The sequence below is a fragment of the Arthrobacter sp. AFG20 genome, from assembly GCF_002892795.1.
Classification (GTDB): Bacteria; Actinomycetota; Actinomycetes; order Actinomycetales; family Micrococcaceae; genus Arthrobacter.
In genome coordinates, this window is the sequence record NZ_PJMC01000005.1 from 286,086 (window position 1) to 343,756 (window position 57,671).

At 67.0% G+C, this 57,671-nt stretch carries 47 protein-coding genes, 2 tRNA genes and 1 riboswitch (2 of these 50 cut by a window edge); of the genes, 40 read left to right on the top strand and 9 right to left on the bottom strand.

What is annotated here, in order from left to right:
- The 18 genes from ilvD to CXZ05_RS08420 form a co-directional block, all read left to right on the top strand.
- Positions 1-1,328, top strand: the 3' portion of a protein-coding gene (ilvD, locus tag CXZ05_RS08335; protein ID WP_102972128.1) for a dihydroxy-acid dehydratase. 394 nt of this gene lie to the left of the window's left edge; 1,328 of the gene's 1,722 nt are visible here — the last part of the coding sequence; its start codon lies off the left edge, out of view; the stop codon is at positions 1,326-1,328.
- 338 nt (positions 1,329-1,666) lie between these two features.
- On the top strand, positions 1,667-3,568 hold the full coding sequence (locus tag CXZ05_RS08340) for an acetolactate synthase large subunit (RefSeq protein WP_102972129.1): 1,902 nt from the start codon (positions 1,667-1,669) through the stop codon (positions 3,566-3,568).
- A 2-nt stretch (positions 3,569-3,570) separates the two neighbouring features.
- Positions 3,571-4,083 (top strand): acetolactate synthase small subunit, encoded by a 513-nt coding sequence (ilvN, locus tag CXZ05_RS08345; protein ID WP_050054685.1) that lies wholly within the window; start codon positions 3,571-3,573, stop codon positions 4,081-4,083.
- A 74-nt stretch (positions 4,084-4,157) separates the two neighbouring features.
- Positions 4,158-5,183 carry a ketol-acid reductoisomerase gene (ilvC, locus tag CXZ05_RS08350; RefSeq protein WP_102972130.1) on the top strand — a complete coding sequence of 342 codons (1,026 nt, stop codon included), beginning with the start codon at positions 4,158-4,160 and terminating at the stop codon, positions 5,181-5,183.
- 117 nt (positions 5,184-5,300) lie between these two features.
- Positions 5,301-6,890: a phosphoglycerate dehydrogenase gene (serA, locus tag CXZ05_RS08355; protein ID WP_102972131.1), complete on the top strand. Its 1,590-nt coding sequence runs from the start codon at positions 5,301-5,303 to the stop codon at positions 6,888-6,890.
- A 232-nt stretch (positions 6,891-7,122) separates the two neighbouring features.
- Positions 7,123-9,918, top strand: coding sequence for an ABC transporter permease (locus CXZ05_RS08360; protein ID WP_102972132.1), 2,796 nt, complete (start codon positions 7,123-7,125; stop codon positions 9,916-9,918).
- A complete protein-coding gene (locus CXZ05_RS08365) occupies positions 9,915-10,670 on the top strand; it encodes an ABC transporter ATP-binding protein (RefSeq protein WP_102972133.1) in 756 nt (251 codons plus the stop codon). The genes CXZ05_RS08360 and CXZ05_RS08365 overlap by 4 nt, the downstream gene beginning before the upstream one ends.
- Before the next feature lie 34 nt (positions 10,671-10,704).
- A complete protein-coding gene (gene metG / locus CXZ05_RS08370) occupies positions 10,705-12,264 on the top strand; it encodes a methionine--tRNA ligase (RefSeq protein ID WP_102972134.1) in 1,560 nt (519 codons plus the stop codon).
- A gap of 168 nt (positions 12,265-12,432) precedes the next feature.
- A complete protein-coding gene (locus tag CXZ05_RS08375) occupies positions 12,433-13,485 on the top strand; it encodes a 3-isopropylmalate dehydrogenase (protein ID WP_102972135.1) in 1,053 nt (350 codons plus the stop codon).
- A gap of 100 nt (positions 13,486-13,585) precedes the next feature.
- Positions 13,586-14,698 carry a branched-chain amino acid aminotransferase gene (locus CXZ05_RS08380; RefSeq protein ID WP_102972136.1) on the top strand — a complete coding sequence of 371 codons (1,113 nt, stop codon included), beginning with the start codon at positions 13,586-13,588 and terminating at the stop codon, positions 14,696-14,698.
- 142 nt (positions 14,699-14,840) lie between these two features.
- Positions 14,841-15,638 carry an MBL fold metallo-hydrolase gene (locus CXZ05_RS08385; RefSeq protein WP_102972137.1) on the top strand — a complete coding sequence of 266 codons (798 nt, stop codon included), beginning with the start codon at positions 14,841-14,843 and terminating at the stop codon, positions 15,636-15,638.
- 18 nt (positions 15,639-15,656) lie between these two features.
- On the top strand, positions 15,657-16,433 hold the full coding sequence (locus CXZ05_RS08390) for a fumarylacetoacetate hydrolase family protein (RefSeq protein ID WP_102972138.1): 777 nt from the start codon (positions 15,657-15,659) through the stop codon (positions 16,431-16,433).
- Positions 16,434-16,515: 82 nt separating this feature from the next.
- The gene (gene gltX, locus CXZ05_RS08395) at positions 16,516-18,027 is read left to right on the top strand and encodes a glutamate--tRNA ligase (RefSeq protein ID WP_102972139.1); all 1,512 of its coding nucleotides are present in this window, start codon (positions 16,516-16,518) and stop codon (positions 18,025-18,027) included.
- On the top strand, positions 18,027-18,779 hold the full coding sequence (locus CXZ05_RS08400) for an HAD family hydrolase (protein WP_102972140.1): 753 nt from the start codon (positions 18,027-18,029) through the stop codon (positions 18,777-18,779). The genes gltX and CXZ05_RS08400 overlap by 1 nt, the downstream gene beginning before the upstream one ends.
- Positions 18,780-18,941: 162 nt before the next feature.
- Positions 18,942-19,013 (top strand) — tRNA-Gln (locus CXZ05_RS08405).
- Between the two features lie 130 nt (positions 19,014-19,143).
- Positions 19,144-19,216: transfer RNA gene (locus CXZ05_RS08410), tRNA-Glu, on the top strand.
- Positions 19,217-19,349: 133 nt separating this feature from the next.
- Positions 19,350-21,140, top strand: a complete 1,791-nt coding sequence (locus CXZ05_RS08415) for a dynamin family protein (protein WP_374754636.1) — start codon at positions 19,350-19,352, stop codon at positions 21,138-21,140.
- Positions 21,137-22,750, top strand: a complete 1,614-nt coding sequence (locus tag CXZ05_RS08420; protein WP_102972141.1) for a GTPase — start codon at positions 21,137-21,139, stop codon at positions 22,748-22,750. The genes CXZ05_RS08415 and CXZ05_RS08420 overlap by 4 nt, the downstream gene beginning before the upstream one ends.
- A gap of 18 nt (positions 22,751-22,768) precedes the next feature.
- On the opposite strand, the gene CXZ05_RS08425 is transcribed toward CXZ05_RS08420, so the two are convergent.
- From CXZ05_RS08425 to CXZ05_RS08435, 3 genes are all read right to left on the bottom strand, one after another.
- Positions 22,769-23,320: a DUF1697 domain-containing protein gene (locus CXZ05_RS08425; RefSeq protein ID WP_102972142.1), complete on the bottom strand. Its 552-nt coding sequence runs from the start codon at positions 23,318-23,320 to the stop codon at positions 22,769-22,771.
- Positions 23,321-23,366: 46 nt separating this feature from the next.
- Positions 23,367-25,082 carry an HNH endonuclease signature motif containing protein gene (locus tag CXZ05_RS08430; RefSeq protein WP_102972143.1) on the bottom strand — a complete coding sequence of 572 codons (1,716 nt, stop codon included), beginning with the start codon at positions 25,080-25,082 and terminating at the stop codon, positions 23,367-23,369.
- A gap of 200 nt (positions 25,083-25,282) precedes the next feature.
- Positions 25,283-26,002 carry an IclR family transcriptional regulator gene (locus CXZ05_RS08435; protein ID WP_043420062.1) on the bottom strand — a complete coding sequence of 240 codons (720 nt, stop codon included), beginning with the start codon at positions 26,000-26,002 and terminating at the stop codon, positions 25,283-25,285.
- Positions 26,003-26,113: 111 nt separating this feature from the next.
- Between CXZ05_RS08435 and leuC the strand changes: the two genes are divergently transcribed.
- The 6 genes from leuC (at position 26,114) to CXZ05_RS08465 (ending at position 32,674) form a co-directional block, all read left to right on the top strand.
- Positions 26,114-27,568 (top strand): 3-isopropylmalate dehydratase large subunit, encoded by a 1,455-nt coding sequence (gene leuC / locus CXZ05_RS08440; RefSeq protein ID WP_102972216.1) that lies wholly within the window; start codon positions 26,114-26,116, stop codon positions 27,566-27,568.
- A gap of 9 nt (positions 27,569-27,577) precedes the next feature.
- Positions 27,578-28,180 carry a 3-isopropylmalate dehydratase small subunit gene (gene leuD, locus CXZ05_RS08445; protein WP_003806025.1) on the top strand — a complete coding sequence of 201 codons (603 nt, stop codon included), beginning with the start codon at positions 27,578-27,580 and terminating at the stop codon, positions 28,178-28,180.
- A gap of 187 nt (positions 28,181-28,367) precedes the next feature.
- On the top strand, positions 28,368-29,693 hold the full coding sequence (gene murA, locus CXZ05_RS08450) for a UDP-N-acetylglucosamine 1-carboxyvinyltransferase (RefSeq protein ID WP_102972144.1): 1,326 nt from the start codon (positions 28,368-28,370) through the stop codon (positions 29,691-29,693).
- Between the two features lie 10 nt (positions 29,694-29,703).
- Entirely contained in the window at positions 29,704-30,450 is a 747-nt protein-coding gene (locus CXZ05_RS08455) for a 1-acyl-sn-glycerol-3-phosphate acyltransferase (RefSeq protein ID WP_102972145.1), read from the top strand.
- Positions 30,447-31,499 carry an NAD(P)H-dependent glycerol-3-phosphate dehydrogenase gene (locus CXZ05_RS08460; protein WP_102972146.1) on the top strand — a complete coding sequence of 351 codons (1,053 nt, stop codon included), beginning with the start codon at positions 30,447-30,449 and terminating at the stop codon, positions 31,497-31,499. The genes CXZ05_RS08455 and CXZ05_RS08460 overlap by 4 nt, the downstream gene beginning before the upstream one ends.
- Positions 31,500-31,516: 17 nt before the next feature.
- Positions 31,517-32,674 (top strand): D-alanine--D-alanine ligase family protein, encoded by a 1,158-nt coding sequence (locus CXZ05_RS08465; RefSeq protein WP_102972217.1) that lies wholly within the window; start codon positions 31,517-31,519, stop codon positions 32,672-32,674.
- Positions 32,675-32,681: 7 nt separating this feature from the next.
- Here CXZ05_RS08465 and CXZ05_RS08470 read toward each other — a convergent pair whose 3' ends face one another.
- Complete coding sequence (locus CXZ05_RS08470; protein ID WP_102972147.1) at positions 32,682-33,197, bottom strand: DUF3515 family protein; 516 nt, start codon at positions 33,195-33,197, stop codon at positions 32,682-32,684.
- A gap of 123 nt (positions 33,198-33,320) precedes the next feature.
- Here CXZ05_RS08470 and thiL point away from each other — a divergent pair, with 123 nt between their 5' ends.
- Genes thiL through rsmD form a run of 4 tightly spaced genes read left to right on the top strand, consistent with a single transcriptional unit; the run spans position 33,321 to position 38,255 of the window.
- Positions 33,321-34,346, top strand: a complete 1,026-nt coding sequence (gene thiL, locus CXZ05_RS08475) for a thiamine-phosphate kinase (protein WP_102972148.1) — start codon at positions 33,321-33,323, stop codon at positions 34,344-34,346.
- A gap of 22 nt (positions 34,347-34,368) precedes the next feature.
- A complete protein-coding gene (locus tag CXZ05_RS08480; protein WP_102972149.1) occupies positions 34,369-35,388 on the top strand; it encodes a DAK2 domain-containing protein in 1,020 nt (339 codons plus the stop codon).
- Positions 35,385-37,604: an ATP-dependent DNA helicase RecG gene (locus CXZ05_RS08485; protein WP_102972150.1), complete on the top strand. Its 2,220-nt coding sequence runs from the start codon at positions 35,385-35,387 to the stop codon at positions 37,602-37,604. Before CXZ05_RS08480 ends, CXZ05_RS08485 begins: the two co-directional genes overlap by 4 nt.
- A 45-nt stretch (positions 37,605-37,649) precedes the next feature.
- A complete protein-coding gene (gene rsmD, locus CXZ05_RS08490; protein ID WP_102972151.1) occupies positions 37,650-38,255 on the top strand; it encodes a 16S rRNA (guanine(966)-N(2))-methyltransferase RsmD in 606 nt (201 codons plus the stop codon).
- Between the two features lie 4 nt (positions 38,256-38,259).
- Here the strand turns inward: rsmD and CXZ05_RS08495 are convergent, their stop codons facing one another.
- Positions 38,260-39,045, bottom strand: a complete 786-nt coding sequence (locus CXZ05_RS08495) for a spermidine synthase (protein WP_180987322.1) — start codon at positions 39,043-39,045, stop codon at positions 38,260-38,262.
- A 2-nt stretch (positions 39,046-39,047) separates the two neighbouring features.
- Complete coding sequence (locus CXZ05_RS08500) at positions 39,048-40,256, bottom strand: aminotransferase class I/II-fold pyridoxal phosphate-dependent enzyme (protein WP_180987323.1); 1,209 nt, start codon at positions 40,254-40,256, stop codon at positions 39,048-39,050.
- 91 nt (positions 40,257-40,347) lie between these two features.
- Between CXZ05_RS08500 and coaD the strand changes: the two genes are divergently transcribed.
- The 7 genes from coaD (at position 40,348) to ftsY (ending at position 48,486) form a co-directional block, all read left to right on the top strand.
- Positions 40,348-40,827, top strand: a complete 480-nt coding sequence (gene coaD / locus CXZ05_RS08505; protein ID WP_102972153.1) for a pantetheine-phosphate adenylyltransferase — start codon at positions 40,348-40,350, stop codon at positions 40,825-40,827.
- Positions 40,828-40,998: 171 nt separating this feature from the next.
- Positions 40,999-41,523: a DUF177 domain-containing protein gene (locus tag CXZ05_RS08510; RefSeq protein WP_102972154.1), complete on the top strand. Its 525-nt coding sequence runs from the start codon at positions 40,999-41,001 to the stop codon at positions 41,521-41,523.
- A 36-nt stretch (positions 41,524-41,559) separates the two neighbouring features.
- Positions 41,560-41,763: a 50S ribosomal protein L32 gene (gene rpmF, locus CXZ05_RS08515; RefSeq protein ID WP_009356569.1), complete on the top strand. Its 204-nt coding sequence runs from the start codon at positions 41,560-41,562 to the stop codon at positions 41,761-41,763.
- A 21-nt stretch (positions 41,764-41,784) separates the two neighbouring features.
- Positions 41,785-42,540 carry a ribonuclease III gene (rnc, locus tag CXZ05_RS08520; protein WP_102972155.1) on the top strand — a complete coding sequence of 252 codons (756 nt, stop codon included), beginning with the start codon at positions 41,785-41,787 and terminating at the stop codon, positions 42,538-42,540.
- Between the two features lie 6 nt (positions 42,541-42,546).
- Positions 42,547-43,518: a bifunctional DNA-formamidopyrimidine glycosylase/DNA-(apurinic or apyrimidinic site) lyase gene (mutM, locus tag CXZ05_RS08525; RefSeq protein WP_102972156.1), complete on the top strand. Its 972-nt coding sequence runs from the start codon at positions 42,547-42,549 to the stop codon at positions 43,516-43,518.
- Positions 43,519-43,639: 121 nt separating this feature from the next.
- Positions 43,640-47,248, top strand: a complete 3,609-nt coding sequence (gene smc, locus CXZ05_RS08530) for a chromosome segregation protein SMC (protein WP_180987324.1) — start codon at positions 43,640-43,642, stop codon at positions 47,246-47,248.
- Between the two features lie 29 nt (positions 47,249-47,277).
- Positions 47,278-48,486, top strand: a complete 1,209-nt coding sequence (gene ftsY, locus CXZ05_RS08535; RefSeq protein WP_102972157.1) for a signal recognition particle-docking protein FtsY — start codon at positions 47,278-47,280, stop codon at positions 48,484-48,486.
- Here ftsY and CXZ05_RS08540 read toward each other — a convergent pair.
- Positions 48,483-49,724, bottom strand: coding sequence for an MFS transporter (locus CXZ05_RS08540; RefSeq protein WP_102972158.1), 1,242 nt, complete (start codon positions 49,722-49,724; stop codon positions 48,483-48,485). The genes ftsY and CXZ05_RS08540 overlap by 4 nt on opposite strands.
- A gap of 227 nt (positions 49,725-49,951) precedes the next feature.
- Here CXZ05_RS08540 and CXZ05_RS08545 point away from each other — a divergent pair, with 227 nt between their 5' ends.
- A complete protein-coding gene (locus tag CXZ05_RS08545) occupies positions 49,952-51,310 on the top strand; it encodes an ammonium transporter (protein ID WP_102972159.1) in 1,359 nt (452 codons plus the stop codon).
- Entirely contained in the window at positions 51,307-51,645 is a 339-nt protein-coding gene (locus CXZ05_RS08550) for a P-II family nitrogen regulator (RefSeq protein WP_003806050.1), read from the top strand. Before CXZ05_RS08545 ends, CXZ05_RS08550 begins: the two co-directional genes overlap by 4 nt.
- Before the next feature lie 67 nt (positions 51,646-51,712).
- Here CXZ05_RS08550 and CXZ05_RS08555 read toward each other — a convergent pair whose 3' ends face one another.
- Positions 51,713-53,101, bottom strand: a complete 1,389-nt coding sequence (locus CXZ05_RS08555) for a glucose-6-phosphate dehydrogenase (protein WP_102972160.1) — start codon at positions 53,099-53,101, stop codon at positions 51,713-51,715.
- A gap of 84 nt (positions 53,102-53,185) precedes the next feature.
- Here CXZ05_RS08555 and ffh point away from each other — a divergent pair, with 84 nt between their 5' ends.
- Complete coding sequence (gene ffh, locus CXZ05_RS08560) at positions 53,186-54,769, top strand: signal recognition particle protein (RefSeq protein ID WP_102972161.1); 1,584 nt, start codon at positions 53,186-53,188, stop codon at positions 54,767-54,769.
- A gap of 56 nt (positions 54,770-54,825) precedes the next feature.
- On the top strand, positions 54,826-55,560 hold the full coding sequence (locus CXZ05_RS08565; protein WP_102972162.1) for an alpha/beta fold hydrolase: 735 nt from the start codon (positions 54,826-54,828) through the stop codon (positions 55,558-55,560).
- Between the two features lie 80 nt (positions 55,561-55,640).
- Here the strand turns inward: CXZ05_RS08565 and thiC are convergent, their stop codons facing one another.
- Positions 55,641-57,440 carry a phosphomethylpyrimidine synthase ThiC gene (gene thiC / locus CXZ05_RS08570; RefSeq protein WP_102972163.1) on the bottom strand — a complete coding sequence of 600 codons (1,800 nt, stop codon included), beginning with the start codon at positions 57,438-57,440 and terminating at the stop codon, positions 55,641-55,643.
- Positions 57,436-57,543, bottom strand: a riboswitch (TPP riboswitch). It overlaps the preceding gene by 5 nt.
- A gap of 35 nt (positions 57,544-57,578) precedes the next feature.
- On the opposite strand from thiC, the gene CXZ05_RS08575 reads away from it, so the two are divergent.
- Positions 57,579-57,671, top strand: partial view of an amidohydrolase family protein gene (locus tag CXZ05_RS08575; protein ID WP_102972164.1) — the start only. The gene runs 990 nt beyond the window's last position; 93 of the gene's 1,083 nt are visible here — the first part of the coding sequence; the start codon lies at positions 57,579-57,581; its stop codon lies beyond the right edge, outside the window.

The window sequence follows — 57,671 nt, forward strand, 5'->3', positions numbered from 1 at the left end:
TGGCCGGCTGCGACAAGTCGCTTCCGGGCATGCTGATGGCCGCGGCCCGCCTCGACCTGGCCAGTGTGTTCCTTTACGCCGGCTCCATCATGCCCGGCTGGGTCAAGCTTGAGGACGGCTCCGAAAAGGAAGTCACCCTCATCGACGCCTTCGAAGCCGTCGGTGCGTGCGCCGCGGGCAAGATGAGCATGGAAGACCTCACCCGCATCGAAAAGGCCATCTGCCCCGGCGAAGGCGCCTGTGGCGGCATGTACACCGCGAACACCATGGCCTGCATCGGTGAGGCCCTGGGCATGTCCCTGCCGGGCTCCGCGGCCCCGCCCTCGGCAGACCGCCGCCGTGACGAGTTCGCCCGCAAGTCCGGCGAAGCGGTGGTCAACCTGCTCCGCCTCGGCATCACGGCCCGCGACATCATGACCAAGAAGGCGTTCGAGAACGCCATCGCCGTGACCATGGCCTTCGGCGGATCCACCAACGCAGTCCTGCACCTGCTGGCCATCGCCCGCGAGGCAGAGGTCGAACTGACCCTGGACGACTTCAACCGCATCGGCGACAAGATCCCGCACCTGGGCGACCTGAAGCCGTTCGGCCGCTACGTCATGACCGACGTCGACAAGATCGGTGGCGTGCCGGTCATCATGCGTGCACTGCTCGACGCCGGGCTGCTGCACGGCGACTGCCTCACCGTCACCGGCAAGACGGTTGCCGAGAACCTCGCGGCGATCAACCCGCCGGACCTGGATGGCAAGATCCTGCGCGCCCTGGACAACCCGATCCACAAGACCGGCGGCATCACCATCCTGCACGGTTCGATGGCCCCCGAGGGCGCCGTTGTGAAAAGCGCAGGCTTTGACGCCGACGTCTTCGAAGGCACCGCACGCGTCTTCGAGCGTGAGCAGGGCGCTCTGGACGCGCTGGACAACGGCCAGATCCAGAAGGGCGACGTCGTGGTCATCCGCTACGAGGGCCCGAAGGGCGGCCCGGGCATGCGCGAGATGCTCGCCATCACCGGTGCCATCAAGGGCGCGGGCCTGGGCAAGGATGTCCTGCTGCTGACGGACGGCCGGTTCTCCGGCGGAACCACGGGCCTGTGCATCGGCCACGTCGCCCCGGAAGCGGTCGACGGCGGTCCCATCGCGTTCGTCAAGGACGGTGACCGGATCCGCGTGGACATCGCCGCCCGCAGCTTCGACCTGCTGGTGGACGACGCAGAACTCGAATCCCGCAAGGAAGGCTGGGCGCCGCTGCCGGCCAGGTACACCAAGGGTGTGCTGGCCAAGTACGCCAAGCTGGTACACAGCGCCTCCACCGGCGCATACTGCGGGTAGCAGCGACTCCGGTGGGCCTGCCGCAGGCAGCCCACCGGAGCTGGACTGGCCTCCCGTGACCAGTTCGTGGACAATGATGTCCACATGGTGAGATGGCCTGCCGGTTCGTTGACACGCTATCCACCAGAGGGAAAACTGAACGCATGATCTTCGTTACCGTCGGCACCGTCGTCGTACTTACTAAGCGCGTGGCTCCATAGCCCGACCGGTAACGAACTGTCACGCGCAACCCCTCGGAAAGCCACCAGGCTGAGGGGTTTTTTTATTTTCCGGGCGGGACGGAACGTTCAGTTTTCCCTAGCACCACACCAATTCAAGATCCACTAAGGAAGAGTTCGATGAGCAAAGGATCGCCCATCAGCCCCTCGCTGATGGCTTCAAAGTCCGCTGGAGCCGCCAAGGCTCCGGAACGCGTCGACAAGCCGGCCGAGGCCGGGGTCGACACTGCTGCAGCCGCCTCTCCTGTCCTTGGGCCGAACAACGTCGTACCCCCGACGGTGATGACCGGCTCAGAAGCAATTGTCCGTTCGCTCGAAGAACTCGGCGTCGACGACATTTTCGGTTTGCCCGGTGGCGCGATCCTGCCCACCTACGACCCCTTGATGGCCTCCAAAATGAACCACGTTCTGGTCCGTCACGAACAGGGAGCCGGCCACGCCGCGCAAGGCTACGCCATGGTCACCGGGCGGGTGGGCGTCTGCATCGCCACCTCGGGCCCGGGAGCCACCAACCTCGTCACCGCCATCATGGATGCCCACATGGACTCCGTTCCGCTCGTGGCCATCACCGGCCAGGTCTCCAGCGGAGTGATCGGGACCGATGCCTTCCAGGAAGCGGACATCGTGGGCATCACCATGCCCATCACTAAGCACTCGTTCCTGGTGACGGACCCCAACGACATTCCCCACGTCATGGCCGAGGCCTTCCACCTCGCCTCGACCGGACGTCCGGGCCCGGTCCTGGTTGACATCGCCAAGGACGCCCAGCAGGGGCAGATGACGTTCTCCTGGCCGCCCAAGATCGACCTGCCGGGCTACCGCCCCGTGGTTCGCGGCCACAACAAGCAGGTCCGTGAGGCCGCCAAGCTGATCTCCGCCGCCAGCAAGCCCGTGCTGTACGTGGGCGGCGGTGTGGTCAAGGCCCACGCCGCGGCTGAACTGCGCGAGCTGGCCGAACTGACCGGTGCGCCGGTGGTCACGACACTCATGGCCCGCGGTGTCTTCCCGGATTCGCACCCGCAGCACGTGGGCATGCCCGGCATGCACGGCACGGTCTCGGCCGTGACCGCGCTGCAGCAGGCGGACCTGCTGGTGACCCTGGGCGCGCGCTTTGACGACCGGGTCACCGGCGTCCTGAAGACCTTCGCGCCCAATGCCAAGGTCATCCACGCCGACATCGACCCCGCGGAAATCTCCAAGAACCGCACGGCCGACGTGCCCATCGTGGGCTCCGTAAAGGAGATCATTCCGGAACTGACGGAAGCCGTCCGGACCCAGTTCGGCACCTCCGGAACCCCGGACCTGACCAACTGGTGGGCCTTCCTGAACAACCTGAAGGAAACCTACCCGCTGGGCTGGACCGAACCCGAGGACGGCCTGACTGCACCGCAGCGGGTTATCGAGCGCATCGGCGCCCTGACCGGCCCCGAGGGCATCTACGTTGCCGGCGTGGGACAGCACCAGATGTGGGCTGCTCAGTTCATCAAGTACGAGCGTCCGCATGCCTGGCTGAACTCCGGCGGTGCCGGCACCATGGGCTACGCCGTTCCGGCTGCCATGGGCGCCAAGGTGGGCGAGCCGGACCGTGTGGTCTGGGCCATCGACGGCGACGGCTGCTTCCAGATGACCAACCAGGAACTGGCCACCTGCGCCATCAACAACATCCCCATCAAGGTTGCTGTCATTAACAACTCCTCGCTGGGCATGGTGCGCCAGTGGCAGACCCTCTTCTACGAGGGCCGCTACTCCAACACGGACCTGAACACCGGCCACGAGACCATCCGCATCCCGGACTTCGTCAAACTCGGCGAGGCCTACGGCTGCGCGTCCTTCCGGTGCGAGCGGGCCGAGGACATCGACGCAACAATTCAGAAGGCGCTGGAAATCAATGACCGCCCCGTGGTCATCGACTTCGTGGTCAGCCCCGACTCCATGGTGTGGCCGATGGTGCCCGCCGGGGTCAGCAACGACCAGATCCAGGTTGCCCGCAACATGACCCCGGAATGGGAAGAGGAGGACTGATCATGAGCCGCCACACACTGTCCGTTCTGGTCGAAGACAAGCCCGGTGTGCTGACCCGCGTGGCCAGCCTTTTCGCCCGCCGCGCCTTCAACATCAATTCCCTGGCCGTCGGCCCGACGGAAGTTCCGGGCATCTCCCGGATGACCGTCGTCGTCGACGCCGACGGTGACCTGATCGAACAGGTCACCAAGCAGTTGAACAAGCTGATCAACGTGATCAAGATTGTTGAACTGACTTCCGAATCTTCCGTACAGCGCGACCACATCCTGGTCAAGGTACGTGCGGATGCCGCAACTCGTCTGCAGGTGACCCAGGCTGCAGACCTGTTCCGTGCTTCAGTGGTCGACGTCTCCACAGACTCGGTGGTCATTGAAGCAACTGGCCATCCCGAAAAGCTCACGGCACTGCTCTCAGTGCTGGAGCCCTTCGGTATCCGCGAAATTGTGCAGTCCGGCACCTTGGCCGTTGGACGGGGATCCCGCTCCATGAGTGATCGGGCCTTGCGCTCCGCCTAGGCGGAGGCATTGCCCGCAAACGCAGCACCACAGACACACATCTACAAGAAATCCACTCAAGAGGAGTTACGCAAGTGACTGAAATGTTTTACGACGACGACGCAGACCTGTCGATCATCCAGGGTCGCAAGGTAGCCATTGTCGGCTATGGCTCCCAGGGCCACGCCCACGCGCAGAACCTGCGCGATTCCGGCGTCGAGGTTGTCATCGCGCTCAAGGAAGGCTCCAAGTCCATCGCCAAGGCCGAGGACGCGGGCTTCACGGTCAAGAACGTTGCCGACGCCGCCGAGTGGGCCGACGTCATCATGATCCTGGCGCCGGACCAGCACCAGCGCTCGATCTACACCGACTCCATCAAGGACAAGCTGACCCCCGGCAAGGCCCTCGCCTTCGCCCACGGCTTCAACATCCGCTTCGGCTACATCGAGGCCCCGGAAGGCGTTGACGTCATCCTGGTCGCCCCGAAGGCTCCCGGCCACACCGTGCGCCGCGAGTTCGAAGCCGGCCGCGGCATCCCGGACATCATCGCCGTCGAGCAGGACGCCACCGGCTCCGCCTGGGAGCTGGCCAAGTCCTACGCCAAGGCCATCGGCGGCACCCGCGCCGGCGTCATCAAGACCACCTTCACCGAAGAGACCGAAACGGACCTCTTCGGCGAGCAGTCCGTCCTGTGCGGCGGTGTGTCCCAGCTGGTCCAGTACGGCTTCGAAACCCTGACCGAGGCCGGCTACCAGCCGCAGATCGCCTACTTCGAGGTCCTGCACGAGCTCAAGCTCATCGTTGACCTCATGTGGGAAGGCGGCATCGCCAAGCAGCGCTGGAGCGTTTCCGACACCGCGGAGTACGGCGACTACGTCTCCGGCCCGCGCGTCATCACCCCCGAGGTGAAGGAAAACATGAAGGCTGTCCTCGCCGACATCCAGAACGGCGCCTTCGCCAAGCGGTTCATTGACGACCAGGACAACGGCGGCGCGGAATTCAAGGAGCTGCGTGCCAAGGCCGAGCAGCACCCGATCGAGAACGTCGGCCGCGAACTGCGCTCCCTGTTCTCCTGGCAGCAGCAGGACGAGGACTATGTGGAAGGCTCTGCAGCCCGCTAAGGCTGAGCCCTTCAAAGCATGACAGTGAGGCCGGGTTCACACTTAACAATGTGAGCCCGGCCTTTCCGTACGCCTAGACTTTATGTACCCCCAGGACTTCAACGCAGAGGATCAGCTGTGTCAAAACCCGTAGTATTGCTTGCCGAAGAACTTTCGCCCGCCACCATTGAGGCCCTTGGCCCGGACTTTGAAATCCGCCAGACCGACGGCGCCGATCGTTCCCAGCTGCTCTCTGCCATCGAGGACGTTGACGCCATCCTGGTCCGCTCCGCCACGAAGGTGGACGCCGAGGCCATTGCTGCCGCGAAGAACCTGAAGGTCATCGCGCGTGCCGGCGTCGGCCTGGACAACGTGGACATCAAGGCTGCCACCCAGGCCGGTGTCATGGTGGTCAACGCCCCGACGTCGAACATCGTTTCCGCCGCGGAACTGACTGTTGGCCACATCCTGAGCCTGGCCCGACACATCCCGCAGGCCAGCGCCGCCCTGAAGGACGGCGAGTGGAAGCGCTCCAAGTACACCGGCATCGAACTGTTCGAGAAGAAGATCGGCATCATCGGCCTGGGCCGCATCGGCGCCCTGGTCGCCGCCCGCCTCCAGGGCTTCGACACCGAGATCCTCGCGTTCGACCCTTACATCACCTCTGCCCGCGCCGCCCAGCTCGGCGTGAAGCTCGTCACCCTGGACGAGCTGCTCGCGCAGTCTGACTTCATCACCATCCACATGCCCAAGACGCCGGAAACGGTCGGCATGCTCGGCGCTGAGGCCTTCAAGAAAATGAAGAGCTCGGCCTACGTGATTAACGTGGCCCGCGGCGGCCTCGTGGACGAGGAAGCCCTCTACACGGCACTGCAGGACCGCCAGATTGCCGGTGCGGCCGTGGACGTCTTCGTCCAGGAGCCCAGCACCGACCTCCCTTTCTTCAAACTGGACAATGTTGTGGTCACCCCGCACCTGGGCGCGTCAACCGACGAGGCACAGGAAAAGGCCGGCGTCTCCGTCGCGAAGTCCGTCCGCCTCGCCCTCGCAGGGGAACTGGTTCCGGACGCCGTGAACGTTGCCGGCGGCCTGATCGCCCCCGACGTCCGCCCGGGCATCCCGCTGATCGAGAAGCTGGGCCGCATCTTCACGGCGCTGACCCACGCCTCGGTGACCCAGATCGACGTCGAGGTTTCCGGCGAAATCGCGGCGCTTGACGTCAAGGTCCTGGAGCTCGCCGCCCTCAAGGGGATCTTCGCCGACATCGTCACCGAGCAGGTGTCCTACGTCAACGCCCCCGTGATCGCTGAGCAGCGCGGCATCAACGTCCGCTTGATCACCAACCCTGAGGCCGAGGACTACCGCAACGTGCTGACGCTCCGCGGGGCCCTGAGCGACGGTGCACAGATCTCCGTGTCCGGCACCCTGACCGGACCCAAGCAGGTGCAGAAGCTCGTCGGCGTGAACGGCTACGACGTCGAGATCCCCATCAGCGAGCACCTCGTGGTGGTCTCCTACGCCGACCGTCCTGGCGTCATCGGCACCATCGGCCACATCCTGGGCATGAACAACATCAACATCGGCGGCATGCAGGTGGCACGGAACGCGGAGGGCGGCCAGGTCCTGGCTCTGCTCACCATCGACAGCTCCGTCCCGCAGCAGGTGCTGGATGCCATCAAGGCCGGAATCGGCGCCGAGATGGTGCGCGAAGTGGACCTCGAGGACTAGTCCGCCGAACACCGGCCGGCAACGGCCAGGTCCCCCAACGCGGGGTGAACTCCTTGTCCCCTGGAGTCCACTCCGGCCAAGTATGATTGGCCGGTCTGCTTACAATGGCTAGGTTCGATTTTAACGATCCAGCCGGCAGGCCGGCCAATACTTTTTGCACGCCCGCAAGGGACACCCCCACATTCTGCGGTCATCGTGGCGTGCGCACGCAATCCAGGTTTCAGGGAGCCCAATGAACGCCGTCCAGAGGTTCATCAGAAGCAAAGTGCTTTTGCTGACCGCTGCAATTCTGATCTTCGCCATGTGCCTGTCAGTCCTCGTCCAGACCCAGTCGCAGGCAGCGCTGAACCGGACCGTGGACCAGAACTCGCGCGGGCTCTACGACATCCTGGTCCAGGCCAAGGCGGGCTCGGACGGTACGCTCATGCAGCCCGAGATTGCCACGGGGCAGGGCGGCATCAGCTTCGACCAGCTGCAGAAGATCCGGGACCTGTCCGGCACTTCCGTTGCCGCGCCCATCAGCCTGGTCTCGCGCGTGACGCAGAACCTCGAGACGCCGCGACTGGAGGCCATGGACTACCTGGGCTTCAACGCCGGACTCGTCGGCACCGCGACCGCGGGGCAGCCCGGCGGCACCGATCCCAGCAAATGGCCGGAAGCCCAGTCCGTGCTCAGCGACACGCCCAAGAAGTACCGCCTGACGGCCAGCGCCACGAGCTCCGACGGATCCTCGCAGCACACCCTTTTCAAGTCCACTGCCGAGGGCGCCCTTGGCAAGGGCAAGCTCGTGGAGCAGCAGGTCGAGGGAGGCAACAGCATCCAGATCGCCGGTCCTGAAGGCGAGACCGGGATCAAGTTCCCTGCCCCGGCCGGCGGGTCCGAGCACAACCTGTTCAACCTCACTGTTGCCCTGCCCATGGCGCCGGAGGTCACGGAGTCCGTGGTCGCCGTCGACCCCGTTTCCGAGCGTGCCCTGCTGGGCACCCCGGGTGACTTCCTGGCGCCGCTGGAGAAGGCACCGCCGGCCGACGCGCGCAGCGCCGAGGCGGTCGGCCAGCACCTTGAGAGCCTCTTCACCACGGGCATCGGCATGAAAGAACTCGAGGAAGGCCCCGACTTCCTTGGCGTGAAGCTAAAGTACTGGGCTCCCATCATGACCCAGTACCAGCAGGCCAAGCGCAACGGGCAGCTCACCGAGGATTCCCAGGCCATCCCGCTGATCGTCCGCTCCGGCACTTCGGTTGACCTGAAGTACTCCGTGAAAATCGAGGAGATCGACGACTCCGGAAACGTGGTCAAGGAAGTCGGCACCGCTGAGCGCTCCCTGGACAAGGACTACCTGCCGTTCGTCTCCAAGTCGCCCTTCGCGCTGTCCTGGCCCGGGTCCACGGACTACTCCAAGCTGCTCGGCAACTCGGCGAACTTCAGCCGCGGCCTCTACAGCCCCGCCACCTGGAGCACCAACTTCGCCTCCGCCCCCAAGTACACGGACGGCTCCACCGCGGGCAACGGTGCCGAAGACAAGACCGCTACCCCGGGCGAGTGGGTCACGGTGAACCGCCTGCCGGAGAAGAGCGCCAGCGGCGAGGCCGTGGACCAGACCCAGCGCAATCCCGTTGACGAGCGCTCCTACCGGGAGAACCTGGAAACGGGCAAGAAGCTGGCTACCCCGCTCGCCATGGTCTATGGCACCTTCGATCCCGCCGCCGTCCAGGACGCGGCCGGGGACGTCAACCGGCTTCCGCTCGGCGGCTACGATCCCACGCCCATGACGCTGAGCAAGGATGCGCAGGGCAAGGACGTTGCGGACACTGCGCTCAAGCCCTCCCTGAGCGCCACCGGACTCGTCAGCCAGTCGGCCGGCGCCATCACCGACTACTACGGCCTGGCTGCTGCCCGCGGCTACGAGAAGAACGCCTCCGTGATCGACGCCGTCCGCGTGCGGGCCAGCGCCGCCGGCAGCTGGAAGCAGGTCCAGCCTGAGGTGGACAAGCTCGCCACCGAGATCCGGGACATGGGTCTTGAAGCCACCGTTGTGGCCGGTTCTGCCCGCGAGGACGCCAACATCTTCGTTCCCGGCTACTCCAAGGACGACGCCGGCAAGGAGTCCGCCCTTGGAACTGTCCAGCAGTCGTGGGTCAGGCAGAACGCGGCCGACGCCGTGGCCGGCTCGCTGACGGCGACAAACCTGACGCTGCTGTTCCTCACCCTCTGCGGTGCCGCGCTGCTTACCGGTGCCTCGACTGTCAGCTACGTGCGGCTGCGCCGCAGCGAGGCCGGCACGCTGCGCGCCATGGGCTGGACCCAGCGCCGCATCCGGTCCTGGGTGCTGGAGGAGTTTGCTGTCGGCGCCGGGCTGCTGGCCGTCGCAGGCATCGTGCTCAGCCTCCTGAGCTGGAACATTGCCACCGTCATTGTCTCGGCGTCCGTGCTGGCCCTCTACCTCGGCGCGGCCTTCTTCGCCGCCCAGCAACTGCGCCACCGCGAGGAAGTGAACCAGGAACCGCAGCACGACGAAAAGCTCATTGCCGTCGACTCGCCGCTGACCTTCGCGAACCGGCAGTTGGGCACGCACCGCTTCAACGCCATCTCGCTGGCTGTTGCCGTTGGCGTGTTCGGCTCGGCAGTCGGCGGCCTGATCGCCCTGCTGATCGACATTCCGCGTGCCGCCGGCGCCAGTGCGCTCAGCGGCCTGGCCGCCGCCAGCGTGGCCCTGCCGAGCATCATCCTTGGCCTGTCCGGCGTGGCGGTGGGGCTCCTGCTCACACTGGTCACCGGGCGCTTCGAGCTGAAGGCCAAGCGACGGTACCTCGGCACACTGCAGGCGATGGGCTGGAACCCCGACATGCTGGGCCAGGTCCGCTTCTTCGAAAACGCCCTCGTGGGCGCGGTTGCCGTCCCGCTGGGTATCCTCGGCGCCCTGGGCATCGGCCTTGTTCTTGCCCCCTACGCCGCGCTGTGGGCCGCCGTGGCCGGGCTCGTGGCTGTTCTCTGCTGGATTCCGATTGCAACGAAAGTGGTCAAATGACTAACGACCTGAACCTTCGCCGCCTGCGCGGGAACAATGAGGCTGTAACCCCGGTCCAGACCCGGGCCAACACCATCATCAAGGAAGCCGACCACGCCACCCCGCTGGAGCTGAGCAACATCACCATCCGCTATGGCGGGGGCAAGAACGGCTCCGACGCCGTCAGCGTCGTGGAGGGCTTTGACCTCACCCTGAACGCGGGGGAGATGCACTGCGTGGCGGGCCGAAGCGGCTCGGGCAAGACCAGCATCCTGACCGTCGGAGCGGGCCTGACCCTGCCGACGTCGGGCCGGGTGCTGTGGGAGGGCGATTCGCTCGAAACCATGAGCGACGACGAGATCGCCGACCGCCGGCGTGCGCTGATCGGCTATGTCGATCAGGGCGGTGCCCTGATCGACGGCATGAGTGCGCTTGAAAACGTGCTACTCCCGGCGGTTCCGGACGGCGAGGTGGAGCAGCGGCGTGAGATGGCCAAGGACCTGCTGGACCTCGTGGGCCTCGGCCGCCGCATGCGGCACCGTCCCGAGCAGCTCTCCGGCGGTGAACGCCAGCGCGTCGCCATCGCCCGCGCCCTGATCCTGGGCACCCGTGTACTGGTGGTGGACGAGCCCACGGCGAGCCTGGACCGGGCCTCCGCCAACCGCATCATCAGCATCCTCAAGGACACAACCTCTGACGGCATTGCAGTCCTCGTGGCGTCACATGACCACGAACTGGTCCGGCTCAGCGATACGCTGACCGAACTGATCTAGATCCATCCCTCCGCATAAAGGTAACGTTCCGCCCGTGACTTCCTCAGACAAGAGCCCCTTCTACATCACTACGGCCATCACCTACCCGAACGGCGTGCCGCACATCGGCCACGCCTACGAGTACATCGCCACGGATGCGATGGCCCGGTTCAAGCGGCTCGACGGCTATGACGTGAAGTTCCTGACGGGCACCGACGAGCACGGGCTGAAGATCGCGCAGACCGCGGAGAAGGAAGGCGTCTCGCCCAAGGAACTGGTGGACCGGAACGCGGAAATCTACAAGGCCGCGCACGCCGCCCTCGGCATCAGCTACGACCGGTTCATCCGCACCACGGACGCGGACCACTACACCGCCTCGCAGGCCATCTGGAAGAAGATGGAAGCCAACGGGGACATCTACCTGTCCAAGTATGAGGGCTGGTACTCCGTGCGGGACGAGGCGTACTACGGTGAAGACGACACCGTAGTGAAGGAGGACGGCGCCCGGTACACCAAGGAGACCGATACCCCGGTGACATGGACCGCCGAGGAAAGCTACTTCTTCCGGCTGTCCGCCTACCAGGACAAGCTGCTGGCCCTGTACGAGGCGCAGCCGGAGTTCGGCGCGCCGCAGTCCCGGTTCAACGAGGTCATCAGCTTCGTCAAGCGCGGCCTCGAGGACCTGTCGATCAGCCGCACCACCTTCGACTGGGGCGTGCCGGTCCCGGGCGATGAAAAGCATGTCATGTACGTGTGGGTGGACGCCCTGACCAACTACCTCACCGGCGCAGGCTACCCGGACGTCGAATCGGAGTCGTTCAAGCGGTACTGGCCGGCCGATGTCCACATCATCGGCAAGGACATCTCGCGCTTCCACGCCATCTACTGGCCGGCCTTCCTCATGAGCGCGGGCCTCGAGCTGCCCAAGCGGGTCATGATCCACGGGTTCCTGCACAACAACGGCGTCAAGATGTCCAAGTCCCTGGGCAACGTCGTTGCCCCGGCGGACTTCGTGGCCCAGTACGGCCTGGACCAGGTCCGGTTCTTCTTCCTCCGCGAGGTACCCTTCGGTGCGGACGGCAGCTACAACCACGAGGCCATCGTCGGCCGCATGAACTCGGACCTGGCGAACAACTTTGGAAACCTGGCGCAGCGCTCACTGTCCATGGTGGCCAAGAACTGTGAGGGCCGGGTACCCGTGCCGGGAACGTTCACCGACGCGGACACTGCCATCCTGGGCCAGGCGAACGCGCTGCTGGAGCAGGCACGTGCGGCCTTCGAAAAGCAGGAGTTCAGCCGTGCCCTCGAAGCGATCTGGACGGTACTGGGGGACACCAACGCGTACTTCGCCGAGCAGGCACCCTGGGTGCTGCGGAAGACCGACGTCGAACGCATGCAGACGGTGCTGTATGTGACCCTCGAGGTGCTGCGCATCGTCTCGATACTTGCCCAGCCGGTCATGCCCACTGCCACTGCCGCCCTGCTCGGGTATCTCGGCCAGCCGGAAGGGGCGGCCAGGGAGTTCTCTGCAATCTCGACTCCGATCGTCGCGGGCACCGATCTGCCTGCCCCCGCGCCGGTGTTCCCGAAGTACGAGGAACCCGCGGACGCTTAGGACGCTTCCTCACGTCCCGCAGCTTTTCCCCAAACGCTTCCTCACTTTCTTTAGGAAAGTGAGGAAGCGTGTGCGTTTGGGCGGCAAAAGGTGAGGAAGCGTCGGACCGGGCGACCGAATAATGAGACGGCTTGACCAGAATGTGGATAGCTTGGCTACCCTGAAAATATGAGCGCATCTACCATCAATCTCGCTGTCATCCCGGGCGACGGCATTGGCCCGGAGGTCATCGCCGAAGCCCTGAAGGTTCTCGAAAAGGTCGTGGCCGCCGAGGGCGTCACCCTTGACCAGACCCACTACAAGCTCGGTGCCCAGCACTGGCTTGAGACCGGCGAGACCCTTCCGGAGGTTGTCCTCGAGGACCTGAAGACGCGCGACGCCATCCTCTTCGGTGCCATCGGTGCAGCGCCGGGGGACACCCGCATCCCGTCCGGACTGATCGAACGCGAACTGCTCCTCAAGCTGCGCTTCAGCCTTGACCACTACGTGAACCTGCGCCCCTCACGGCTCTACGGCACCGTGGGCAGCCCACTGGCTGAACCGGGCAACATCGATTTCATCGTCGTCCGTGAAGGCACCGAAGGTCCTTACGTGGGCAACGGCGGCACCCTGCGCGGCGGCACGCCCCACGAGGTGGCCACTGAGGTTTCGCTGAACACTGCCCACGGCGTGGAGCGCGTGGTCCGCGATGCGTTCCGGCGTGCCAATGAGCGCCCGCGCAAAAAACTGACGCTGGTCCACAAGCACAACGTGCTGGTCTTTGCCGGCCACCTGTGGAAGCGCACCGTCGAGGCCGTGGCCAAGGAATTCCCCGAGGTCACCCACGACTACCTGCACATCGATGCCGCGACCATCTTCATGGTCACTGATCCCGCCCGCTTCGACGTCATCGTCACCGACAACCTCTTCGGCGACATCATCACCGACCTTGCTGCCGCCGTTACCGGCGGAATCGGTCTGGCGGCCTCGGGCAACATCAACATGGACCGCACGGCGCCGTCCATGTTCGAACCGGTCCACGGTTCAGCGCCCGACATTGCCGGCCAGCAGAAGGCGGACCCCACCGCGGCAATCCTGTCCGCTGCCCTCCTCCTGGACCACTTGGGCTACCCCGACGCGGCCCGGAAGATCGAGTCCGCGGTGGTGGCCGACGTCGAAGGCCGCAACGGCGAAGTGCGCAGCACAAGCGCCATTGGCGACGCCATTGCGGCGGCCGTTTAGCCTCCGCCAGCAGGCGTAAGCTTGACCTGAATTACCAATCGCTGCCGTGGTCCGATGCTGAACCACGTTCAGATGCCAGGCAGCCGACCGCGGAGGAACCATGACTCAGACTGCCCATGGCGTCGAATTCACCCAGCAGCCCTCGGCAACCCCGAAGTCTGCTGAGGAGCGTGCAGCCATCCTGGCGAACCCAGGCTTTGGCGACCACTTCACCGACCACACTGCGGTTGTTGACTACACGGTCGACGCCAGCGGCCAGGGCGGATGGCATGATGCGCGGATCGAGGCCTACGGGCCGATCATGCTGGACCCGTCGGCCGCTGTGCTGCACTACGGGCAGGAAATCTTCGAGGGACTGAAGGCGTACCGTCACGCGGACGGCTCCATCTGGAGCTTCCGGCCTGAGGCCAACGCTGCGCGGATGAACAAGTCCGCCCGCCGGCTGGCGCTTCCGGAGATACCGGCCGAATACTTCCTCGGCGCCATCCGCGAACTCGTGGCGGCGGACAAGGAATGGGTTCCCGCCGGCGACGGAGAGGCCCTGTACCTGCGACCGTTCATGATCGCCACCGAGGCATTCCTGGGCGTGCGGGCAGCGCGTGAGGTGTCGTTCCGCGTCATTGCCTCGCCTGCCGGAAACTACTTCGGCGGCGAGCTCAAGCCTATTTCGATCTGGATTTCCCGCGAGTACGCCCGGGCAGGCCGGGGCGGTACGGGTGCTGCAAAGTGCGGCGGCAACTACGCCGCCTCCCTCATCGCGCAGCAGGAGGCCGAGGCGAACGGCTGCAAGCAGGTGCTGTTCCTGGACCAGTTCAACGACAATGCGGTTGAGGAACTCGGTGGAATGAACGTCTTCTTCGTCATGAAGGACGGCTCGCTGGTGACGCCCGCGCTGAGCGGCACCATCCTCGAGGGCGTGACCCGCTCCTCGATCATGCAGGTCGCCAAGGACATGGGCCGTGAGGTGACCGAGCGGAAGATCACCCTGGATGAGTGGCGCGACGGCGTTGCCTCCGGTGACATCGCCGAGGTCTTCGCCTGCGGCACCGCCGCGGTCATCACGCCCATCGGTGTCCTGAAGGACGCTACGGAATTCATTGGCTCGGAGGACGCAAAGGCCGGCGAGACCACCATGGCCATCCGGACGCAGCTGCTGGGCATCCAGACCGGCACCGTGGAGGACACTCACGGCTGGCTGACCCGGCTCGCCTGAGCCGTTCCGGCCATATAACAAAAGAAGCGAACGACGGCGGGTGGCCGGCTGGGCTGTTTCGGCAGCCCACCGGCCGCCCGCCGTCGTTCCTCTGCAGGTCTGCTCCCGTTGGTCGCTTGTTCCGGGATGACAGAATGAACCCGTGAACCAGCACATCACTAGCGCCTTTACCGACAGCAGCCCGCTGACGCGTTTCCGCCTCGCGCCCAACCCGGGACCGATGAGCCTGGAGGGGACCAACTCCTACATCGTCGGGGAGCCTGGCCACGGGGCGGTGGTGGTGGTTGATCCGGGTCCGTTTGACGAGGCGCACCTTCAGGCGCTGACAGCTGCCGGACCCGTGGAGCTGATCCTGATCACGCACCGGCACGCAGACCACACCGCAGGCTCGGCCCGCCTCGCCGAAATCACGGGCGCCCCCGTACGGGCCGCCGCTCCCGAGCATTGCCACGGGGGATCGGTGCTGCAGCCGGGGGAGACCGTGGCCGCCGGCGGCACCGAGATCCGCGTGGTTTCCACCCCCGGGCACACCTCCGACTCCGTCTGCTTCCATCTGCCCCTCGACGGACCCGCCGGCTCGGTGCTGACCGGCGACACCATCCTGGGCCGGGGAACAACCGTGCTTGACTATCCGGACGGCACGCTGGCCGACTACCTCGCCTCCCTCGACCGGCTGGAGCGGCTGGGGCCTGCCACAGTCCTGCCGGCCCACGGCCCCGTCCTGCCGGCGCTCGACGCGGTGGTCCGCGCCTACCGGGACCACCGGCTGGACCGGCTGGCCCAGATCCGGACAGCCCTCGCCAGCCTCGGCCCGGACGCCGCCGTAGCTGAGGTCACCAGCGTTGTTTATGCCGACGTCGATCCTGCCGTCCGGCGTGCCGCCGAGAATTCCGTGGCGGCACAACTGGAATACCTGCGCCTCCTGAGGGAGAGGGACTGAGACTGTAGGCTTGGGGCCATGCGTATTGCCCGGTTTGTAGTCGATTCTGATCCCCTTTACGGCGTTGTTGAAGGCCAGCCCGGCAGTGAGGAAATCACTGTCATCAACGGCGATCCGTTCTTCAACGGCGTGGAACGCACCTCCGTGCGGCACAAGCTGGAGGACGTCCGCCTGCTGGCGCCGATCATTCCGCGCAGCAAGGTGATCGGCGTGGGGCGAAACTTTGTAGAGCACGCCCACGAGCTCGGCAATGAGGTGCCCCAGCAGCCGCTGCTGTTCCTGAAGCCCAACACCTCCGTGGTGGGCCCGAACGATCCTGTTGTTCTGCCGGAGTTCTCCGATGAGGTCTCCTTCGAGGCGGAGCTGTGCGTGGTCATCGGCCGCATCTGCAAGGACGTGCCCGAAGAGCGTGCCGACGACGTGATCTTCGGATACACCTGCGGCAACGACCTCACCGCCCGCGACGTCCAAAAGACAGACCTGCAGTGGGCGCGCGCCAAGGGCTTCGATACTTCCGCGCCGCTGGGACCGTGGATCGAAACCGAACTCGATCCCGAGGACCTGTCCATCAAGGGCCGGCTCAACGGCGAACTTCGCCAGGACGGCAGCACCACCCAGATGATCCGCGGCGTCCGCGAGCTGGTCTCCATCGTCTCCAGCGCGTTCACCCTGCTGCCCGGGGACGTCATCATGACCGGCACCCCGGCAGGCGTGGGCCTCGTCCAGGCCGGCGACCGGTACGAAGTGGAGATCGAGGGCATCGGCCGCCTGTCCAACCCCATAGTCCGCCGCTAGCAGCGGACGCGGCAGCCCAGTCAGCACGGGTCCGCCAACGGGGCAGGGGCAGGGGTGGCCGGTTGGTAAAGTTGGTATCACTATGACTACCCCCTCCGCCGCTCCTGCTGCCATTCCTGCCGTCACCGCCGAAACGCCCGTCCGCGTCCGCTTCTGCCCGTCACCCACGGGCACCCCGCACGTCGGGCTGATCCGCACGGCGCTCTTCAACTGGGCCTACGCCCGCCACACCGGCGGCAAGATGATCTTCCGCATCGAGGACACGGACTCGGCACGCGACAGCGAGGAAAGCTACCACCAGCTGCTGGATGCCCTGAAATGGCTCGGCATCGACTGGGACGAGGGCGTCGAGGTGGGCGGGCCCCACACGCCGTACCGCCAGTCGCAGCGGAGCGAGCTGTACCAGGACGTCATCGCCAAGCTCAGGGCAGGCGGCCACATCTACGAGTCCTACTCGACGCCGGATGAGATCGAAGCGCGCCACCGCGCCGCCGGCCAGGACCCGAAGCTGGGCTACGACGGCTTTGACCGTGACCTCAGCGACGAACAGGTCGCGGCGTTCAAGGCCGAGGGCCGGGAAGCCGTGCTGCGCCTGCGGATGCCGGACGAGGACATCACGTTCACCGACCTGGTCCGTGGCGAGATCACGTTCAAGGCCGGCTCCGTCCCGGACTTCGCCGTGGTGCGTGCCAACGGCGCACCGCTTTATACGCTGGTCAACCCGGTGGACGACGCGCTCATGGGAATCACCCACGTTCTCCGCGGCGAGGACCTGCTGAGCTCCACGCCGCGGCAGATCGCCCTCTACCGCGCGCTCTATGCGGTGGGCGTCGCGGAATACATGCCCGAGTTCGGGCACCTGCCGTACGTCATGGGCCAGGGCAACAAGAAGCTTTCCAAGCGCGACCCCGAGTCGAGCCTGTTCCTGCACCGGGAGCGCGGCTTCATCCCCGAGGGGCTGCTGAACTACCTTTCCCTGCTCGGCTGGTCCCTGAGCGCCGACGAGGACATCTTCACGGTGGAACAGCTGGTGAAGAACTTCGACATCCACGATGTCCTGGCCAACCCGGCCCGGTTCGACCTCAAGAAGGCCGAAGCGATCAACGGAACACACGTCCGGCTGCTGGACCCTGCAGTCTTCCGCGAGCGGCTGGTCCCGTACCTCCGGCACGAGGGTCTGGTGGGGGAGATCCTCACGGACCGCCAGGAGGAGATCCTGACGGAAGCGGCACCGCTGGTCCAGGAGCGGATCACCCTCCTCGGCGAAGCCCCGGAGATGCTGGCGTTCCTGTTCAAGGCCGACGACGAGATCGACGTTGCGGACGATGCCCGCAAGGGACTGCCGGAGAACGTCACCGAGGTTCTGGATGCGGCGCTGGCCGCGCTCGAGCCGGTCGGCGACTGGACTGCTGAAAACATCCAGTCCGCGCTGAAGCAGGCGCTGGTTGAGGATCTGGGGATCAAGCCCCGGCTTGCGTTCGGTCCCGTACGCACCGCGATCTCCGGCCGCCGGATCTCGCCGCCGCTGTTCGAGTCCATGGTCATCCTGGGCAAGGAATCGTCTCTGGCCCGCCTGCGGGCTTTCCGCGGCTGATGTCACACCCCGCAGTGGAAAGCACCGTCCTGTCCCGCAGCCTCGGGGCGGTCAGCGGTGTCCTGTTCGACATTGACGACACCCTCGTGGACCTTGCCTACGCCATGACCACGGCGCTGCGGGACGCCAGCGAACATCTCCTTCCCGGCCTGGACCAGGCCGGGTGGGAGAAGGTGGGGCGGATCTTCACACACGAGACAACCCACTACTACGACCGCTACCTCGCCGGCGAGCTGACCTTCAACGAGCAGCGACTGCTCAGGGGCCGCGCAGCACTGGGCCACTTCGGCGTCGAAATGGGCGAGGGGGAGGAGTCACACAACTGGCTCAGCACCTACTCGCGGCTGCAGCCCAGCTACGTTCGGGCCTACGAGGACGTCCTGCCGTTCCTCGACGCCCTGGACCAGGCCGGCATCCCGTACGGGGCCGTGAGCAACAATGTGCACGACTACCAGCGGGTGAAGCTGGACAGTGCCGGCCTGGAACGCATCCGGTTCCTCGTGGGCACCGACACCGTCGGCGTCCCCAAGCCGGACCCTGCCATCTACCTCGAGGGCGTCCGGCTGATCGGCAGTACCCCTGCCACCACGCTGTACATCGGGGACAACCGGCTCCTGGACGCCGAGGGCTCGACGGCGGCAGGACTGTTGGGCATCTGGCTGAACCGCAGCGGGGAGCAGGCCCCGGGTTTCCAGGGGCAGGAGATTGCCTCGCTGTTGGAACTGCTGGCGCTGCCAGCCGGTTCGAGCTAGTCGGCCGGGTCCGTTGCCTGCGCCCGGCGCGGCCTTCTGAAAGTGTGGCGCAGGTAACGGCCCGCCGATTTGTGCGGCGCAAAAGTCTCGGGTAGAGTAATTACTCGTGCTGAGGGGCACGGAGCGAAAGACAGAGACTTTCGACCGGCCCGAAAGTGCCAATGGGATATGGTGTAATTGGCAACACTACGGTTTCTGGTACCGTCATTCTAGGTTCGAGTCCTGGTATCCCAGCTCTGAATTTCTTCGGATTTTCCGCAGTTATTCAGGTGTTGCGAATCGAAAATCATCGATTTGGAACAAAGCCAAATATGTGTAAAACTAACTTGGCTTGATTGGCGGAAACGCTGATTGAAAAGTACACGGCCCCATCGTATAGCGGCCTAGTACGCCGCCCTCTCACGGCGGTAACGCGGGTTCGAATCCCGCTGGGGTCACAAGTAACCGGCTCCGGGCAACAGCCCGGGGCCGGCTTTGTTTTGCCGGAAAATTTCCTGGGCCCGCGGAGTGTTCAGCGGCCGCTATGCGCGGGTCCGACCTAAACCCGGGCTGAACTGGCATGATGAGGCTGTGACCTCCGACCGGATCCCGCCAACCCAGGGCCAGGGCCAGGACCTGGAAACGCAGCCAGCCGGCGTTCGCCTCCTGGAGGACGTCCGCCGCGATCTGGCAGCCGTCTCGTTGCCACTGGCCCTGCCGACGGCCGAACAGGCACGGCTGGAGATCCGGAACTCAGTGGCCCAGCTCGATGACTACATCCTGCCTCGCTACCGCAGCCTTGACGCTCCGCTGCTGGCCGTCGTCGGCGGCTCAACGGGTGCCGGCAAATCGACGCTCGTGAACGCGCTCGTCGGCCACCCGGTCACACGTGCCGGCGCCATCCGGCCCACCACCCGCCAGCCGATCCTCCTGCACCATCCCTCGGAAGCTGAGTGGTTCGAGGACCAGCGGGTACTGCCGGGCCTCAGCCGGATCCGCGGAACCGTCGTTCCGGCCGGGGTCACGCCTGCGCCCGGCGGTCCACCCGGAACGTCAACGGACACCGCGCCCGTCTCGTCACTGGTCCTCGTGGGCGAGCATGCCGTGCCCGAGGGCATCGCACTGCTTGACGCTCCGGACGTGGATTCCATCTCCGACGAGAACCGCAGGCTCGCCGGGCAGCTGCTGGCGGCAGCGGACCTTTGGATCTTTGTGACCACCGCCAACCGCTACGCTGACGCCGTACCCTGGAAGCTTCTGCTGAACGCGGCATCGAGGGACATCATGGTGGCGGTGGTCCTCGACCGCGTGCCGCCGGCGGCGGAAGCCGAAGTGAGCGAGGACCTGCGAAGCATGCTGGCCCGGGAAGGCCTTGGTGCCGCCCGCCTGTTTGTCATCCCGGAAGTCGCCCTCGGCAGCTCCGGCATGCTTCCGGCGGAAACCGTGCAACCCCTGAAAGCCTGGCTCCGCGGCCTTGCCGACGACGCCGCAGCCCGCACTGACATCGCACGGCGGACGCTGCACGGCGCTGTACGGGAGCTTGGCCAACGCGTGGGCCGCATCGCCGACGCCGCCAGGGAACAGGGCCGCGCGGCCACCGTGCTGGGCGGCGACGTACGGGCCGCGTATCAGGACGCAGGCACCCGGATCATCGACGCCACCAAGGACGGGGCGCTCCTGCGCGGCGAGGTCCTGGCCCGCTGGCAGGATTTTGTGGGAACGGGTGAGTTCTTCCGCAGCCTGGAGCAGAACGTGGGGCGGTTCCGCGACCGGGTTGGGGCATTCTTTCGGGGCGAGCCCGCGCCCGCAGTGAAAGTGGAAACCGCCATTGAAACGGGGCTCCAGGCCGTCATTCTGGATGAGGCCGCCAAGGCGGCGGAGGACGCTGACCAGCGCTGGCGCTCGGATCCGGCAGGCCGGCAACTCCTGGGCACCGACGACCTCTCGGGAACGAGCCCTGGCTTTGGGGACCTCGTGGCGGCTGAGATACGCGACTGGCAGGCTGGCCTCATGGAACTGATCAGGACCGAAGGGCAGGACAAGCGGACCCAGGCACGGTGGCTCTCCTTCGGCATCAACGGCCTCGGCGCAGCACTGATGATTGTGGTTTTCTCCATGACCGCGGGGTTGACCGGCCTGGAGATCGGCGTCGCCGGAGGAACCGCCGTCGTGGGCCAGAAACTGCTCGAAGCCGTCTTTGGCGAGGACGCTGTGCGCCGGCTCGCCCGTACCGCCCGTGACGATTTGGCCAGCAGGTGCCGAGGCCTGCTGGCGGCCGAGCAGGAGCGCTTCCTGAACCGGCTGGCCCCGGACACCGGGCAGGCCGCCGTCGGGCTCGCCCAGCATGCGCAGGCGCTCACGCGACTGGCGGACGCCACGTGAACCGCCGAGGGAGGGCAAAGGAAGAGGTGCGGCTGCAAGGGCGCCTCGATGCTTTGGGCAGGGCCCGTGAGCTGGCCGAGGGCGTGCTTCCCGACGCCGCCCTCGAGGACGTGCTCGGGGTCCTGGAACGTGCCCGGTCGCGGCGGGCGCTCTCTGCCGACCATACGGTGGTGGGCTTCTTCGGGGCGACCGGAAGCGGAAAATCCACCCTGTTCAACGCCGTGAACGGCGCCGAAATCGCGACGGCGGCGGCGCGCCGGCCCACCACATCCGAACCCTTGGCGAGTGTGTGGGGAGCCGACGGCAGTGAGCCGCTGCTGGACTGGCTGGATGTCCGCTCCCGTCACCTCGCAGACCCCGTGGACGGGTTTGCCGACGACGACACCGGGCTGATCCTGCTGGATTTGCCTGACTTCGACTCAACACGCACCGCTAACCGGGAGATCGTGCAGCGGCTGGTGGGGATGGTGGACGTCCTCGTCTGGGTGCTGGACCCGCAAAAGTATGCGGACGCCGCCGTCCATAACGGCTTCCTGGCACCGCTGGCGTCGCACGAGGCCGTCACGCTGGTGGTGCTCAACCAGGTGGACAGGCTTCCGGCAGCGGATGTGGAGCCCGTGCTGGAGTCGCTTCGGGGGATCCTGGCCCGCGAGGGACTGGGCAAGGTACAGGTCCTTGCGGCGTCCGCGCTGACGGGAGCGGGAGTGGACGGTGTCCGGGCTGCTATCCACCGCGTGGTTTCGCAGCGGGAGGCGCTGTCGCTGCGGCTGTCCGCGGACGTGACCAAGGCGGCGGCGCAGCTGGAGGAAGTTTCGGGCCGCGGGGAAGCCGCTGGCGTGAAGGGCGGGACCGTAGCGCGGCTCGCCAATGAACTGGCGACGGCGGCCAACGTGCCCTTGGTGGCCGATGCGGTGTCCGCGTCCTACCGGATCGAGTCCACCCGGCGCACCGGCTGGCCGGTGACGCGGTGGCTGGTCCGCTTCAGACCTGATCCGCTCCGCCGGCTCAACCTGCGACGCACTGCCAGCGCCGAGGTGAACCGGACGTCGCTGCCGCCGGCGGGTGCCCCGGAGCGTGCCCGGAGCGATGCTGCGGTCCGCCAGTTTGCAGACGCTGCCAGTGACGGTGCCCCCGGGCCCTGGCAGGCATCCATCCGCGCCGCGGCCCGGAGGGGGAGGGACCGGCTGCCGGACGCTCTTGACCAGGCCATCGCCGGGGCTGACCTCGCTGCCGGCCGGAAGTCCTGGTGGTGGGGTGCGTTCAACGTGGTGCAATGGCTGGCGCTGCTCGCGGCCGTGGCCGGACTGGGGTGGCTTGGTGTGCTGGCCGGGCTCGGCTACCTGCAACTGCCCGTGCCGCAGGTGCCCCGGGTGGAAGGATGGCCGGTCCCCACCCTACTGATTGCCGGCGGCGCTGCACTGGGGATTCTCCTTGCCGTGACGGCCAAATTCATCTCTGCCAGCGTGGCGAAGCGCCGCGGCGCGAGGGCCAGGAAGCGGCTCAACGCTGCCGTGGCAGAAGTGGCGGGCAGGCTTGTGGTGGAACCGGTGGAGGCGGAGGTCCGTCGCCTGGAGGAGTTCAACGCGGCGCTGCGGACCGCCGCCGGCTAAGCCTGGTGCTCCGGCCGGTCAGCCGGCTGCCGTCTCCAGGGCTGTGGCGGCGTCCCGGACCTTGATCATGGTGCGGAGGTTTCGGGTGGTGGTGGAGGCCTTGTATTTCGGCTTGGCCGACAGTTTGCTGAACGGGCTTTCGAGCGTACCGCCGGCGGGCGCCAGCCAGGCCATGGCCTCGGGACCCAGCCGCTCCTGCTTCGCGCCGTCCAGTGCTTTGCCCATGGCGAACAGCTCATCCAGCGCAGCCGTATCCGAGGCCAGGGTGAGATACGTGTGCGTGCTTTTGTCGTCGGCGGGATAGCGGCACGCGGACACGAGCTCGGATACGCGGTCCGCTGTCAGGACCACTACCCAGGCGTCGTAGCCGAACGACTTCCGCAGGGTTGCCTCGAATTCCTTCTTGACGGCGGCAGGGCCGAGATCGCTGGCCAGCACCACGTTGCCGCTGGCCAGCAGCGTCTTTACTCCGGTGAACGGTCCCGCCTTCAGGGCTTCCTTGAGGTCGGCCATCTTGATGTTGATGCCGCCCACGTTGATGCCGCGGAGGAACACTGCGTAGCTGGTCATGCGCCCAGACTACTGCCCGACCGCGTTGCCGCCGCGGATTCTCCCGCTACGGCGCTGGGCCGGGCTTTTCGGATTGGTCCGTTCCGCGCATCCCTGTTCCGGCCAGTCCGGATCCGGGCAATGGCGGCGCGGTCGATCGGTAGGTGTGGCCGGTGGGTGTGGTGAGTTCGATGGTGTGCCTGGGTCCTGGTCTGGGTCGGGCTTTCCAGCCGGGGAGTTCTTTGGTGTGGTTGCAGGCTTCGCAGAGTCCCGCGCCGTTGGCCAAGCTGGTTGGGCCGTCGTCGTGCCACGGGATGATGTGGTCGTGGTGGCGGATCGGGGCGTCGCAGTAGGGGGTGCGGCAGGTGTCGTCCCGGACCTGGATGAAGCGGCGCAGTGGTGCCGGAAAAAGTCGCCTTCGCGAGTCCATGGCCACGAGGTCACCCGTCTCCGGGGTGGTGTAGAGCCGGCGGACCCAGGTCTTGAGCTCCTCGTCTGCCTCGGCCTGTCTGCCGGTCACCACAGTCCGGGCCCAGGGGGCCAGGACAAGGCCGTAGCCGGTGAGGCGGGCGGGTTCGCTGTCGCCTTGGAAGAGGGTGCGGTCGGTCATGACCAGGTTGATCTCTATCCCGGTGATGCCGCCGGGGGTGCCGGTGGTGCGTTCGACGAGGGTGTCGGCTTTGATTTGGTCGCGGGAGCGTGGGTCGCCGGCGGACTTGAGGGCATCGGCCTGCCCTGTCAGGGCCGCGTGCACGGCGACTCCCTGGTGGGCGGGCAGCAATGCCGTGAGGTAGGTCATGCAGTCGGGGGCCGGGCGCAGGCTTACGGAGCGCTCCGCCGCGGCGTGGCTGGCCCGTTGGGTGACGGAGCGCGGGTCCCGGCGGGTGGCGGCGGCCCTTACGGTGGCGATGACGGTCCGTGTCCCGGCGCCAGTGAAGGTTCCGGTGTCCGCGGCGAGTTCCTCGTCCACGGCGGACCGGTCCGCGATGGTCAGACAGGCGGTTTCCTTCACTAGGTGCATGGCGCGTTCTTCGTTGAGCTGGCCGTTGTCCAGGGCTGCCAGGGTGTGGGGCATCTCCTTGACCAGGGCCTTGGATATGCCGAGCAGCCGGCCGCCGCGGTGCGGGGACTCGCCCCGGGCAAGCGCGATCTGCTCAGCGGCGCCCGTGCTCTGTTCTTTGGGACGTTTCTTGCCGAGGTCCTCAGCCAACAGCGTCTCAGGGCTGCCCTCCTCCGCGAGTCCGGCTTGCTCCTCGCGGTGCCGGATCTCGAAGGCGACGGCAAGCCGTGCCTGTTGACCGGCTGCCCAGCATTTGAGTTTCTCCAGCGCGTGGGTCTGGTCGATCAGCCCGGCACCGTCGGCGGTGAGGTCTGCTGCCGGGAGAAACCAACCCGTCGCTGTTGTACGGTCCTGGGCAAAGGAACCGGCCGCAACGCGCCGGGACGAAGCGGCGCTGGAGGTAACGCCGTCGCCAAAAGGGCCGCCGTCAAAGGCACCGTCGTCTAAGAGGTCCTCGTCGAAAGGACGGTCGGCAAACAAGGCCTCGGGAAACGGGTCCTCCGGGAACGAGTCCGGATACGCGGCGTCAGGGGCGTCGTCATACGGCAACCCGTCGTCCGCCAACCCATCAAACGGAACGGAACGGTTCGCGAACGCACCCTCGGGGAACGCGGCAAGGGGGAAAACGGCCTCTGGAAGAAGAGTGTCAGCAACCGCAGCAGCCCGCACAACGCCGCCGTGCGGCGCTCCTGCTGTCAGTGCAGAATTCCAGCTGCCTTCCATGTACTCAGTCTGCCAAGGGGGACTGACAATAAAGGGTCGATCGGGCACCACAAGGAGCGGGATTCAAAAAGTTTCTTGAACCCACCGGAGAAGGAAAACTGGGTAGCAGCTCACGGCCTTCCCAAGCCTGAGAACGCTCGGAAGTGCTACCCAGTTGGGGCGCCGTGGCCCGGGAACAGACTGGCCACCCCGCCGCGAAGCTAGTCGTTGTTCTTGCGGAGGGCTTCGGTCAGTACGCGGGCCGCGTTGCAGACAACCTCCGCGTGCAGGCGGCCGGGCTGGCGGGTGAGCCGCTCGATCGGGCCGGAGATGGAGACCGCGGCGATGACGCGGCCCGAAGGCCCCCGCACGGGTGCCGAGACTGAGGCGACCCCGGGCTCCCGTTCGCCGAGGCTCTGTCCCCAGCCCCGCCGTCGTACTCCAGCGAGAACGGTGGGCGTGAAACGCGCGGACTGCAGGCCCTCCAGCAGGCGGTCATGGTCCTCCCAGGCGAGCAGCACCTGGGCGGCCGAGCCGGCCTTCATGGACAGCTGGGTTCCCACGGGAATGGTGTCGCGCAGGCCAATCGGCCGTTCGGCGGACGCGACGCAGACCCGCCAGTCGCCCTGGCGGCGGAAGATCTGGGCGCTTTCGCCGGTGGCGTCGCGGAGCTGCATGAGAACCGGTCCCGCGGAGGCGATCAGCCTGTCCTCGCCGGCGGCGGAGGCAAGCTCAACGAGGCGGCTGCCGAGGACGAAGCGGCCCTGGATGTCCCGGCTCACGAGACGGTGGTGGACCAGAGCCAGCGCGAGCCTGTGCACGGTAGGCCGCGCCAGTCCTGTGGCAGCGACTAGCTGCGCAAGAGTGGTGGGCCCGGCCTCAAGCGCGTCGAGCACCTGCGCTGCTTTATCAATGACACCGACTCCACTAGAATTGTCCATGTATTGATATTGCCGTCTCATTATCTGAGATGCAAATCATTTGACTGGCTTATTACAGGGGTCTGCTGTTTCAGTGGATCTGACAGCAAACAGCATCGAAGGGAGATGGCCATGGCCAAAACATTGGCCGAGAAAGTCTGGGATGCGCACGTGGTGCGCAAAGGCGACGGCGAAGGCGCCAACGCCCAGCCGGACCTTCTGTACATCGACCTCCACCTCGTCCATGAGGTGACCTCCCCGCAGGCGTTCGAGGGTCTCCGCCTGGCCGGCCGCAAGCTGCGCCGCCCGGACCTCACCATCGCCACCGAGGACCACAACACCCCGACGCTGGACATCGACAAGCCAATCGCCGACCTTACCAGCCGGACCCAGATCCAGACCCTCCGCAACAACTGCGAGGAGTTCGGTGTCCGCCTGCATTCCCTCGGTGACGCCGAGCAGGGCATCGTGCACGTTGTGGGTCCGCAGCTGGGACTGACCCAGCCCGGAATGACCGTGGTGTGCGGCGACTCGCACACGTCCACGCACGGCGCGTTCGGTGCGCTGGCCATGGGCATCGGCACGTCCGAGGTGGAGCACGTCATGGCCACCCAGACGTTGTCCCTCAAGCCCTTCAAGACCATGGCCATCAACGTCGAGGGCACGCTGCGCCCCGGTGTGACCGCCAAGGACATTATCCTTGCCGTCATCGCCAAGATCGGTACCGGCGGCGGCCAGGGCTACGTCCTGGAGTACCGCGGCTCGGCCATCCGCGCGCTCTCGATGGACGCCCGGATGACCATCTGCAACATGTCCATCGAAGCAGGCGCCCGCGCAGGCATGGTGGCTCCGGATGAGACCACCTACGCCTACATGAACGGCCGCCCGCACGCGCCGCAGGGCGCGGAGTGGGACGCCGCCGTCGACTACTGGAACACGCTGCGCACGGACGACGACGCCGTCTTCGACGTCGAGGTTGACCTGGACGCCAACACCCTCGAGCCTTTCGTCACCTGGGGCACCAACCCCGGCCAGGGCGTCTCGCTGTCAGCGAAGGTACCGTCCCCGGAGGACTTCGGTGACGAGAACGCCAAGGCCGCCGCGGAGCGCGCCCTGCAGTACATGGGCCTGGCAGCCGGAACACCCATGAAGGACATCCGCGTGGACACCGTCTTCCTGGGCTCCTGCACCAACTCCCGCATCGAGGACCTGCGGGCCGCGGCGGACATCGTCCGCGGCCGCGAGAAGGACCCGATGGTCCGGATGCTGGTGGTCCCCGGCTCGGCCCGGGTACGCCTCGAAGCCGAGGCCGAGGGCCTGGACAAGGTCTTCAAGGACTTTGGCGCCGAATGGCGTTTTGCCGGCTGCTCCATGTGCCTGGGCATGAACCCGGACCAGCTGGAGCCGGGGGAGCGGTGCGCCTCCACCTCCAACCGCAACTTCGAAGGCCGGCAGGGCAAGGGCGGCCGCACGCACCTTGTTTCCCCTGTGGTTGCAGCCGCCACGGCCGTCCGCGGAACGCTGAGTTCGCCGTCGGACCTCGACCCGGCACCGGAATCCGCAGCCCTCACCACCGACGCCGCATAGGAAGACGCCATGGAAAAGTTCACCACCCACACCGGCATTGGCGTTCCGCTGCGCCAGAGCAACGTCGACACGGACCAGATCATCCCGGCCGTGTACCTCAAGCGCATCACCCGTACCGGCTTTGAAGACGCGCTGTTCTCAGCGTGGCGCAAGGACCCTTCCTTCATCCTGAACCAGGAGCCGTTCAACGCCGGATCCGTCCTGGTGGCGGGCCCCGACTTCGGCACCGGGTCCTCCCGTGAGCACGCCGTCTGGGCGCTTAAGGACTACGGCTTCCGCGCCGTCCTTTCCTCCCGCTTCGCCGACATCTTCCGCGGCAACTCGGGCAAGCAGGGACTCCTCGCCGCCCAGGTCGCCCAGGATGACATCGAACTCATCTGGAAGACCCTCGAGAACGCACCTGGAACCGAGGTGACCGTTGACCTCGCCTCCAAGACCGTCACCTGCGGCAACGTGGTTGCGCCGTTCGAGATTGACGACTACACGCGCTGGCGCCTGCTCGAGGGCCTCGACGACATCGGACTGACCCTGCAGCACGAGGAGGACATTACGGCCTACGAAGCCACACGGCCGTCCTTCAAGCCCCTTACACTTCCGGCCAGGACTTCCTGACCGGTTATCAATAAGCATCGCCAAAAGGCCCGCCGTGCATAGCGCGGCGGGCCTTTCCGCTGCCCCCGGTCCGGCCGTCGGGCCCCGCCCGCCCACGTCAGTATTTCGGTTCGGTAACGCGAACTCATATGCTTAGCTGGTGCCTTTGTAAGGATTTGGGGGCGAGTAGTCGTGAGGAAACCGGTAAATGAGTAGTGTTCTGACAATCCGCGGAGGCGTCCCGCTAACTGGCCGTGTCACCGTCCGCGGTGCCAAGAACCTTGTGCCCAAGGCCATGGTGGCCGCGCTGCTGGGCAACGAGCCTTCCGTGCTGCGGAACGTTCCGGAAATCAAGGACGTCGAGGTGGTCACCAGCCTGCTCCAGCTCCACGGCGTGACCGTCGAGAAAGACCCCGTCACCGGTGACCTGACCCTGGACCCCAAGGCTGCCAAGACGGCGCCGAGCACGGCCATCGACGCCCACGCCGGCGACTCCCGGATCCCCATCCTGCTGTGCGGTCCCCTGATCCACGCGGTCGGCGAAGCCTTCATCCCGGACCTGGGCGGCTGCAAGATCGGCGACCGGCCCATCGACTACCACCTGAACGTGCTGCGGCAGTTTGGCGCCGTCGTCGAAAAGCGTCCGGGCGGCATTCACATTTCGGCGCCCAAGGGGCTGCGCGGGGCCAAGATTTCGCTGCCGTATCCCTCGGTCGGTGCCACGGAGCAGGTTCTCCTGAGTGCAACGCGCGCCGAAGGCATCACCGAACTCTCCGGTGCCGCCACCGAGCCCGAAATTGTTGACCTCATCGCCGTCCTCCAGAAGATGGGCGCCATCATCAGCGTCCAGACGGACCGCACCATCCGGATCGAGGGGGTCCGCGAGTTGGGCGGCTATAACCACCGCGCGCTGTCGGACCGCAACGAGTCGGCCTCCTGGGCGTCCGCGGCGCTGGTGACGCGCGGCGACATCTTCGTTGAAGGCGCCTCCCAGCGGGACATGATGACCTTCCTGAACACCTTCCGCAAGGTGGGCGGCGGCATGGACATCGGCGAGGACGGCATCCGCTTCTACCACCGCGGCGGCAAGCTCAGCCCGCTCGTCCTCGAAACGGATGTCCACCCCGGTTTCATGACCGACTGGCAGCAGCCCCTCGTTGTGGCCCTGACCCAGGCCGAAGGCGTGTCCATCGTGCACGAGACCGTCTACGAGAACCGCTTCGGCTTCACCGACGCCCTCATTCGCATGGGCGCCAGCATCCAGGTGCACCGGGAATGCCTCGGCAGCGTGCCGTGCCGCTTCGGACAGCGGAACTTCCTGCATTCCGCCGTCATCTCCGGCCCCACCCAGCTCAAGGGAACCGACATCGACGTGCCGGACCTCCGCGGCGGCTTCAGCCACCTGATCGCCGCCCTGGCCGCCACGGGAACTTCCCGGGTGACCGGAATCGACATCATCAACCGCGGCTACGAGCGGTTCACTGAGAAGCTGGCCGGGCTCGGCGCCGACTTCGACATCTCGTCGGCGAAGTAGCGGGGGCCCGGTGAAAGAATCGGCCAAAAGCCACACAACGTTCGTGATTATCGCCGGCATTGTCCGGCCGGTCCTGAACCTGATCATGAATAGAAAATGGGAGGGCACGGAGAAGCTTCCCGCGGGCGGCTTCATCGCCGTGCCCAACCACTGCACCGAGATCGACCCCCTCGTGATCGGGCACATGCTGTACAGCAACAAGCGCGCCCCGCACTTCCTGGCGAAGTCGGGCCTCTTCAAGGTCCCGGTGGTGGGTGCCGTGCTGCGTGCCACCAAGCAGATCCCGGTGGAACGCTCGACGGCGGGTGCTAACCGCTCGCTGCAGCTCGCCCAGGAGATTGTGGCTGAGGGCGGAGCGATCATTATCTACCCCGAGGGCACGCTGACCCGCGACCCCGACCTGTGGCCCATGAAGGGCCACACCGGCGCCGCCCGCATTGCCCTCGAGACCGGCATCCCGGTGGTGCCGATGGCGCACTGGGGCGCGCACGAGCTCTTTCCCCGCTACGCCAAGCGGTTCCACCTGTTCCCACGCAAGACGTCCAGGATCCGGATCGGCGACCCCGTCGACCTCTCGCGCTTCGCGGGCCGCGCCCGGGACAAGGCCACCCTGGCTGAAGCCACGGACGTCATCATGGATGCCGTGACCGGACTCCTGGCCGAACTCCGCGGGGAGCAGCCGCCGGCCCGGCGCTGGGACCCTACCGCCCACAACCAGACGAAGCACGGCCGCGACGTCGAGCGGGGCGGGAAGTGACGCCTGTGCACGCCCGGCCCGGCTCCGCCGTGTCGGTGGCAGTCCTGGGCGCCGGCTCGTGGGGCACCACCTTCGCGAAAATCCTGGCCGACGCCGCCACGGCCTCCGGGGTGGAGCGCAGCATCCGGCTCTGGGGGCGCCGGGAGGAAGTCGTAGCCGAGATCAACGGCAACCACCGGAACCCCCAGTACCTGGCAGATATTGAGCTTCCGCCGAGCATCTCCGCTTCCACCGACGTGGCGGACGCGCTGTCCGGCGCCGACCTGGTTGTCCTTGCCGTTCCGGCGCAGTCGCTGCGCCTCCAACTGCGCAAGTGGAAACCCCTGATCGGGCCCGACGCCCTCGTGGTGTCCCTGATGAAGGGCCTTGAGCTGGGCACCGACGCCCGGATGAGCGAGGTGGTCGCTGAGGAACTGGACATACCAGCCGACCGAATCGCCGTCGTCTCCGGCCCCAACCTGGCCATGGAGATCGCCCGGGAGGAGCCCACGGCCTCGGTCGTCGCCTGCCCTGACTCCGCCGTCGCCGGCTGGATCGCCAGAAGCTGCACGGCCCCCTACTTCCGCCCCTACACCACCTCGGACATCGTGGGTGTCGAGATCGGCGGCATCGTCAAGAACGTCATCGCGCTTGCTGTGGGCATCTGCGAGGGAAAGCAGATGGGGGACAACACCAAGGCCTCCGTGATTACCCGCGGCCTGGCCGAAACCTCCCGGCTGGCCCTGGCGCTCGGCGGGAAAGCCCACACCATGGCCGGCCTGGCCGGACTTGGGGACCTGGTGGCCACGTGCTCGTCACCCCTGTCCCGGAACCACACCGCCGGCCGCCTGCTGGGGCAAGGACTCACCCTGGATGAGGTTGCCCAGAAAATGACCCAGACCGCCGAAGGCATCAAGTCCGGCCAGGCCGTCCACGAACTGGCCGGCAAGCTCGGCGTCGAAATGCCCATCACGGCGGCCGTCGTCGCGGTCCTCGCCGGAAAATTGTCCGTTGACCAACTCGGGCCGCTGCTGCTGTCCCGGGAACTTAAAGCCGAAGGCGATTACTGACAGTGTCGGAAGAAAACTTGACCGCAGCGGACAACACCAGCCAGAGCAAGGCCGCCCACGGCGGTAGCCAGCCCAAGCCGCGGGTGGCCGTCCTCTTTGGCGGCCGTTCCAGCGAGCACGCTGTCAGCTGCGTGACCGCTGCCGGGGTGCTGGGGGCCATCGACCGGAACAAGTACGACGTCGTTCCCATCGGCATTGCCAAGTCCGGCCAGTGGGTGCTCGCGTCCGGTGAGACGGCCCAGTGGTCACTCTCCGCTACCTCGCTTCCGGAGGTTCCGCCGTCGGCCCAGACTGTAAGCCTCACGGAGATCGGCGGAGAGCACCAGCTCATCGTGACGGCCCCCAACGAGGTGCCGCAGGAACTTGGCGCCGTGGACGTGGTGTTCCCGCTGCTGCACGGGCCGTTCGGCGAGGACGGCACCATCCAGGGGCTCCTGGAACTCTCCGACACCCGCTACGTCGGCGCCGGTGTCCTGGCCTCGGCGGTAGGCATGGACAAGCACTTCATGAAGGTGGTCTTCGAGGCCGCCGGTTTGAAGGTGGGTCCGTACATCGCCGTGACCGACCGGCAGTGGCGCAACGACCCCGAGTCTGTCCGCAAACAGGTCGACCTGCTGGGCTTCCCCGTGTTCGTCAAGCCCGCCCGCGCCGGATCCTCGATGGGCATCTCCAAGGTGGACTCGCTTGACGGCCTGGACGCCGCCATTGAAGCCGCCCGCGAACATGATCCGAAGCTGGTGATTGAGGCCGGCATCGTCGGCCGGGAAATCGAATGTGCCGTGCTCGAGGGCCGCGGTGGGGACGCCCCCCGCACGTCCCTGCCCGGCGAGATCTCCGTGGCCGGCGGCGCGCACGAGTTCTACGACTTCCAGGCCAAGTACGTGGACGACGCGGCCGCCCTGAGCTGCCCCGCGGACATGCCCGGGGAAGCGATTGCGCGCGTCCGCGAGCTCGCTGCTGCGGCGTTCGACTCTGTGGGGGCTGAGGGCCTGAGCCGGGTCGACTTCTTCTACACGCCGGACGGCGACCTCATCATCAACGAGATCAACACGATGCCCGGATTCACGCCGAAGAGCATGTACCCGCAGATGTGGGCGGCCACCGGACTGAGCTATCCGGAACTGATCGACGAGCTGATCCATCTGGCGCTGACCCGCAAGACCGGCCTGCGCTGAGTTCTGTCTACTTGCTTGTAGGCAGGTCCTGGACTTCCTGCTGGCCCACGCAGTTGCGGCTGGCCTTGATCTTCGCGGCTGCGGCGGACAGGTCAGCCAGGACCGTGGCCGAACTGATCTTGTCCGGATCCATCAGGATTTCCGTGGCGGGTTCCCGGCCGTAGGTGGTCAGTGTCCAGACGGGGCTGCCCTCCTTGATAACCCAGTCGACGTCATTGACGCTGACGCAGCGGTCTGTGGTGGGTCCGGGGACGTTGACGCCGCACCGCAGGACCACCCGCGACGGGTCGCCCCAGGCGGCGGTGGCCTGGCTGTTCGTCTTCCGCAGGCGGGCGTCGCCGATCGAATCCGGCAGCGCCACCATCATCGGGGCGCAGGCCGGGTTGGCTGCGTCGGCGGCGGGGGCAACGTCGACGGCGGGTGAACAGCCGCCCAGCGCCAGTCCAGTTAGCGCGGCGGCCACTGCCACTGCCAGCCTGCGGACGGGTTTCTGGGCAGGTTTCTGGGCAGGCGGGTAATGCATCAGTCAAGCCTATCGCTCCGCGGCGCGCCGGACTGACCGCCGAATGCGCCCGCACTCCATGCCGGCCGGGCCCGGAAACCCGGCCAGCCAAAGAATGTCGGTCCGTGGCGGTAGCGTAGTGGCGTGCCCCAATCACCATTGACTGTCGCCCAGCTGTCCGAAGCGGAGCTTCTGGCGCGGATCTTCCCGCGCCTGGAACTCAGTGCCCTGCACAGTGCCGCCGTGGTCCTTGGCCCGGGCGATGATGCCGCCATTATTGCTGTTCCGGACGGCAGGACCGTCATCAGCATCGACACCCAGGTCCAGGACCAGGATTTCCGGCTCGAGTGGAACAACGGCTACCGGACCACCGGATATGACGTCGGGTGGAAGGCCGCAGCACAGAACCTCAGCGACATCAACGCCATGGGTGCCTCGGCAACGTCCATGGTGGTGAGCCTGACCCTGCCGCCTGGCACGCCGGTCGGATGGGTCGAGGATCTTGCGGACGGCCTCACGGCCGCCATCAGCAAGCTGGGCGCCGGTGCTTGCTCTGTCGCTGGCGGCGACCTTGGCCGCGGCCGCGAACTGTCCGTCACCGTTGCAGTCCTCGGCACGCTCGACGGCGGCCAACCGGTACTCCGGTCCGGTGCCCAGGAAGGCGACACTGTGGCCATCGCCGGGCGGGCGGGCTGGGCTGCCGCCGGGCTGGCACTGCTGGAGTCCGCGCATCATGTGGGTTCACTTTCACCGGACCTGCTGTCGTTGCTCGAGCTTCAGTGCCGCCCGGAGCCGCCCCTGGAGGCCGGACCGCTGGCGCGCATGTCCGGCGCCACAGCGATGATGGACATTTCCGACGGCCTGGTACGGGACGGAACCAGGATGGCGGTGGCCAGCCACGCTGTGCTGGACCTGGATCCCGGGCACCTCGGCCAGCTCGCCGAGCCCCTCCGCCCCGCGGCCATACTCCTAGGCGCCGACCCGCGCGCCTGGGTACTCGGCGGCGGGGAAGACCACGGGCTCCTGGCCACATTCCCGGCAGGCATGCAAGTGCCGCCCGGGTTTACTGGGATAGGCTCAGTACAGGCCTGCGGCGCAGACACGGCGCCGGGCGTGACGATCGCGGGACGGCCCGCTGGCTCCGTGGGATGGGATCACTTTGCAGACTAAGGTTGCCGCGAACGCTCAAGCGATGAAGCGGTGGTTGGGCAAGGCCGAAACCGCACTGGGCAACCACAGCGACCGCCTGAACGCCATCAATATCTTCCCGGTAGCCGACGGCGACACCGGTACCAACCTCTACCTCACGGTCCGTGCCGCTCACCGGGCACTGCAGGATGCCATCCCCGCCGACGCCGGCCAGATGCAGGTGCCGGAGCAGGCCGGCCGACTGGCAAAGCTCAATGACGTGGGCGCCGTTCTTGCGCATGCCGGTGAGGCGGCAATGGAGCAGGCCAAAGGGAACTCCGGCACGCTGTTCTCCGTATTCCTCTGCGCCGCGGCCGAGCCGTTGGCCGGACACGCCAGACTCACCTCCTCGCTCCTCGCGGCAGCCCTCAACCGGGCGCAGATCAGGGCCTGGTCCGCACTGAGCGACCCCGTTCCCGGCACCATGCTGTCCGTCATGGAGGCAGCGGGCCGGGCCGCGGCCGCCGTCGACGCCGGCCAGAACGGCAACGACAGCAACCACGCCCTAGGCCTGGTCCTGGATGCGGCCGTGGAGGCCGCGCTAGAGGCTGTGGTCCGCACGGAGGGCCAGCTTGATGCCCTGCAGGCTGCGCACGTGGTGGACGCCGGCGGCGTGGGCATGCTGCTGATCCTGGATTGCCTCCGTTCGGCGGTGCTGGGAGAGGAGCTCCGCAGCGAACTGCTGGACGGGCTGCACGGGTACGATCTCCAGGACCCCCACATCCACACCGGCATGCCGGACGACGACGGCGTCGAGGTCATGTGCACCATCAGCCTGTCCCCCCTGGACGCCGCCACGCTCCGGCAGCGGCTGGATGAACTCGGGGACTCCGTGATCATGAGCCAGGTCGGGCCTTCCGCTGACGCCGATGGCCGGTACCGGTGGCGGGTCCACGTGCACGTCCCGGACCCGGCCCCCGCCCTTGGGGCGATCAGGTCGCTGGGCGATCCGGCGGACGTCTCAGTCAGCGAGCTCGCCCTGCCCCGGGATCCGTCGGGAGAAGTGAGCGCCGAAGGACGATGAACGTCGAACTGGAACTCGGCCTGGAGCGCCGGGTCGGCAAGCGCTCCGCGGCCGCGATCGAGAAGCACCTGGGCATCACCACCGTCGGCGGCCTGCTCAACCACTTCCCGCGCCGCTACCTCAACCGCGGTGAACTGACGCGGATCAGCGAACTTCCCTTCGATGAGGAAGCCACCCTCATCGCCCGCGTCGTCTCCAACAGCACCCGGCAGATGCGCGCCCGGAAAGGCTCTATCACCGACGTCGTCATTACCGATGACGCCGGCACGGGCACACTGAAAATCAGTTTCTTCAACGGCCGTCTCGCCAGGGCCGAGCTGCATCCCGGCCGGCGGGCCATGTTCTCCGGGAAGGTGACGCGCTACCAAGGGTCACTGGGGCTGACCAATCCGAACTACCAGTTGCTGGATAACGATCCGGATGTCCCGGACATGGACCCCGAAAAGCTCGCGGCCATGCCCATCCCGATCTACCCGGCCACCGCAGGCCTCACCAGCTGGTCCATCCAGAAGGTGGTGAAAGCCCTGCTGGAAACCGCGGACCTGGACGCCTTGCCGGACCCGTTGCCGGCGGCCATATCCGCGCGGGAAAAATTCCTTCCGGTACCGGAGGCCTACCGGCTCATCCACGCCCCGGAGACCGCGCAGGACTGGCGCAAGGCCAGGGACCGGTTCCGCTATCAGGAAGCCCTCGTCCTCCAGTCCGCCCTGGCCCGCCGCCGCGCCCAGCTCGCTTCCGAGGAGGCCACCGCCCGGCGTCCCGTGCGGGAGGGGCTGCTCGCAGCCTTCGACCGCCAGCTGCCGTTCACCCTGACCGCGGGCCAGTCCGCTGTCGGCAAGACCCTCTCGGAGGAGCTGTCGCAGGACGGGCCCATGAACAGGCTGCTGCAGGGTGAAGTCGGCTCCGGAAAAACCATTGTGGCGCTGCGGGCCATGCTCCAGGTGGTGGACGCCGGGGGACAGGCAGCGCTGCTGGCGCCCACGGAAGTTTTGGCGGCACAGCACTTCGATTCCATCCGGCGGACACTTGGCGAGCTGTCCCGCGATGGGCTCCTGGGCGGGCTGGGCGACCACACTGTGCAGGTCAGCCTGCTCACCGGCTCCATGCCCACTGCCGCTCGCAAGCAGGCGCTGCTCGACGCCGCCTCCGGTACAGCCGGGATTGTCATCGGAACCCACGCGCTGTTGAGCGACAACGTCACCTTCTTCGACCTGGGCCTCATCGTGGTGGATGAGCAGCACCGCTTCGGCGTGGAACAGCGCGATGCCCTGCGTGCCAAGGCCAGCAAGCCGCCGCACCTGCTGGTCATGACCGCCACCCCGATCCCCAGGACCGTAGCCATGACGGTGTTCGGAGACCTCGAAACGTCCGTGCTTGACGAACTGCCCGCGGGCCGGGCGCCCATCACCACGCACGTCGTCGGCCTTGCGGAAAACCCCGCCTGGGCGGGCCGCATCTGGTCCCGGTCACGCGAAGAGATCGAGTCGGGCCACCAGGTCTACGTCGTGTGCCCCAAGATCGGGGCAGACGACGACGGTGACTTCACTCCCGGTGAAGCGGAACCCGACCCCGGGGAACTGGAGGGGGACGGAGCCGCACGCGAACTGGCCTCCGTGACCGCCGTCGTCGAACACCTCAGGGAGGAACCGGCCTTGGCCGGGGTGGCGCTGGCGCCGCTCCACGGGCGCCAGGACCCGGTGCTGAAGTCAGAGACCATGGCCTCCTTCACGGCCAACCAGACCAAGCTGCTGGTATCCACCACCGTCATCGAGGTGGGCGTGGACGTACATAATGCCACCCTGATGGTCATCCTGGACGCGGACCGCTTCGGCATCTCCCAGCTTCACCAGCTCCGCGGGCGCGTGGGCCGGGGAGGGCTGCCGGGCACATGCCTGCTTGTGACCACGCTCGAACCGGGGCACCCGAGCCGGCGCCGGTTGGATGCCGTGGCGGCCACCACCGACGGGTTCGAGCTGTCCCAGGAGGACCTGAAGCTGCGCCGCGAGGGCGACATCCTCGGCGCCTCGCAGTCCGGTGGCCGGTCTACGCTGAAGCTGCTGCGCGTCCTGGAGCACGAGGACATCATTGCCCGAGCCCGGCTGGACGCCCAGAAGATTGTGGGCACAGACCCTGCGCTGGCAGGCTATGCGGCACTTGCCGAGGCCATTGACGAGTACCTGAATCCCGAGAAGGAGGCGTTCCTTGAACGCGGCTAGCACCATCCACCTGCCACCCGGAGCGCCGCGGGCGGGGGACGGCGCATGAGCAGGATCGTTGCCGGTGCCGCGGGCGGAACCCCGCTGGCCAACGTGCCAGGTTCAATGACGCGTCCCACCACGGACCGGGTCAAGGAGGCGCTTTTTTCCCGGCTGGACGCGTTCAACGTGCTCGGCGGCGCCCGCGTCCTGGACCTGTACGCCGGATCCGGGGCGCTCGGAGTCGAGAGCGCCAGCAGGGGAGCGGAAACGGTCGATCTCGTGGAGTTCGACGCGAAGGCCAGCGCCGTGTGCCAGCGGAACGCCGACCTCATCAACGGAGTCCTGGGCCGCAAGGCCGTTACGGTGCACCGCTCAAAGGTGGAGTCCTTCCTCGAACGGACGGCCGGGGACACCAGGTGGGACGTTGCGTTCCTGGACCCGCCTTATCCGCTTGACGAGCCCGCGCTGGCGTCTGTCCTGGAAAAGCTTGCCCCGCACCTCAGCGACGTGGCGGTGGTGGTGGTCGAACGGTCGTCGCGCTCCACCGAACCGAGGTGGCCGGGAGGCCTGGAGCGCTTTGCCGAGAAGAAGTACGGCGAGACACGGCTGTGGTACGCCGAACCGTCCAGCGGCCAGGATGTGGACCTCGCGCTGGACGCCGAGGACTGAGCAGTTAGTCCGACAACCCGTCCAGTTCCACGCCGGCCAGGACTTTGGCCGGATGAGGGCCGCGGGCTGTGAGGGCGGCGGTCCACTGGGGCGGCCACGGCCCGCGGGTGCCGGCAAGGATGATGTTCCCGGGATACTTGCCCGTGAACATGCCCGCCTCAGCGCAGGCCGCGACGTCGGTCATGGACTTCCGCAGCGCGGCCACCTGGCTCCGGACGAGCGTCAGGCCCGGCTCGTCGCCGACATTCACAATCAGCACGCCCCGCTCCGAGAGGAGCGCCGCGGCCTCCTGGTAGAACCCGGTGCAGGCGATGTGCTCCGGTGCCTCCGGCCCGGAGAAGATGTCCAGGATGACGACGTCGAAACGCAGGTCCGAGGGCAGCTCGGCCAAGGCAGCGCGCGCGTCGCCGATGACCGTGTGGAGGTCGGTTCCGTCCGGCAGCGGCAGCCGCTCCAGCACGAAGTCCAGCAGCTCCCGTTCCAGTTCCACGGCGTACTGCAGGGAGCCGGGGCGGGTCGCCTGGATATACCGTGCCAGGGTCAGGGCGCCGGCCCCCAGGTGCAGGGCGCGGATGGGTTCACCCCACGGCGCGGCGAGGTCCACGATGTGCCCGATCCGGCGCAGGTATTCGTAGAAGATGTCCTCGGGGTCGGCCAGGTCCACGTGCGACTGCTCGGCGCCGCCGATGCTGAGCACGAAACCGCCGTCAGTGTAGGTATCCGGTTCGATGACGGCGTGCTGGCCGGTGGCGCGCAGGAAGCGCGATGCCCGGACGCCGCCGTCGGGCATGGTCAGAGCCTGTCCCGGAGGGTCGCCAGCCGCGCGGCGGCCTCCTCGAGGACTTCGTCGCGCTTGCAGAACGCGAACCGCAGCAGGCTGCGCGTCCGTTCCGCGCCCTCGGGGTGGCAGAACACGGGCACCGGAATCGCTGCCACGCCCACCAGCCCTGGCAGGCGCCGGGCCAGCTCCACTGAGTCCCGGATGCCCAGCGGCGAGGTGTCCACGTTGACGAAGTAGGTGCCATCGGGCGTGAAGACGTCCAAGCCGGCTGCGCGCAGCCCCTCGCTGAGGATGTCGCGCTTTTTCCGCAGTGTGGCGGAGATGCCCTCGTAAAACTCGTCGGGCAGGGCCAGGCCGGTGGCGATGGCACTCTGGAACGGTGTGCCGGAACTGTACGTGAGGAACTGCTTCACCGTCCGGACCGCTGCTATCAGGTGCTCCGGGCCGCTCAGCCAGCCGACCTTCCAGCCGGTGAAGGAGAACGTCTTGCCCGCCGAGGAGATGGTGACCGTCCTGTCGCCGGCCCCCGGCAGCGTGGCCACCGGTATGTGGCGGACGCCGAAGGTGAGGTGCTCGTAAACCTCGTCGGTGATGATGATCGCGTCATGCTTCCGGGCGAGGTCGACGACGCGCTGAAGCACCTCGCGCGGGAAGACCGCACCGGTCGGGTTGTGCGGGTTGTTCAGCACTACGACTTTGGTGCGGCCGGTGAACGCCGCCTCCAGGGCTGCGGCATCGGGCAGGAAATCGGGGGCCAGCAGCGGCGCGGTGACGTGCGTGGCGCCGGACAACCCGATGATCGCGCCGTAGGAGTCGTAAAACGGCTCGAAGGTCAGGACCTCATCGCCGGGGCCGACGAGGGCCAGCAGTGACGCGGCGATTGCCTCGGTGGCACCGGTGGTGACGATGATTTCAGTGTCCGGGTCCGGCTCCAGCCCGTAGAACCGCTTCTGGTGTTCGGACACGGCCTTCCGGAGCTGGGGGATCCCCTTACCGGGCGCGTACTGGTTGGAGCCTTCGGCGATCGCGGCCTGCGCGGCCGCCTTAATCTCCGCGGGGCCATCCTCGTCGGGGAAACCCTGCCCCAGGTTGATTGCGCCGGTCTGCAGGGCGAGCGTGGTCATCTCCTCGAAGATCGTCACGCCCAAGGCGCCGTCGCTTGCCAGCAGGTTCGCTCCAGTAGCCGCACGCTGCCAGGGCGCCGGAAGTGTTTGTGTCATGGGTTTCCTGCCTGTCTGTTCAGCCGCGGCCCCGGGGCGGGCGGTGCCCAAGTCATGGTATCCCGGCCCGGCGATACGGTAGGTTCGGAGCATGAGACGCGCCGTATGCCCAGGCTCCTTCGACCCCATCCACAATGGACATCTCGAGGTCATCGCCCGAGCCGCGAGCCTGTTTGATGAAGTGATCGTTGCCGTGTCCACCAACTATGCCAAGAAGTACCGGTTTCCGCTCGAGGAACGCATTGAGATGGCCAGGGAGACCCTGGCCTCCCTGCGCGGCATCGTCGTGGAACCCGTCGGAGAGGGGCTCCTGGCGGAGTACTGCCGGCAGCGCGGGGTGTCCGCCATCGTGAAGGGGCTGCGGTCGTCGTCGGACTTCGACTACGAGCTTCCCATGGCGACGATGAACCGCCAGCTGAGCGGAGTGGAGACCGTGTTCCTTCCGGCAGAGGCGCACTACCTTCATCTGTCATCCACCCTGATCAAGGAAGTGGCAACCCTGGGCGGGAGTGTGTCCGAGTACGTTCCCAGATCCGTGCTGAAACGGCTTCTTGCTGGCGGCGCGCCTTAGGCCGCCCGCCAGCCCTGAAGGGGGTAGGCTTGTCCGGTACGTTTCCGGTGCACGCCGGCCGCGTGCCCCGGCGTGGCATCCGGTTTGAGTCCGTCAGGGAGTTCAGGCTAAGATGGTACGTCGGTCATATGTTCAACAGGAGTTCTCATTAAGCGAGATGCAAGTTCGCCCTTGATGTTAGATGTCAAGGACCTCGGGCGCAGCCCGGGGAGCATGCGTACACTGACGGAACATGTACCCGCGCCGAAAGATCTCGGCGTGGCGCTCATTGGCGTTCAGGAAGGCTCGGATATCGAGCTCGACCTGAAGCTTGAGGCCGTACACGAAGGAATTCTGGTATCAGGAACCGCCCTTACCGAAGTAAAAGGTGAGTGCGGCCGATGCCTGGATCCCCTTGCGTATGACCTTGAGGTCAATGTGCAAGAACTTTTCCTCTACGAAGGCGTACTGCTTTCCGACGGGGAAGACGATGAAGAGCAACGTCGAGTCGAGCACGATCTGATCGATCTTGAGCCGGTGTTGCGGGACGCAGTCGTGACCGCGCTGCCGTTCCAGCCGGTGTGCCGGGAAGACTGCCAGGGTCTGTGTTCCGAATGCGGAGCGCGCCTGGAAGACGAGCCGGGGCACCACCACGAGGTCGTAGATCCTCGCTGGGCTGCCCTAGCTGATCTGGCTAAGCCTGACCGGCAAAATTGATTTGTAAGTGTTTTTCTAGAGAGAAATGAGTTAGCCGTGGCTGTTCCCAAGCGGAAAATGTCTCGCTCGAATACCCGCGCCCGTCGTTCCCAGTGGAAGGCAACTGCCCCCCACCTGGTGAAGACCGTCGAGAACGGCCAGGTCACCTACAGCCTGCCGCACCAGGCAAAGGTCGTCACCGACTCGGCTGGCACTGCGCTGTTCCTTGAGTACAAGGGCCGCAAGGTCGCGGACGTCTAATCGGCCTCCAAGCTGATCAGGATGTCTTCAACTGAAGAGCTTCTGAAGCGTCTCGGTGTCTTCATTGACGCCGGGACGCTTCGTCTTGCTCTGACACACCGTTCGTACGCCTACGAAAACGGCGGCATACCCACCAACGAGCGCCTCGAGTTCCTGGGCGACTCCATCCTGGGCTTTTCCGTCACCGATGCGCTGTACCGCGACAACCCGACGCTCCCCGAGGGTGACCTGGCCAAACGCCGGTCGGCCGTGGTGAGCACGCGTGCCCTCGCCGGCATCGGTCGCAGCCTGGGCATCGGAGATTACATTTACCTCGGCCAAGGGGAGAAGCTCACCGAAGGCAAGAATAAGGCCTCGATTCTGGCCGACACCATGGAAGCACTCATTGGTGCCACCTACGTGTCCAACGACATCGAGACCGCCCGCCAGCTGGTGATGCGCCTCATCGGACCGCTGCTGAAGGATGCCGCCGCCCTCGGCGCCGGCACCGACTGGAAAACCAGCATCCAGGAGCTGGCCGCGGGACGGCAGCTGGGCAGCATCTACTACGCCGTCGAGGGCTCGGGCCCGGATCACGCGCGCACCTTCGTCGCAGTCCTCCAGATCGGCGGAACCGCCTATGGAAAGGGCTCCGGCCATTCCAAGAAGGAAGCCGAGCAGGAAGCTGCGGCAGATGCCTGGCGGAAGCTCTCAGGTGCGGAGGCTAAGGTCTCTGGCGCGGAGTCTGCGCCGGCGGACGCCTCAGCTGCCCCGTCGGAATCGGCTGCGGGCAGCTAAGCCCCCGTGCCTGAACTGCCCGAAGTCGAGGTGGTCCGCCGCGGCCTGGTCAACTGGGTGCGCGGCCGGACCATCACCGGCGTCGGCGTGCTTGACCCGAGGTCCGTGCGCCGGCATGCCTTGGGACCCGAGGATTTCGTCGGGAATCTTGAAGGGGCCACAGTCCTCGACGTCGTCCGCCGCGGCAAGTTCCTCTGGATGCCACTGCAGGAGGACGGCGCGCCGCGCATTGATACAGATGCCAGCGGTTCAGGGCTGCCGGCCGTCGCGCTCATGGCCCACCTCGGCATGAGCGGGCAGCTCCTGATGCAGGACAGCTCCGTTCCGGATGAGAAACACCTGAAAATCCGCCTGCGGCTGAGCCCGGAGGGAACCATGCCGGAGCAGCTGCGGTTCGTGGACCAGCGGATCTTCGGCGGCCTTTTCGTCACCACGCTCGTTCCCACGGACGACGGCGGGCCCGGCGGGCTCGCGGAGGACCCGGCGCCGGTCATCGCCGAGGAAGCCTCGCACATCGCGCGTGACCCCCTGGATCCGCATTTTTCATTCGACACTTTCTACCGCCGTCTCCGGAAGCGGAAGACCGGGCTAAAACGCGCACTGCTGGACCAGGGGCTTGTTTCCGGGATCGGCAACATCTACGCCGACGAGGCCCTGTGGCGGGCCAGGCTGCACTATGCGCGGCCCACCGACACCCTCCGGCGGGCCGACGCCGAGCGCGTTATCGCCGCTGCCCGCGACGTGATGTCCGATGCCCTGGCCGCCGGCGGCACCAGCTTCGACTCCCTGTACGTCAACGTCAATGGCGCGTCCGGTTACTTCGAGCGGTCCCTCAACGCCTACGGCAGGGAGGGGGAGGAATGCCGGCGCTGCGCGGCTGCCGGCATCGTCAGCATCATGAAGCGTGAGACGTTCATGAACCGGTCCTCGTACACTTGCCCTGTCTGCCAGCCGCGGCCGCGCAACGGCCGCTGGTGACAATTGCCACCCTGGTCGGAGGGTCCGGAAGGCCGGAAATCCGGGGATCCCGGCCCGTTTGCCACTAGATTTAGTGGAGGACAAGCAGCCGCTGCCGCCACCTATGGAGATCTGAAATACCTTGCACCTCAAAAGTCTGACCGTCCGGGGCTTCAAGTCGTTTGCGTCGGCAACGACGTTCGACTTTGAGCCCGGCGTCACGGCAGTTGTCGGGCCCAATGGCTCGGGCAAGTCCAACGTGGTGGACGCCCTCGCCTGGGTCATGGGGGAGCAGGGCGCCAAAACCCTCCGCGGCGGCAAGATGGAGGACGTCATCTTTGCCGGCACGTCCGGCCGCCCGCCCCTGGGCCGCGCGCACGTCTCGCTCACCATCGACAACGCCGACGGTGCCCTGCCGATCGAGTACAGCGAAGTCACCATCTCGCGCACGCTCTTCCGCACCGGCGGTTCCGAGTACGCCATCAACGGCTCAGCGTGCCGGCTCCTGGACATTCAGGAACTCCTCTCCGACTCCGGACTCGGCCGCGAGATGCACGTCATCGTGGGGCAGGGGCAGCTGGACCGGGTGCTGCACGCCACTCCCGAGGACCGCAGGGGCTTCATCGAAGAAGCCGCCGGCATCCTCAAACACCGGCGGCGCAAGGAGAAGACCGTCCGCAAGCTGGAGGCGATGCAGGCCAATCTTCAGCGGCTCAGCGACCTGACCGGGGAAATCCGCCGGCAGCTCACGCCGCTGGGCAAGCAGGCAGAGGTGGCGCGGCGCGCGCAAACCGTCCAGTTCGAGGTCCGCGACGCCCGCGCCAGGCTGCTGGCAGATGACCTGGTCCAGCTTCAGAACACCCTTGCGCAGGACATTGCCGACGAGTCGGCGCTCAAGGCGCGGCGCGGCGTCGTCGAATCCCAGCTTGAGGAGGGCCGCCGGCGGCAGGCGTCACTGGAGCAGCTCGCCGCGGAGGCGACGCCCCGGCTGAACGCCGCCCGGGACACGTGGTACCAGCTGTCCGCGGGACGGGAGCGGCTGCGCTCCCTCGCATCCCTGGCTCAGGAACGCTGCCGCCTGCTGGGCTCCGCAGAGCCGGCGCCGGAGCCGGGCCGGGACCCGGACCAGCTGGAGCGGCAGGCCGCACGGGTCCGCGGCGAGCAGGCGGATCTGGAGCAGGACATCCTCGCTGGACGCGCCGCGCTGGAGGCCGCCACCGCCGCCAAGTCAGCGGCCGAGGATGCCGCCGCAGCCGAGGAGAAGCGGCTCACCGCTGCGCTGCGCGCCGCCGCAGACCGGCGTGAGGGCCTGGCGCGCCTGGCCGGCCAGGTGGGGGCGGCGCGCTCAAAGGTGGAATCTGCCCAGGCCGAAGTCGGCAGGCTGCGCGAATCCCTGGCCGCCGGCGATGAGCGCCGGCGGCATGCCCAGTCCGAGTTCACGGCGCTGGAATCGCAGGTGGCGGGCGTCGAGGACGGCGAGGAAACCCTTGATGCCGAATACGAGGACGCCAGCGCTGCCCTCGACGAAATCCTCGCGGAGATCGATTCCCTGAAAGGAACCGAGCGCGACGCCGTCCGCGAACGGGACGCGCTGAGGGCGCGGCACGAGGCCCTTCAGTTGGGACTCAACCGCAAGGACGGCTCCGAGCATGTCCTCGGTGCCGGCGTGGCTGGCACCGTCGGCCCGCTGGCCAGGGCACTGACCGTTGAACCGGGCTATGAGGCAGCCGTCGCTGCAGCCCTGGGCAGCGCTTCGGATGCCATCGTGGTGCGGGACGCCGGAACGGCAGCAGAACTGGTCCGCCTCCTCAGGGAGGACGACGCCGGCCGCGCGACGCTGCTGCTCGAGGCCGCGGCACCTCCCGCAGGAGCGCCCGCTGCCGCAGGAAAACCGGCTGCAGGAAGCGGTGCCCTGCCAGCCGGGGCCCGTCCGGCGGCGGACCTGGTAACGGCCTCCGGAACCACGGCGGCGGCCGTGCAGACGCTGCTCGCTGCCACCGCCGTCGTCGACGATCATGACACGGCGGCGGACCTGGTGGCCGGTCGTCCCGACCTTACCGCCGTGACGCTGGCAGGCGACGTGTTCACCGCCTGGACCGTCACCGGCGGTTCCGCGAAGGCGCCCTCGCTGCTTGAGGTGCAGGCCGCCGTCGACGACGCAGCGTCCCGCCTGGCGGCGGTCACCGCCGGGCTGGAACAGGGCCGCTTTGCCCTTGCTGCCGCCGAGGCCCGGCGCGCCGAGGCGCAGGAACGCGCGGACGCCGCGCTGGAGCGCCTGCATGAATCGGATGCCCGGCTGGCAGCGGTGGCCGAACGTCTGGGCCACCTCAACTCGGTCTTGCGCAGCGCCGTCGGCGAAAGCGAACGGCTCGCCGCGTCGCTGGCCCGTGCGGAGGCGAACATCGTGGCCGAGCAGGAGGCGCTGACGGCGGTGGCAGCCCGGCTGGCGGCTGCCCAGGACGCGCCCGCCGAGGAGGAACCGTCCACGGAACAGCGGGACGCGCTGGCTTTGGCTGCATCCCAGGCGCGGTCGGCCGAAATGGAGGCCCGGCTGTCCCTGCGCAGCCGGGAGGAGCAGCTCACGGCCATCAGCAACCGGGCCGCCTCGCTGGAACGCGCGGCGGCCTCGGAACGCCGGGCGCGGGAACAGGCCGCCGAACGGGCCCGCCGCCGAAGGATCCAGGCCAAGCGGGCGGCGGCGGTCTCGGCCGCGGCGGAGCACCTGATCCGGTTCAGCGACGTTTCCGTTGAGCTGGCCGGGCGGGAGCGGGACCTCGCCGAGCAGGTCCGGGAGCAGCGGGACCGGGAACTGGCCAGCATCCGCACGGCCAACGACGCGCTGGCCCGCGAACTGGCGGAGCTGACCGACTCCGTGCACCGCGACGAGCTGGCCCGTGCCCAGCAGCGGCTCCGAATCGAGGCGCTGGAAACGAAGTCGGTGGAGGAGTTGGGGCTGACGGCGGACCAGCTCGTGGCGGACTACGGTCCGGACCAGCCGGTGCCCCTGCCCGCCGCCGCTTCCACGGACAAGTGGGCGGCGCTGCGGGCACCCGTTGATACTGAGGGCCAGCCGGTGGTGGAGGGCGTGCCGTTCGTCCGCGAGGACCAGGAAAAGCGGCTCCGCAAGGCGGAACGGGACTTGTCATCGCTGGGCAAGGTCAACCCCCTGGCGCTGGAGGAGTTCGCTGCGCTGGAGGAACGCCACCAGTTCCTCAGCACCCAACTGCAGGACCTCAAAGCCAGCCGCAAGGACTTGCAGGACATCATCAAGGAAGTCGATGACCGCGTGCAGAAGGTCTTCGCGGAGGCCTTCGCGGACACCTCGGCCCAGTTCGTGCGGGTCTTCGGCCGGCTCTTCCCGGGCGGCGAGGGAAGGCTGGTCCTGACCGACCCCTCGGACATGCTCACCACGGGCATCGAGGTCGAGGCCAGGCCCGCGGGCAAGAAAATCAAGCGGCTGTCCCTGCTCTCCGGCGGCGAAAGGTCGCTCACCGCGGTGGCCCTGCTCGTGGCCATCTTCAAGGCCCGGCCCTCGCCGTTCTACGTCATGGACGAGGTCGAAGCGGCCCTCGATGACACCAACCTGGGCCGGCTTATTACGATCTTCGAAGAACTCCGCGAATCCAGCCAGCTGATCGTGATCACCCACCAGAAGCGGACCATGGAGGTGGCCGACGCGCTCTACGGTGTGACCATGCGGGGCGACGGCGTATCCACCGTCATCAGCCAGCGGCTGGGAGCGGACGTTTAGGGACCTGTGGCTTGTGAGAAGCTAGGGGTGTGAATGACATCATCCCCATTCTTCTGCCCATTCTTGCTGCCCTCGTAGTTATCGGCGGGCTGGTCCCGGTGCTGATGAAGGCCCGGAAATCCCGCACACAATACCTCGGCACCCGGGACGCCAACGACCCCGTTGAGCCGCGCGGAGGCGGAGGGACACTCCTCGAGGACGGCCCGGCTGCGCCCGCTGATCGTCAGGCGCTGGACGCCGTCGACCTTGAAGGGCTGGAAACCGAGGTCCCGGACGACGCCGCTGGCCTGGAAACCATCCCGGTGGAGACGCCGCTGCCCGTGGAGGGGCGGCTCAACCGCCTCCGGGAGCGCCTGGTCAAGTCCAACAACGTGCTCGGCAAGGGCCTGCTGGCACTGCTCTCCAGCGACAAGATCGACGAGGACGTCTGGGATGAGGTGGAGGAAACGCTGCTCCTGGCCGACCTCGGCACTGAACCGACCATGCAGCTTGTGGATGCGCTCCGCGAACGCGTGAAGGTCCTGGGCACGCGCGACCCCGAGCACGTCAAGGCGCTGCTCCGCGAAGAGCTCATCAAAATCGTGGACCCTTCCATGGACCGGAGCCTGCGGGTAGACCGGCACGCGGACAGGCCGGCCGTCGTGATGGTGGTGGGCGTTAACGGCGTCGGCAAGACCACCACAGTGGGCAAGCTGGCCCGCGTGCTCGTCGCGGAGGATAAGGACGTCATCCTCGGCGCGGCGGACACCTTCCGCGCCGCCGCGGCAGAGCAGCTGGCCACCTGGGGACAGCGCGTTGGCGTTCCCACCGTGAAATCCGACATCGACGGCGCGGACCCGGCATCCGTGGCGTACGAGGCCGTCAAGGCCGGCATCGACCAGGAAGTCGACGTCGTCATGATCGACACCGCCGGCCGCCTGCAGAACAAGGTCGGCCTGATGGACGAGCTTGGCAAGGTCAAGCGCGTCGTGGAGAAGCTGGCAGAGGTGGACGAGGTCCTCCTGGTTCTGGATGCCACCACCGGCCAGAACGGGCTCAACCAGGCACGGGTCTTCGCCGAGGTTGTCAACATCACCGGCATCGTGCTGACCAAACTCGACGGAACCGCGAAGGGCGGCATCGTCGTCGCCATCCAGAAGAGCCTCGGAGTGCCCGTGAAGCTCATCGGCCTCGGCGAGGGCGCGGACGACCTCGCGCCGTTCGAGACCGAGGCTTTCGTCGACGCCCTCCTGAACTAAACCCCGGTCCGCTGCACTGTCTCCCGCGCGGCCAGCCAGCCTGCCGCGGCGACCAGAAGCACGGCCCCTGTCGCTGCAAAGGCCCAGCTGTAACCCAGCCGGTCCGCCAGCAGTCCGACGATAACCGGCCCGAGGATGGCACCGATGTCCGACGTCATCTGGTAGGCAGCCAGTACAGGTCCGCCGGAACGCTGGCGGCCGATCACATCGGCCACGGCCGCCTGCTGCGCCGGGTTGAGCATTCCCGCGCCCACGCCGGCCAGCATCGACGCGGCCAGGAACCACCACAGCCCCTGGGTGAGGCCGATCGCTGCGGTGGCCGCGCCGGTGACCACGAGGCCGGCCAGCATCATCGGCTTCCGCCCCAGGCTGTCGGCGAGCCTGCCCGACACGGTCAGGGCGAGCGCATTTCCGGCGGCGAAAACTGCCAGCGCCCAGCCGGCCGCCTCCGGTCCGGAGCCCAGGGCCGTGACGGCAAACAGCGGCACCGTGGCCATGCGCACACCGAAAGTAGCCCAGCCGTTGGCAAAGCTGGAGAGCATGGCTGCCCGGTAGGCGCTGTCGCGGAAGGCCTCGCCGAGTTTCATGGCCGGGGCAGCCGCTGCATCGCCGCGGGCCGAGCCGGGAACATGGCTGAGCTGCGTCTGCACCACCAGGGCCGCGAGGACGAGCGCTCCGGCATAGGCCAGGAACGGGATGCGCAGGCCGAGGCCGGCCAGCAGGCCGCCGACGATCGGCCCGCAGACATTGCCGATCAGGAACGCCGACGCGTAGGCGCCGGACACCCGGCCACGGCTCTCCGGCGGCGCCAGCCTGATGACCAGCGCCATCGATGCCACCGTGAACATGACCGAACCGGCACCGCCCAGCCCGCGGAACACCAGCAGCTGCCAGTAGCTCTGGGCGAAGGCACAGGCCGCGGTGGACGCCGCCACGATGAGCAGGCCGGCCACGTACACGGGCCGCTCGCCGAGCCTGCCGATGAGGGCACCACCGGCCGGTGCGAACAGCAGCCGCATGAACGCAAAGATACTGACGATGACCGCGGCGGCGGTCGCGCCGACGTCGAACGTGGTGGCGAACTGCGGCAGCACCGGTGCCACCAGGCCAAAACCCAGCGCAATCAGGAAGGCTGCGACGAGCATCACCTTGATGTCACGGGGCAGCGGAGCATCCTCGGGGCGGCGGACCGCCGGGAACCGCGGTCTGCCCGCGGCGTTACGGGGGAGTGGCGTCATGAAGCGGGGAATCCTTGCGAAACGGACGGAACGGGTGTTTGGGGCGGATGAAACATATCCGTAACAAGCAGGATATGCACCATTTACGTCAGGGAGGTTGTTGTAACAGGCCCGCAATCTAAATCCTCCGCCAGCGAAACACACCGCGGCAAAACTTGATTCAGGACGCAAAAGGCGTTGGGCAGGCGGATCACTCCGCAGCATTCGATCAAGAGAGGACGTGCACCATGGAACTTACCGCAGGTCACGTATGGCTCATGGTGGCGGCGGCACTCGTGCTGTTCATGACACCGGGTCTGGCATTTTTCTACGGCGGCATGACACGCGCCAAGGCCGCACTGAACATGATGATGATGAGCTTCATCTCCATCGGCATGGTCGGCGTGGTGTGGGTACTCTGGGGCGCGTCGATGAGCTCCGGCGAGGGGTTCCTGCAGATTGTCGGGAACCCGTTCGCAACCTTCGGTCTCGAGGGCATCACCACGCCTGATGGCCTCATCAAGGTCGGCTACGCGGCCACCTTCGCGATCATCACCGTCGCCCTCATCAGCGGCGCCATCGCAGACCGCGCCAAGTTCGGCGCGTGGAGCGTCTTCGTGCCCGTCTGGGTCACCCTGGTGTACTGCCCCCTCGCCTACATGGTCTGGGGCGGCGGCCTCTTCGGCCCCGAGGGCGCCATCGGCAAGGCCCTCGGCCCCGCCATCGACTTCGCCGGCGGCACCGTCGTCCACATCAACGCCGGTGTGGCCGCGCTGATCCTGGTCCTCATCATCGGCAACCGCAAGGGCTTCGGCAAGGACCCGAACCACCGCCCGCACAACATCCCGTTCGTCATGCTCGGCGCGGCCATCCTGTGGTTCGGCTGGTTTGGCTTCAACGGCGGCGCCGCCACCACCGCGGAACAGGGCGGCCTGATCTGGATCAACACCCTGGCTGCTCCGGCTGCAGCCATGCTCGGCTGGCTGGTCACCGAACGCGTCCGTGATGGCCACCCCACCTCGCTGGGTGCTGCCTCCGGTGTGGTTGCCGGCCTCGTCGCCATCACCCCGGCCTGTGCAAACGTCAGCCCGGTCGGCGCCCTTGGACTCGGTGTAGTAGCCGGTGTGGCCTCCGCCCTCGCCGTCGGCCTCAAGTTCCGCTGGGGCTTCGATGACTCGCTGGACGTCGTCGGCGTCCACCTCGTCTCCGGCATCATCGGCACCGTGGCCCTGGGCTTCATCGCCCTCCCCACCGACGGCGTCGGCGGCGGCCTCTTCTACGGCGGCGGCTTCACCCAGCTATGGGCCCAGCTGGCGGCAGCCGGCATCGCCATCGCCTACTCGGCTGTCCTGACCGCGATTATCGCAGTGGCCATCCACAAGACGATGGGCTTCCGGGTCTCCCAGGAGCAGGAAGCAGTGGGCGTGGACCTCAGCCTGCACGCAGAAACCGCCTACGAGTTCGGCGTCGGCGGCCACGGCGGCAGCTTCCAGCCCCTGCACGAGCTGATCACCGGCGGGCAGACCAGCGGCACCGACGCTGTTCCTGCAGGCAGCGACGGCAAGAAGACAGCAGCAGCAACAGGTAAGGAAAGCGTGGGGGCATGAAACTGATCACAGCAATCGTTCGTCCGGAGAAGCTCGAATCGATCCGCGAGGGCCTGGAGGCCTACGGGGTCCAGGGCCTGACGGTCAGTGCGGCCAGCGGCTACGGCCGGCAGCGCGGCTACACCGAGGTCTACCGCGGCGCCGAGTACAACGTGGACCTGCTGCCCAAGATCCGCGTTGAGGTGCTCGCCACGGACGAACAGGCTGACGACATCCTGGATGTCATCATCGCCAGCTCCAACACGGGCCGGGCCGGCGACGGCAAGGTCTGGACGGTCGATGTCTTCGAAGCAGTGCGGGTGCGGACGGGTGAACGCGGCGTAGCCGCCATCTAGCACCGGCCACCAGCCCAACGCAGCGAGAGGGCCGGTCACCAACATGGTGACCGGCCCTCTCTGCGCGTTAAGCCTGCTGGGATGCGGGCCCGCCGGAGCCCGCCCGGTATTCCTCCAGCGGCACCTCGCCTGCCGCCCAGGCAGCCAGCACCGGCTCCACGATCCGCCAGCATTCCTCGGCGGTGTCGCCCCTGACCGACAGCAGAGGGTCGCCAGTCAGGACGCCTTCCAGCACTTCGCCGTAAGGCAGCAGCTCGGAGGCGTTGAGCTCGGCCACGAGCGCTGCGCGGTCCAGGCTGAAAATGTCGCCGGGGCCGTTGACGTCGACGTCGAGCTCCAGGGTGTCCGGGCCGAAACCGATCCGGAGCGTGTTGGGCGTGTCCCTGCCTGTGAATCCGGCGGGCAGGTGCGGAACCGGCCGGAAGGTGACCACCGCCTCCTTGCGCTTGGTCCCGAGGGCCTTGCCGGAACGGAGGATGAACGGCACGTCCTTCCAGCGCCAGTTGTCGATGTCCACGCGCACCTCGGCCAGGGTCTCGGTGTTCCGGTCCGGGTCCACGCCTTCTTCCGCGGCGTAATCGGGGACGTCCTTGCCGCCGAGGCTTCCCGCCAGGTAGCGCCCCCGCCGGGTGCTGTCCGTGTAGGGCGGCTTGATGCTGCTGGCCCGCAGGACGGCGGCGATGGCGTCGCGGAGGTCGCGCTCGCCGATGGTAGCCGGCGGCTCGATGGCCAGCAGCGCCATGATCTGCAGCAGGTGGCTCTGGATCATGTCGCGCAGCGCGCCCGCGCCGTCGTAGTAGCGCGCACGGCCCTCCAGGGCCAGGTCCTCATCGAAGATGATTTCTACCTTGGCAATGTGGTCGCGGCTCCAGACCGGCTCCAGGAAATTGTTGGCGAACCGCAGGCCAAGGATGTTCAGGACGGTGGCCTTGCCCAGGAAATGGTCCACCCGGTGGATGTGGTCCTCCGGAACAAGGGACAGGAGTGTCCGGTTCAGCTCGCGGGCCGACTCCTCGCCGGCGCCGAAGGGCTTCTCCATGACCAGACGGGTGCCGGCGGGGACCTGCTCAGGGCGCAGGATTTCGCAGGCCTTCTGGCTCACCTGCGGCGGCAAGGCGAAGTAGACCGCAACCGGCCCCTCGAGGCCGGCCAGGAGTTCTGCGAGCGGGCCGTCAGCGGTGACGTCGGCTTGGTGGTATTCCGTGGACTTTGCCATGACCGCCAGCGCGTCCCTGCCGGCGTCCGTCGCCGTTTCGGCGGCAGCGTCAAAGGCGGTGTGCACGCGTTCCTGCCACTGTTCAGGCGACCACGGGTCGGATCCGGCCCCCACGAGCGACAGGCCGGCGGCACGTCCTGTGGCCACCAGCCTGGCCAGGCCGGGAAGGAGGAGCCGGCCGGTGAGGTCGCCGGAGGCGCCGAGGATCAGCAGGGTTTTTACGGTCGTTTGGCTCGTCACCCTGCCAGCATGCCACCTTGCGGGCGTGTCTTGATACCCTAGATAGTCGAGTCTCGTACATCCACTGAAAGAAGTGCACGGCGCGTGTTCAATTCACTCTCTGACCGGTTGACAGCAACCTTCAAGAACCTTCGCGGCAAGGGCCGCCTCACCGAGGCAGATGTCGACGCCACCGTCCGCGAGATCCGGCGCGCCCTGCTGGACGCGGATGTTGCCGTGCCCGTGGTCCGCGAGTTCACCGGGCAGGTCCGTGAACGCGCGCTGGGCGCCGAGGTCTCCGGGGCCCTGAACCCCAGCCAGCAGATCGTGAAGATCGTCAACGAGGAACTCGTTGAGATCCTCGGCGGCGAGACGCGTCGCATCCGGATGGCCAAGACCGGCCCCACTATCATCATGCTCGCCGGCCTCCAGGGCGCCGGCAAGACCACCCTGGCCGGAAAGCTCGCCAAGTGGATGAAGGCGCAGGGCCACAGCCCTATCCTCGTCGCCTGTGACCTCCAGCGCCCCAATGCCGTGACACAGCTGCAGGTTGTCGGCCAGCGCGCCGGCGTTCCCGTCTTCGCTCCGCACCCGGGCGCCACCTCCGAACTGGCGCACCCGGCCGGCGACCCCGTCGCCGTGGCCCGGGCCGGCGTCGATGAGGCGCGCCAGAAGCTGCACGACGTCGTCATCGTGGACACCGCCGGCCGTCTCGGCGTCGACGCCGACATGATGGAGCAGGCGCGCCAGATCCGTCGCGCCATTGTGCCCAACGAAGTCCTCTTCGTGATCGACGCCATGATCGGCCAGGACGCCGTCAACACGGCGACCGCCTTCGACGAAGGCGTAAACTTCACCGGCATCGTGCTGTCAAAGCTCGACGGCGACGCGCGCGGCGGTGCCGCGCTGTCCGTTTCGTCGGTCACCGGCAAGCCCGTGATGTTCGCCTCGACAGGTGAAAGCCTGGACGACTTCGAACTGTTCCACCCGGACCGGATGGCCTCGCGCATCCTGGACATGGGTGACGTCCTGTCCCTCATTGAGCAGGCTGAAAAGTCCTGGGACAAGGACGAAGCCGCCCGGATGGCGAAGAAGTTCGCCGACCAGGAGGACTTCACCCTCGACGACTTCCTCGCCCAGATGCAGCAGATCCGCAAAATGGGCTCCATGAAGAAGATGCTCATGATGATGCCCGGTGCGCAGAACATCCGGCAGCAGTTGGAGCAGTTCGACGAGCGCGAAATCGACCGGGTGGAGGCCATTGTCCGCTCGATGACCCCGCATGAGCGTGTGGCTCCCAAGATCATCAACGGCTCCCGCAGGGCCCGCATCGCCCGGGGCTCCGGCGTGCATGTATCCGAGGTCAACGGGCTGCTGGAGCGCTTCGCCCAGGCCCAGAAGATGATGAAGAAGATGGCCCAGGGCGGCGGCATGCCGGGGATGCCCGGGATGCCCGGGATGGGGGCAGGCGGCGCCCGCAAGGGCGGCGGCAAGAACGCGCCCAAGAAGAAGGCCCGTTCCGGCAATCCTGCCAAGGCGGCGCAGGAGCTTCGCGAAGCCGAGGCCAGGCGGGCGGCCGGTGCCAAGGCGGTGCCCACCGGAGCCGCCTTCGGCCAGCAGCCGGGTGACTTTGATCCGTCCCAGCTGAACCTCCCCAAGGGCTTCGACAAGTTCATGGGCGGCAAGTAGGGAGCACGGTCATGTCGGCAGGCGCCGATGTCAGACCGCTGCCATAAGGTTGGGTCATGTATAAGCAGCGGGTAGTGTTCGTCCACGGTGCCGGTAACTTCGGCTCCGCTGCGTGGCCGCGCCAGCACGGCATGGCCCTGCAGTATGACGCCCTGTTTCTGCGGCGCCACGGCTTTGACGCCGAGGCAGAGCCGCTGGAGTCCGACTTCGCCGAGGATGCGCGAATTGTGCTGCGGTCCCTGGCCGACGACGGCCGCGGGGCGGCCGGGGGCCACGTCGTGGCGCATTCGCAAGGGGCTATCGCAGCGATGATGGCCGCCGTCGAACGCCCTGATCTGGTCTTCTCACTGACGCTCGTGGAGCCGGCTTGCCTGTCGCTCACCGCTGAATTGCCGGCCACCGCCGCGCACCGTGCACTGATGGAGCCGCTGTTCGAGGTCCGGCACCAGCTTGGCGACGACGACTACGAGCGCGAGTTCCTGCGCCGCGCCTTTGCCGCGGACACACCGGAGCCCAGTACCCCCGAGGCGAAGCGAGCGGCCAGGAGACTGCGGCTGCAGGCGCCGCCGTGGCAGGCGCCGCTGCAGATCGTGCCGGGTGTTCCCACCCTGGTCCTCACCGGCGGCTGGGAGCCGCTGTACGAGGAGATCGCGGGATACCTGCGCGAGACCGGCGCCCTGCACCGCATCGCTGCGGGAGGGCACCGGCCCCACGACTCACCTGAGGGTGACCGCTACATCAGGTCGTTCATCGCCGAGGTCAGCCGCCGGCAGCAGCCCTGTGCCTCCTAAAGACACGGCCTCCTGAGCAACGTTCCGCGCCCACGTCCGGCTGGCCCCCAATGCCAGCCGGACGTGGACATGAACGCCGCTCAGTTGCGGGCCGACTCCGGAAGCCGGAGCTCCGGCAGGTACACCTTTCCGCCTGCAGCCAGGAACTCCTGGCTCTTCTCGCGCATGCCCTCCGCCATTTCCGCGAGGGCGGCCTGCGCTTCGGCTGAGCCGTACTCGTTCCGGATGTCCTGGCTGATCCGCATGGAACAGAACTTGGGGCCGCACATCGAACAGAAGTGCGCCGTCTTGGCAGGCTCCGCGGGCAGCGTCTCGTCGTGGAAGGACTCGGCCGTCACCGGGTCGAGGGACAGCGCGAACTGGTCGCGCCACCGGAACTCGAAGCGGGCCTTGGACAGTGCATCGTCCCGCTCGTTCGCGCCGGGGTGCCCCTTGGCAAGGTCGGCCGCGTGGGCGGCGATCTTGTAGGTGATGACGCCGGTCTTCACATCGTCCTTGTTTGGCAGGCCCAGGTGCTCCTTGGGCGTGACGTAGCACAGCATGGCCGTGCCGTACCGGGCGATTTCGGTCGCGCCGATGGCCGAGGTGATGTGGTCGTAGCCGGGGGCCACGTCCGTGACCAGCGGGCCCAATGTGTAGAAGGGCGCACCCTTGCAGAGCTCCTGCTGGCGCTCAACGTTCTCGCGCACCAGGTGGAACGGGATGTGCCCCGGCCCTTCCACCATGACCTGGACGTCGTACTCCCAGGCCCGCTGGGTCAGCTCAGCCAAGGTGTCCAGTTCGGCGAACTGCGCGGCGTCGTTGGCGTCCGCCGTCGCGCCCGGCCGGAGGCCGTCGCCCAGTGAGAAGGCGACGTCGTACCTCGCGAAGATCTCGCACAGCTCGTCGAAGTGGGTGTACAGGAAGTTTTCCTGGTGGTGGGCCAGGCACCAGCCGGCCATGATCGATCCGCCGCGGGAGACGATGCCGGTGACGCGGTTCGCCGTGAGCGGAACGTACCGCAGGAGCACGCCGGCGTGGATGGTCATGTAGTCCACACCCTGTTCGCACTGCTCGATGACGGTGTCACGGAAGATTTCCCAGGTCAAGGCGTTCGCTTCGCCGTTGACCTTTTCCAGGGCCTGGTAGATCGGGACCGTGCCGATGGGGACGGGGGAGTTGCGAATGAGCCACTCACGGGTGGTGTGGATGTCGTCGCCCGTGGACAGGTCCATGACCGTATCCGCGCCCCACTGGGTGGCCCACTGCAGCTTGTCCACCTCCTCCGCGATGGAGCTGGTGACCGCCGAGTTGCCGATGTTGGCGTTGATCTTCACAAGGAACGCCTTGCCAATGATCATCGGCTCGGATTCCGGGTGGTTGATGTTGGTGGGGATGATGGCCCGTCCGGCAGCGAGTTCGCTGCGGACCAGTTCCACATCGCAGTTTTCGCGGAGGGCCACGAAGCGCATCTCGGGGGTGACGATGCCCTGCCGGGCATAGTGCATCTGCGTCACGGTCTTGCCTTCCACGGCACGGCGGGGCACCGGCCTGGCGCCCTTCCATTCGGCGGAAGCCGCGCCGCGGCGCACGGCTGACTTGCCGTCGTCGAGCAGGTTCCGTTCACGTCCGTCGTACGTTTCCGTGTCTGCCCGTGCCGCAATCCATTCCGAGCGGAACGGCGCGAGGCCCACCACCGGGTCGCTCCCGGGACCCGCCGTGCGGTAAACCCGCAGCGGAGTGTTCTGCTCGCCGTTCGGTGAAGGCTCCAAGGCGATTTCCGTTACCGGAACCCGCAGGCCGTCCCCTTCCAGATAGGCCAGCGAATGGGATTTCAGCGACTGCGTCACGGTAGCGGAACCGTTTTGGGCAGGGCTCTGCTGTGATTTCTGGATGCTCAATTTACTGCTCACTTCCTTCGCCGGCATTACCCGGACAGGTTCAACGGTCGCAGGCTGCACCAGCCTGATCTCAGCCCCTGCAGGGGCACCCGTGTGGTCGTAGACGAAGCTACCACAGCCGCGGCTTAGGCTGGTGTCATGGCGTACATCATCGAATTCAGCGGACCTGTGCTCACCGCGGCGGATGAGGAACGCCGCGGGCTCTGGGCGGTGGACGGGAAGCTGACGTTC

Excerpts from the sequence above, each read along its gene's own strand:
- gltX (WP_102972139.1), top strand. The coding sequence starts at position 16,516 with ATGACTACCCCCTCCGCCGCTCCTGCTGCCATTCCTGCCGTCACCGCC.
- CXZ05_RS08550 (WP_003806050.1), top strand. The coding sequence starts at position 51,307 with ATGAAACTGATCACAGCAATCGTTCGTCCGGAGAAGCTCGAATCGATC.
- coaD (WP_102972153.1), top strand. The coding sequence starts at position 40,348 with ATGAGACGCGCCGTATGCCCAGGCTCCTTCGACCCCATCCACAATGGA.
- CXZ05_RS08485 (WP_102972150.1), top strand. The coding sequence starts at position 35,385 with ATGAACGTCGAACTGGAACTCGGCCTGGAGCGCCGGGTCGGCAAGCGC.
- CXZ05_RS08565 (WP_102972162.1), top strand. The coding sequence starts at position 54,826 with ATGTATAAGCAGCGGGTAGTGTTCGTCCACGGTGCCGGTAACTTCGGC.
- CXZ05_RS08495 (WP_180987322.1), bottom strand. The coding sequence starts at position 39,045 with ATGCCCGACGGCGGCGTCCGGGCATCGCGCTTCCTGCGCGCCACCGGC.
- CXZ05_RS08470 (WP_102972147.1), bottom strand. The coding sequence starts at position 33,197 with ATGCATTACCCGCCTGCCCAGAAACCTGCCCAGAAACCCGTCCGCAGG.
- CXZ05_RS08380 (WP_102972136.1), top strand. The coding sequence starts at position 13,586 with ATGACTCAGACTGCCCATGGCGTCGAATTCACCCAGCAGCCCTCGGCA.
- rsmD (WP_102972151.1), top strand. The coding sequence starts at position 37,650 with ATGAGCAGGATCGTTGCCGGTGCCGCGGGCGGAACCCCGCTGGCCAAC.
- CXZ05_RS08365 (WP_102972133.1), top strand. The coding sequence starts at position 9,915 with ATGACTAACGACCTGAACCTTCGCCGCCTGCGCGGGAACAATGAGGCT.
- CXZ05_RS08390 (WP_102972138.1), top strand. The coding sequence starts at position 15,657 with ATGCGTATTGCCCGGTTTGTAGTCGATTCTGATCCCCTTTACGGCGTT.
- murA (WP_102972144.1), top strand. The coding sequence starts at position 28,368 with ATGAGTAGTGTTCTGACAATCCGCGGAGGCGTCCCGCTAACTGGCCGT.
- CXZ05_RS08430 (WP_102972143.1), bottom strand. The coding sequence starts at position 25,082 with ATGGAAGGCAGCTGGAATTCTGCACTGACAGCAGGAGCGCCGCACGGC.
- CXZ05_RS08425 (WP_102972142.1), bottom strand. The coding sequence starts at position 23,320 with ATGACCAGCTACGCAGTGTTCCTCCGCGGCATCAACGTGGGCGGCATC.
- CXZ05_RS08545 (WP_102972159.1), top strand. The coding sequence starts at position 49,952 with ATGGAACTTACCGCAGGTCACGTATGGCTCATGGTGGCGGCGGCACTC.
- CXZ05_RS08540 (WP_102972158.1), bottom strand. The coding sequence starts at position 49,724 with ATGACGCCACTCCCCCGTAACGCCGCGGGCAGACCGCGGTTCCCGGCG.
- CXZ05_RS08360 (WP_102972132.1), top strand. The coding sequence starts at position 7,123 with ATGAACGCCGTCCAGAGGTTCATCAGAAGCAAAGTGCTTTTGCTGACC.
- CXZ05_RS08340 (WP_102972129.1), top strand. The coding sequence starts at position 1,667 with ATGAGCAAAGGATCGCCCATCAGCCCCTCGCTGATGGCTTCAAAGTCC.
- CXZ05_RS08500 (WP_180987323.1), bottom strand. The coding sequence starts at position 40,256 with ATGACACAAACACTTCCGGCGCCCTGGCAGCGTGCGGCTACTGGAGCG.
- rnc (WP_102972155.1), top strand. The coding sequence starts at position 41,785 with ATGTCTTCAACTGAAGAGCTTCTGAAGCGTCTCGGTGTCTTCATTGAC.
- CXZ05_RS08435 (WP_043420062.1), bottom strand. The coding sequence starts at position 26,002 with ATGGACAATTCTAGTGGAGTCGGTGTCATTGATAAAGCAGCGCAGGTG.
- leuC (WP_102972216.1), top strand. The coding sequence starts at position 26,114 with ATGGCCAAAACATTGGCCGAGAAAGTCTGGGATGCGCACGTGGTGCGC.
- ilvN (WP_050054685.1), top strand. The coding sequence starts at position 3,571 with ATGAGCCGCCACACACTGTCCGTTCTGGTCGAAGACAAGCCCGGTGTG.
- CXZ05_RS08400 (WP_102972140.1), top strand. The coding sequence starts at position 18,027 with ATGTCACACCCCGCAGTGGAAAGCACCGTCCTGTCCCGCAGCCTCGGG.
- CXZ05_RS08480 (WP_102972149.1), top strand. The coding sequence starts at position 34,369 with ATGAAGCGGTGGTTGGGCAAGGCCGAAACCGCACTGGGCAACCACAGC.
- CXZ05_RS08375 (WP_102972135.1), top strand. The coding sequence starts at position 12,433 with ATGAGCGCATCTACCATCAATCTCGCTGTCATCCCGGGCGACGGCATT.
- leuD (WP_003806025.1), top strand. The coding sequence starts at position 27,578 with ATGGAAAAGTTCACCACCCACACCGGCATTGGCGTTCCGCTGCGCCAG.